The sequence below is a fragment of the Methanocellales archaeon genome (genome assembly GCA_028715985.1).
GTDB lineage: Archaea > Halobacteriota > UBA148 > UBA148 > UBA148 > UBA148.
Genome location: JAQUQR010000003.1, coordinates 109,990 through 158,285, shown reverse-complemented (window position 1 = coordinate 158,285; position 48,296 = coordinate 109,990). Strand labels below are relative to the sequence as shown.

Here is a 48,296-nt window from a genome sequence, read left to right as displayed (position 1 = left end):
TGTCCTGGCTTGGGGCGGTAACAATGTTTCATGAACCCCCATTGCCCATCTGATAACTCTTCAAACCTCAATTTTCATCCCCTCAGGCAGAAGAGAGGCCTCAAACTATAACTACTTTTGAAATGAGTTCAGTACTAAGTAGGATGAATTCTGAGATCTAAAAGCGATGCTCAGAAATTTGATGCGCTGAATACCAGAAAATATTATAAAATGCGTATCATACCCATACTACTCAGACGACAAAAGGGGATTTCAGCGATAAATACAAACTTTCTGATATAAAACCCCAAGAAAAACCACTAATCGCTACTTATTTATTTTTATACGATACAAATAGAAAACTGCACTTCCATAGTTTATCAGCTTTGACTCATCGAAATATTTATCAAGATCCGTCTTCTCAGATGCGAATGGCCTTATGATCACATCTGCACCCACTCTCTTTGCGACGGATGCGATCGCATGCTGCATTTCCACTGGTGGCCGAATAGAGTATATCAAGCTCGAACCTTCATATATGTGAATGTTTGGATCAAATATGTCGTCTCTGATGAAACGGATGCCTTCCACAGAGAGGTCAGAGGTATCGGTCGCAATTACCTCCAGGTGATCCTTTAGCAGAAGTGCCACCTCTGGATGCTTTCCTATACCCACCTCTATGACTTTTCCCTTATAGGAGGATACGATATATTCTGCTAAATCTTTATGACCTTTAAACATAGGTACTACCATGAACGTTGAAGTGATTTCAGCGATGAAATTACTTAAAACCATTCGTACTCCAGAGAATACCCATATATATTAATTATATTGATGCAGAGCTATATCAGTCTAAGATAAACTTCGTTTATGTAAAATCGGAGTTTTAAAATAAGAGAAAGGTATATATGTATGATTTCGATCGACAAACTCCATTGCAATATACTCCTAGAGAGGTTGAAAAAAGAAGGTAGATCACTGCTCAAATAGGAGGTGCAGGGTACCTATTTCGCTAAGTAGACTTGATGGTTATAAAAATAAAAACTCCCATAAAAAAGTTGAGATGCTATGTTTTTGATTAGACAATTTGTTCCAAATGACTTTCAGCAAGTGATCTCCATAGAAAAGGAGGCGTTTAGGGAACACGATCCATTTTTGTATATGAGGCTATATGAGATGAGTTCAGAGGGATTTTTAGTTGCGGAGAAAGATGGCGTTATTGCAGGATTCGTGGTCGGAATACTAATGCCCAATATTGAAGGAAGGATATTCTCGATTGCAGTCAACAAAAAAAACAGAAGGAGTGGTGTAGCCACATTATTGATAAAAGAGCTCTTGGATAAGTTCCGAAAAAAAGGAGTTACAAATGTGCAACTAGAGGTAAGAAAAAGTAACCTAATAGCACAAGAATTGTACCAAAAGTTGGGCTTCTATAGGATTGGTATAGCCCCAAGATACTATTGCGATGGAGAGAGTGCAATCATAATGAGAAAGATCATAAATCACTAGTGGTCAAAACTTTCACAGATAGAGGTCTTTTAACTATATTGCCCAGCTTGACACCAACTAGATATTCAAGATTCTTTTCTGCAGCGATGTCTAGTATTCTTTGAGTGATAACTCCGTCAAAAACCACACCCGTTACATTATCGCTCTCTTTAAGGACATTTGCAAGATCTCTAACGGCAACCTCTTTTATGACTTTCTTACCAGAATTTAGCAACTTCGCACTCAATGTGCCATTGAGTTCCTCAGCATATGCTTTAAGTTCGTCTTCTTTTTTAGGAGGCTTCCATCTCAGGATTCTCCTTTTGGAACTTTTCGTTCTTCGATGGGCCCCATTCTCTATAGCCTGTTCCACCGGCACCTTGTTCCTTAATGCTTTGACTATTTCCTTTTGAGTTAACTCCTCTACGCCTTTACCATCCGGCGCCCTTGCAACATAATCAATGTCTGCAGTCTGAAGCAGTTCCTTCAATATGAGGTCCCCACCCCTGTCACCGTCCAAGAAAACTGTGACAGTTTTCTTTTTGCTCAACTCCCCTATGGTCAAAGGAACGTTGGTTCCTTCTACAGCAACAGCATTCTTGATTCCGTAGCGAAGCAAATTCATGACATCCGCTCTTCCTTCCACTATGAGTATCGCATCCGAATCAAGTACATTGGGACCAGCTGGCAAGCTCTCGTCACCATAGGATGTAATCTTTTCTATACGCACCGCTTGCCTCACAGATTCTGTTATCTCTTGTCCTCCAAGAGTGCCTTGATCGAATTTATCAGAAAGAACATGTTTTGCCTTATCTATGATCTGTTTTCTTTTCGTCACCCTAATATCCTCAACTTTTTCCACACTAAGCTCAGCAACACAAGGTCCTACCCTATCTATAGTTTCTATGGCTGCAGCTAATATGGCTGTTTCAACTTTATCCAGAGAGGACGGAATTAAAATAATCCCAGTCGATTTACCTGCCTTAGAGTCTATATTGACCTCTATCCTACCTATTCTCCCGGTCTTCTGAAGATTCCTTAGATCTAGGTCCTCACCGAGCAATCCTTCTGTTTGTCCAAATACGGCTCCAACTACGTCTGGTTTCTCCACAACGCCTTCGGCATTGATACGAATATGGATTATATATTTCGTTGTATCAGAATTTTGCATTTATTTAAACCCCCTTAAGGAAAAATAGCTAGTGTAATCAAGGGGAAGTTTAACCACTAAGTTACCTGCCCCTTTATGCCCTACAACCTTTCAGATTACTAATAAATTAATCATAAATGATGTTAAGAGTACCTACTTAGCTATTTTACCCATGATAGTGATAAACTCCCTATATCACAATGCTACGTATATTATGCTACGGTTTAATAAAGTTATGGTTTGGTTAATATCGATTGTACACTTCTCGTCTAAGGCTATGAACGTAACCACTCAGACCCTCCACGTCCTTGACCTCCTTTCGTACAAGTTTTTTGATCTTGTTTCTTATCAAATTGTTGGGCTTCGTGTTAGATGCTTGTAGATATCCTGAGATCTTTTTTGCCATTTTTTTACCTCGAGAGTCCCAATCAGTTAGGATGATTGCCTGATTTGTTTTTCGTGAGATGCTCTCAGCAAAATTCAACAATGGCGGATAAGAAGCAAGCGAAATTTGATCGGAAATGCCCAATTCGTTCAAGGCATCTCGATCCTTTTTCCCTTCGACTATTATGACCGCCCCCTCATTAGATAAATCCTTAATCTCACAGAGTATCTGCTCGATTTGTTGCAGTCTATCAAGATCATCCATATATACCAAACACCAACGAGATCAAACATAGAAGTTAAAGCTTAAAAGGATGTCCCCTGACGCACTAACTCCGAGAGATCATCCTCTGGAGAACTCCGCAGTCCCTCTCAGTTACCCTCGTGCCAGGGGAGCTGTTCCGCAGTGGGGTTGTCTTACGGTCATCGATAGCACGGATGCAATAACTCCCGCAAGGACCTATTCAACGCGGATGTTGCCCCCTTTTACCAGCAGTTCAAACAGAACTGTAACACTGGTCTCCTAGAAGGCAATACACAATTTGCAATCACATATATATAGGTTTGTTGGCACCCTTGCCTGGAATGAAACGCCCATAACCTTTTTCGCCAACTATTTCACCATCGTACATGAGCTCTCCACGCACAAAGGTCATTTTGGGAAATACCCCATCCAGTCCCTCAAAAGGAGTCCAACCAGACTTGCTGTGCAGATTCCTGGCCTTTATAGGCGTGACGTCATTTAGATCGACCAAAACGATATCAGCATCTTTTCCAACAGCGATCTCGCCTTTCTCGCCCAAGCAGAATATCCTAGCTGGATTGGTAGCCATGAGCTCGATCACACGTTGAAGCGATATGATCCCTTTCTTTACAGCAGATAACATCAATGGTAAGGATGTCTCGACGCCTGGCACACCGGCTGGCGTGCGCCATATGTCTTGCTTTTTTTCTTCCATAGTATGAGGGGCATGGTCAGAGGCGATGATGTCGATTTTATGTAATCCAGCCCAAAGATTCTCACGATCCAATTCACTTCTCAGTGGAGGGTTCATCTTGCCAAAGGTGCCCAAGCGATCCCAGTCCTTTTGCGATAGGAAGAGGTGATGGGGCGTGACCTCAGAAGTGATGTCTGCCCCGATTAAGTCCAAGCCCTCTCTCGTACTAAGATGGCAGATGTGGAGCTTTACGCCGGTATCTTGAGCCAACCGTATAGCTTTTGCCATAGCGGCAACTTCGCAACCATTGGGCCTAGATGATGAATGAGCGCTGGGGTCTGTTCTATCACCCAACTTCTCAATGTTCTCCCTTATGATTTGCTCGTCTTCTGCGTGAATACAGGCAATGCCCCCCAAGCGCTTGATAATTCGAAGTGAACTCCAAAGCGTATCATCATCAACGCTTAGCCCCCCCATAGAATCTGCCATGTATATCTCACCGAATGCGGTTATACCAGAAGCCCATAATACCTCCAATTCCGCTGCTTGAACAACTCCGGCATTGATGCCAAAATCGACTATCGATTTGCTCTCTGCTTCCCTCAGTTTGACCTTAAAGGAGTCTACAGAAGTAGTAGGTGGGATCGTGTTCGGGTGATCCACCACGCTGGTCACGCCACCCGCTACTGCCGCAGATGAACCGGTATACCAGTCCTCTTTGTGAGTCAAACCCGGATCCCGAAAATGTACATGAGCATCCACCATGCCTGGAAGCACAAGTAAGCCATGCGCGTCTATAATATGCTTTGCCACAATATCTTTCGCAATTCTTGCAATCTTTCCATCGACTATTGCTATCTCTGCCTCTAGGATGTCCCCTGCTGACACCAATCTGGCATTTTTGATGACTAAATCGAACATAGTATTTTCCTTAGGCGTTATTTCAAACCTCTGGTTCTTTAACGCCCATGTTAATCACTATCTCTGCTATGTCTGCCCCATACTCTACCATCCTTCTTAGGCTTTCTAGAACAGACCTTAAGCATGTCTGCTCTGTTATGCTGAGTGAAGTTTTAAATATCCTATTACTTATCATCGTTGCCAGATTAGCGACTTCTTGTGATTCTGCTATTGCTCTATTCGCGGTTTTTAAATCTCTTTTGGAAAGACTTTCTAACGAAAGATCAAAGACCTTATGAACAAGTTCGCTTAACCCAGATATCTCTGTGTATATCTCAGGATTAAGATATCCTATTTGTATTGCATCTCTCGCAATTTTTTCGGCATGATCTGCTATCCTTTCCATGCTCTTTATGATTAGCCTATATGCCATACAATCTCTTGGGCGCCTAATGCCTATTTTCTTGGCTAGCTCTGGATCTCTGAGCGCTGCTTTGAGTTGTCTCACAATCAATAAATAGAACCTATCCACATCATCATCTCGCTGGATTACGTCTCTGGCAAGCTCTATGTCCCCTTGCAAAGCCCTAATCGAATCTTTTTGAATGGATTTAATGATACCGGATATTCTTTGAATCGCTTTCTCAAGATTCAGCTCTTCATAGTTTAGAAGGCTCTGCAAAATCAACTCGTCGCCTGATTCCTCGACCACTTCGAGCCCCATTAGCCTTTGTCTAACTGTATCCTTAATCCACTTCCTATCCTGTGTATTGAACCCCTTCTGAGAGACCAGGTTGATTATGTCATAGCCAACCAGATAGTGTGCTATTAACAATCTTAGGATGTCCTCAGGCTTTTCGCCCGGACATAGCTTTATAACTGCTCTGGACATCCCCTGCTTCTTCTTTGGCTTTGCTGTAAGCAGGATTGATTTATCCTCTTGCCAGCGTAGGGTCACTTCATCTCCCTGGTTGATTCCTACCTCTCTTGCCCAACTTATTGGTAGAGATATTGTTAACGTTGAGCCGCCGGTCATCTGGATCTTTCGTTTCTCCTCTTTCATGTTTCTCCTCTTATATATAGATTATTGATTGAATATATAGTTATTGGGATAAAGTATATATAAACATTACTATGTATATATAACAAAAAAAGGTGTAAAAAAATGAAACTGGATATAAGCTTAAAATCAGTATTAGTTCTGATTTTGATAATCGGGGCAAGTTTTGCTACTAATCCAATAGCAGCACAGGCGATACCAACGGGCCTTTCAGGTGAGCTGACAATAGCAGGCTCTACAACTGTACTGCCGATAAGTCAGGAATGTGCAAGGATTCTCATGGAGAGTAACCCCTCGCTAAGAGTGTCTGTATCCGGCGGCGGCTCAGGTCATGGCGTAAAAGCGGCTGGAGCGGGTGAGATAGATATAGGGGCTGCATCGAGGGACGTAAAATCGGAAGAGATGGGGACTTATCCTGACCTGAAGCCAGTGGCAGTAGGAAAGGATAGCGTTGCCATCGTCGTTCATCCGAGCAATCCTGTAAGTGGACTGACGATGGAACAGGCTTCTAAGATATTCAGCGGAGAGATAACGAACTGGAAGGAAGTAGGGGGATTGGATGCAGAGATCAGAGTGATAACAAGAGAAGAAGGTTCAGGGACAAGAGAAGTATTCGATGAATACGTGATGAAGCACTTTGGTAAAATAATAGCGGCAAAAGCATCGGTGAAACCATCGAATGGTGAGGTGAGAGCAACAGTGGGCGGAGATGCGAAGAGCATTGGCTACATATCCCTTGGATATGTTGACTCATCTGTCAAAGCAACTAAGATAGATGGAATAGAAGCAACAGTCGAGAACGTCCTTTCTGGAAATTATCCCATTTCGAGGAATCTGTACCTCATGACTAAGGGGGGGCCAAGTGCTTTGGAGAGAGCATTCATAGATTTCGTATTGAGCGAAGAAGGGCAAAAAGTGGTAGAAGACATGGGCTACATAAAAGTGACAGGGCAAGCAACATCGCCAAAGCCAGTGCCAATAGCAGCACCTACACCTATATCCACACCAGCACCAACGCCAAAACCGACACCAATGCCAACAGTCAGACCCAAACTAACCCCAGCACCAGCACCCACACAAGCACCAGGAATACCAGGATTTGGAGCGGTATTTGCCATTGCAAGTTTGTTGACGATGGCTTATGTAGTGCTCAGAAGGAGTTAAAGAGGGACATGAAGATAGTACATATATCCGATATCCATGTAGCTGGACCGTATTTCCTACCGGATTTGATGGACAACGTAATAAAAGAGATAAACAAAATAGAGCCAGAAATATTGGTTGTTACCGGTGATTTGACACAAGACGGTTATCCTTTCGAATTTCATCGCGCTAAAGGCTACATAAAGAGGATGAAAAGCAAGGAAATAGTTGTGATTCCAGGAAATCATGACGAGCGGAACGTTGGCTATCTCTGTTTTGAGGAGATATTTGGTCCAAGGTCAGTAGTAAATAAATATAAAAATATAACAATTGTCGGCGTCGATTCTGCACAACCAGATATTGACGAAGGGCATGTGGGCAGAGAAAAATATGAGTGGATAGAACATTGTCTTGAAACTGACGGATTTAAAGTAGTAGCCCTACACCACCATTTAATTTCCGTTCCTAAAACAGGTCGGGAAAGAAACATACTTATCGATGCCGGCGATGTTCTCGAACTACTTGTAAGACATGGGATTGATCTGGTACTTTGCGGACATAAACACGTTCCTTGGATATGGAATTTGAATGGCATGATAGTTACTAATGCGGGGACTGCATGCACGCAAAGCACTAAATGGAATATTCCCCCCCCCTCTTTTAACCTGATAGAAATAGATGAAGATGAAAAGGAAGGAATGAGGATGTACAGAGTGTATTCAAGAGGGGAAAAGAAGCTGGTGTTAGAGATGGATGGGGAAAAGGCAACGAAATATGAGAGCTTTGGAACTTTTTAGCTGCTTTAGATGTGAAAGGATGGTCTTCAAGAAGGAAAACATAATAGAAAAGCTATTATTAATCTCCGCCCTCTCTTCTGCCCTTATCGTATTTTTCATCATCGCATTCATGTTAAGGGAGGGCATTCCAGCCTTAATGTTGGGTTGGGATTTTATCTTTGGGATGAACTGGCGTCCTTCTCATGACCAGTTTGGGATTTTTCCCATAATTGTGAGCACATTCATAGTTGGGGGAGGTGCATTAGCTATTGCTGCTTCTATTGGCATACCTACAGCAATTTTCTTGGCTGAACTCTCTCCTACATGGCTTCGTAATATTCTCAAGCCATCGGTGGAGATGCTTGTTGGGATCCCTTCGATAATTCTCGGCTTTTTTGGATTAATGGTATTCGTTGTCTTTATAAGGGACTCATTGGGCGGATATGGCGAATGCATCCTCGCTGGTTGGATAATCCTTGCAATAATGACATTGCCGCATGTTGTCAGCATATCAGAAGATTCTATCAGGGCAGTTCCAAAAGGATACAAAGAAGCATCGCTTGCACTCGGTGCTACGCATTTACAGACCATTAAAAAGGTGATACTACCAAATGCTCGTTTTGGGATATTAGCCTCCTTGATTTTGGGCATGGGAAATGCAGTAGGAGAGACGATGGCGGTTTTGATGGTTATCGGCAATCCGGAGATACCATGGATCCCCACTTCAATATTGGAGCCGGTGCGAGTGCTCACATCCACGATAGTTATTGAATATTCCTATGTTATGTGGGGCTCAATGCATCAGCACGCTTTGTTCGCCATAGGAGTCGTTTTATTCTTAATTGTCGCAATTCTTAATCTAGTAACCTATGTTGCAATAAAAGGGAGTTTAGGCACTACTACTGTAATGAAAGGAGTGATCCGTGAATGATAAAAGAAAGGGTAATAAAAATAAGCTTGTACACGGTCTCCCTAATTTCTCTAGCGGTATTGTTCACTGTCATAGCTTACATATTTTTAAATGGCATACAGGTCATAAATTTTAGCTTCTTACTAAAATCGCCAAATTACATAGCCCTCGAGAAAGGAGGAATATTTCCTCAAATTATCGGTTCATTATGCCTTCTCTCTGTTTGTTTGCTTTTTGCAGTACCTCTTGGCGTGGCATCAGGAATATATCTTGCGGAATATGCCCCAGAGAACATAATAACAAAAAACGTCAGGTTCTTTGTAGAGTGCTTAGCTGGAATACCCTCAATAGTGATTGGCTTGTTTGGACTTATATTCCTCGTTTATTATCTCGATTTTGGTCCCTCCATGTTAGCAGGTGGTCTCTCTCTTGGCTTCATGATCCTGCCATGGACGGTTAAAGCCTCCGAGGAGGCAATAAAAGCGGTACCTCAAGCTTATAGGAAAGCATCTCTTGCTTTAGGAGCTTCTAAGTGGCAAAGTATTCGTAGTGTGGTGCTAAAAAGCGCCTATCCAGGTATAATAACCGGTATATTACTTGGTGCTGGGAAGGCTATAGGGGAGTCTGCTGTCATTCTTCTCACAACTGGTGGTCTTGTAGCCTATACGCCTCACTCGTTACTGGATGATGTTGGTGCGTTGCCGGTTTATATTTACATGATATTGACGGTTATTCCAGCTTCTAGGGATGTAGCTGAATCATACGCATTTGGCGCCTCCCTTGTTCTAATCACGATGTTTTTGATGATAAGCGTATTTGCCCTATTCCTTCGGAATAGATATTATAGGATTATGAGTGGGGGGAGGTGAAAAAACAAAAATGATTAAAATAGAAGTGAAGGGGTTGAATGTATACTATGGTTTTGTAGCAGTGCATGCGTTAAAAGAAGTGAATATAAAAATAAAAACAAATAAAATAACTGCATTGATTGGACCTTCTGGCTGCGGGAAAACAACTTTTTTAAGAGCACTAAACAGAATGAACGAACTTAGTAGAGCACATACGAAAGGCGAGGTTATCATAGATGGAATCGATATATATAATGGAAAAGTGGATGTCATCCAGTTGAGGAGGAAAATAGGGATGGTGTTTCAGCAGCCAAATCCATTTCCTATGAGCATATATGAGAATGTCGCCTACGGTCCGAGGATTCATGGAGTGCAGAATAGAAAGTTAGATAGAATAGTGGAAGAGAGTTTGAAGAAAGCGGCATTGTGGGATGAAGTGAAAGACAGGTTAGAAGAAAGCGCATTGAGATTCTCTGGTGGTCAACAACAGCGATTATGTATTGCTCGTGCACTGGCAGTAAACCCGGAAGTCATCCTCTTCGATGAGCCGTGTTCAGCCTTAGACCCCTTATCAACGGCGAGGATAGAAGAGCTGTTACAAGAATTGAAAAAGGATTATACGATCGTGATAGTAACACATAACATGCAGCAGGCAGCTCGAGTTTCTGATTTTACCGCTTTCTTCCTAGTTGGTGAGCTAATAGAATACGGTGAAACCAAGCAAATATTTGAGCGACCTAAAGATAAAAGGACTGAAGATTATATCACTGGGCGGTTTGGCTAATTAATGGAAGAGATTTATTTATTTCGATACATAGAAAAAATAGAAATAAGAAGAGCAGAATTCCATGAAAGGAGCAAAAAATGATAGGAGAGCGCGAATTTTGAAGACTTACAAAGCATTTTCTGGTAAAAAACATATTTTTCTTGAACTCAATGAGAGAGAAGTCAGGGTCACATTTGAGTCTACCGTCTATTCTGGATTTGTTCCCAAGTAGGGAAAAGATGGAGAAGTATGTGGGGGTAGTCTAGTATGGAAGTAAGAAAAGAATACATAGAGGATTTGAAAAAGCTCAAAAAAGATGTTCAGAGGATGGGTGAGCTGGCTAAGGAATCTGCGGGAAATGCGATCAAAGCTCTCGTCCAGCGAGATATGGAATTATCATCAAAGATAATCAAGGAGAATAATAGAATAGACAAATTGGAATTTGATATAGAAAAAAATTGTATCAGACTGCTTGCGCTTCAACAGCCCATGGCTGTTGACCTCAGAACGATAGAAACTTGCATGAAGATAATAACGGATTTCGACAGGATCAGCGATCTCGCGGGTGACATTGCGGAGATTGTTCAGAGGATGGCGAATGAATCTTTCGCAAAACCGCTGATTGATATACCCAGGATGTCGGAGATTTCACAAGGCATGATTTCTGATTGCCTTTTAGCGTTTTCATCAGGAGATATAAAAATGCTTGGTGATATCTCAGCGCGAGATGATTTGTTAGATGGACTATTTGATCAAATCAGGCGGGAATTGCTGACGATCATGATAGAAGATCCAAAATGCATTTCAAACGCAAGTAATCTGACTTTCGTTGCGTTGCATTTAGAGCGAATAGGCGATCATGCATGCAACATTGCTGGCAGGGTCATATACATGGTCACTGGCGAAAGGATAAAGCTTGGTTAGAATTATATGATCTTTCGCAGTAGTAGGTGGGATCGTGTTCAGATGATCTAACACGCTGGTTACGCCACCTGCTGCAGATGGACCGGCATATACCAGTCAGCCACTTGTATACTTGCCCTCTTTACGGGCCCATAGACGTTAAATAGCTTCCCATCATTAGGTAGGTGAACGAGTGATATTCGACCCTTTAATCATCGCGATATTCGCCGCTGGGCTATACATGGCATGGAACGTAGGATCGAACGATCTAGCAAATGCGATGGGGACTACGGTCGGCATCGGTACATTAAGCCTCAAACAAGCCATTGTACTAGGCGGAGTGGTGAGTTTTTCAGGCGCTGTGCTATTTGGCTCCAGGGTAACGGAAACAGTGGCAAAGGGCATCGTTCCGATCTCGCTGATCGATGCGCACTCTGTCATGCTGGGGGCATTGGCTGCTACTTTGGCTGCTGGAATGTGGATTACCTTTGCCACATATCTCAATCTTCCAGTATCAACATCTCATTCCATAGTCGGTGCAATGCTTGGCTTTGGGCTGGTTTCTGTCAGCCAAGGAACCATAAACATGGGAGATATTGTCTGGGCGGTTCTACTCAAAATTGTGGCTAGCTGGGTCCTTTCCCCGGTTGCAGGAGGAGTGGTAGCATTTCTGTTATTCACGATGATTCGACGGTTACTTGAACGAATGGATGACCCACTTAGGGCTGATCGACCCCTCAGATTTCTTGAGGTTGTCGCCTCATGTTGGGTGATATTTGCACTTGGCTCCAATGATGTAGCGAATGCAATAGGTCCGTTATCTGCAGCCTTGGGGACTATGGGGATGGAGCTGCCAATTTGGGTCCTGGCCTTTGGAGGTTTTGGCATCGTATTGGGCATGTTTACCTGGGGATACAGAATAATCGAGACCATAGGCAAAAAGATCACAGAGTTGACGCCTGCCAATGCCTTTGCAGCGCAATTTGGAGCTGCTGCCACCGTATTGGTCTGCTCCTCATTTGGAATGCCCGTATCAACCACACACACAATAGTTGGAAGCGTGGTGGGAGTTGGACTCGCTGGCGGGTTAGAGGCAGTAGATCTAAGTGTGATAAGGAAAATAGTTTTTTCGTGGGTGTTAACCGTCCCAATCGTAATGGTCATTGCAGCTGTGACCTATCTAGGGTTGATGATAATATGAGACATACAGTTGATTTAAATATCATAAAGATGTTAATGATTAATCGTTTGAATTAAATTCATATGTAGGAATTGGGGACAATATGAGATACATGCGTTCGATTTTAGGTATTTTTGCAGAATCACCATTTAAGCCGTTGTACTCTCATGCGGAGAAGGCATGCGAAGCAGCATATAAATTAGAAGAGATTGTTCAAGCATATTGCGATGGCGATGTTGAAAAAGTACAGGAACTCAATGAGGAGATATCTGGCCTAGAGCATGAAGCAGACATAATCAAACAAGAGATAAGAAAAAGAGTACCATATTCAGTGCTTTTACCAGTTAATCGACAAGATATACTGGAATTCTTAAAACCACAAGATGGAATATCAGATTGTGCTGAGGATGTTGCCAAACTGATGACGCTCAAATCATACGTTCTACCAGAGGAGATCAAGAGGGGGTTAACAGAAATGACACATATGACTATGAAGGCGATTGATGCATATCTAAAAGTGACTGAGAGTATTTCTCAATTAGTATCAACATCTTTTAGAAAAAAAGATATAAAAGAGACGTTAGAACTAATACCCCCTGTGGAGAAACTAGAGCATGAGATTGACACAATCGAGATCTTGCTGACCAAAAAAATCTTTCTCGCTGAGGATGAAATAGGCACCTTGGGTGTTTTCCATCTGGCCAAAATCTTGGATGTACTTGGGGATGTATCAGACAATGCAGCTAGGGCAGTCGATCGCCTTAGAACGATGGTGATATCTATATAATTTTTTTCTCCCCTATGTCCCCTGCTGGAGAGTTTTCCGCAAATATTTGCCCCTCGAAAACATGTATTTGCGTATCTTCTTCCAACCACGAGTCCGGATATAATCCTGCTTTCATACATGCCTGAGAGAGGAATTCTTCTTCGTCAAATTGGTGCTCAATGGCAACTTGTGGTAAAAGAAGCCCCTGATTCCCTCCTTTAGTGACTATCAAGCCATGTTTTCCAATCTCTATTTTTTGTGGTAACGTCGTTGGCTTAGCATGAATAAGTCTTGGCGGAGTTAGCACAGTGACCTCAATTGTTATTTCGTCCAGTTCCTCTGCCCTAACAGGCATAAATCTTGGATCGTTCTTAGCAGAATTTATCGCAGAATCGATGATGGCTTCACCCAATGGCATAGTGGGATAGGGGTACCCTATACACCCCCTTAGGCCATTTTTATGTAAGGTAACGAACACACCTCTTTTCTCACTAAATTTTGTCGGTAATTTCTCTGGATGAAATAGCTCACCATCCCTAACATATTTATCAATAGCGCTCCTAGCAAGCTTTACTGCCCTTACACCCTCTCCGAGAGTTAACACATTTTGTTATTTGGGAGCAAAAGATATATATGTTTTTTTGTGTGAATATAGGATAGAGAGAGGAGGGGCGGTTGCCGCAACCGAAGGTTGTGAGGAAAGTCCTCCCACCATCTGGACATACGAGTGCGCGTAAGCGCACAAGGCGAGAGTCTTGGCTCTGGCACAGAAACGATACCACGCTACACTAATGCGATGACTTCGCAAGAACGAGGTCGTGTAGGTTGTGGGTGGAACGGCGAAACCTCGTAGGTGCAAGCCAAAGATGGGTAGATGAGGAGTCCAGCCGATACCCAAGTATGGCGCTCAGACGAATGCCGCTGAAACAAAAGGAGGCTTACCATCCTCACTCAATTTCAAAAAAAGATGACAAGTAGTTTAGAATAATATCATAAATATATTACTACAAATTTGAGAATGCTTATTGACTTTATTTTTATAACTTAACAAAGCCCAAAATTTGACCGATGTAGTTTTTGACCCCTAAGCATGACCCCTTTGAGCAGGATCATGCGAAAAAACAAATATAATTGAGCATAGCAGCGATCTATGGTTCCCACGTGCTCGCGCTCCGCAGTACAGCATAGAACGCGGACGGTCTTATCTTCTGGGTTCGAGATGGGACCAGGAGTTTCCCCGTCGCTATGACCGCTATGCCCAACGTATGAATGCTTCTACACTTAGTTTCAAGAATTTCAGAAGCCAAGGACCGGAATTGAACCGGCAAAAAGCCGCTCTCCACCGAGAAGAAACTACGTTGCTCCTTCGATGATCCTCTTTTTCAGCTGCAGGCGGCTGCGTTAACCATTCCGCCACCTTGGCATCAAAGGATAGCAGCCTTTTGATATCTTGCCCTACCTAAGATAGAACTGACCACACATAAGTTTGCGACCCAAATATCGCCTGAATTCAGCTAAGCAAACTGGCTCGGGCGTTAGTGGTCGCGGACTGAACATCTCGTTGCCTTGATGCGTACATCCCGACTCTATCAAACTCTTCTTCTAAGAGTGCCCTTTAGAAGTCTCTTTTCAGGGGTGGTTTCGAGCTTAGATGCTTTCAGCTCTTATCCACTGGTGCGTGGCTGCTCGGTGTGCCCTGTCGGACAACCGATAGACTAGAGGCACCGTTGCCTAGTTCCTCTCGTACTATAAGCAACTTCCCCTCAGACCTCAAAACACCCCTAACAGATAGTAACCGACCTGTCTCACGACGGTCTAAACCCAGCTCACGATCTCCTTTAATAGGCGAACAACCTCACCCTTGGCCGCTGCTGCACGGCCGGGATGGAGAGAACCGACATCGAAGTAGCAAGCCACCGGGTCGATATGTGCTCTTGCCGGTGACGACACTGTTATCCCCGGGGTAGCTTTTCTGACATCATTAGCCCCCACCAAGGGGGCATAATGGTTCGCTAGACCAGACTTTCATCTCGCGATTCTTTGCTATGGGGAATCGCATCAGGCTGACTTTTGCTCTTGCACTCTACAGCGGATTTCTGACCCACTTGAGTCAACCTTAGGGCGCCTTAGATATCTTTTCTAAGGCGTGGCGCCCCACCCAAACTGCCCACCAATCGGTGTCCTCCTCTCGGAGTAAGGGTCGTAGTTCCAGAAGGGTAGTGTCTCATTAATGGCTCCCCACTTCCTAGCGAAAGTGGATCGACGCCTCCTACCTACGCTGCACGTCCAAAACCACAGCCCAACGACAGGCTGCAGTAAAGCTCCACGGGGTCTTCACTTCCCATTAGGGGTCCCCAGACTCTTCACTGGGATGTAAAGTTCACCGGTTTCTGGCTAGGGACAGTGGAACTCTCATTGGTCCATTCATGCAAGCCGCCAATTAAGCGGCAAGGTACTACGCTACCTTAAGAGGGTTATAGTTACCCCCGCCGTTGACAGGTCCTTCAGCTCCTTGAACGGAGGTTTCAGATACCCGCACTGGGCAGGATTCAGGGATCGTACTAGCCCTTACGGGTTTGCGATCCCCTATGTTGTTATTAGACAGTTAGAGTTCCCTCGTCACTGCGACCTGCTTTCTGCAAAGCAGGCACTCCTTCTCCCGAAGTTACGGAGCTAATTTGCCGAATTACCTTAGCCAGATTAACGCCGACACGCCTTGGTCTTCTCAACCAGGGGCACCTGTGTCGGTTCTTGGTACGGACTTTCAGCTCCCTTTTCACGGGCCCCTGGGATTAGCCGAATTGCTTCATCATGCATTCATCCACTTCTCGCCATTACGGCTCTCCATGGATTTCGACACTTGAACAGTGCGACGGCACTGCTCGACCTACCCTGAGGCGTCGGTTTTATTGCTGAAAGGTACAGGAATATTAACCTGTTTCCCATTTGACATTCTCCAATTAGGAAATATCTTAGGACCGACTAACCCTCGGCTGACGAACATTGCCGAGGAAACCTAGCCCCTACGGCGGTCGGGATTCTCACCCGACTATGCTGCTACTATTGCCAGGATTTTCGTTCCCATGTGGTCCACACCTCCTCACGAAGGTGCTTCTGCCCTCACAGGACGCCTTCCTACGAGATTATCTTGCGATACTCCGAGGTATCGGTGGTCGGCTTGAGCCCCGTCCATTTTTGGGGCCCCAAACCTCGACTGGTAAGCTGTTACGCACTTTTTAAAGGATAGCTGCCTCTAAGCTCACCTCCCAGTTGTCTAGGGCGTAGGACGCCCTTTAGTGTTAACACTTAGCCGACACTTGGGGACCTTAACCACGGTCCGGGTTGTCTCCCTTACGGACTAGAAGCTTACCCCCCAGCCCCGACTCCGATCTTCTACGACGACAGAGGTTTTGGAGTTTGACAGAAGGACGGATAGTTTCCCACCCGTCTCCCTCAATCAGTGCTCTACCCCGCTGACTATCTCTGATCAGGTCATGCTGCGGTATGTTTCGGAAGGAACCAGCTATCACCGAGCTTGATTGGACTTTCACCCCTAAACGCAGGTCACGCGAGTGATTTGCAAATCAACACCGCTAGCGGACCTCCACGTAGTTTTCACCACGTTTCATCCTGCCCACGCCTAAATCGCTCGGTTTCGGGTCGTATCCAAGTGACTTCACGCACTTGTACACGCCGCACCTCAGGCATACGCCCTATACCCACGAGGGGTAAAGGGCGAAATTCCTTGCGCGCTTGTCGCTTTCGCTTTGACTGCGCTGTTACCAGCTTAGTCTCGCCACTCAGATACATTCCCTGGCCCGTTATTCAAAACGTATGATACGACATCGGCGACGATGCTCATACTACTGCCTCGCGACAGATTCTTTCGCATCGAAGTTCCTTTCACGCCGTATCGCTCCATCACCATCCGATTTCAGGCTCTTTGCACCCCCCTTCTTGGGGTACTTTTCAGCTTTCCCTCACAGTACTATTGCGCTATCGGTCTCAAGACGTGTTTAGTTTTGGAAGTTGGTGCCTCCCAAATTCCCGCTGCATATCCAAGCAACGGTACTCAAGATCGAGCCGCAATCCACCAGTTTACATCTACGTGACTGTCACACTCTTTGGTGCCCCATTCCAGAGGACTTCAACTTTACTGGTTTGGACCGTATTCGACTCGACTTATAACACCACATCTCCCTTTTATTTCGAAAAGGGATTCAGTTTGAACTTTGCCGTGTTCGATCGCCTTTACTAGCGGCATCTCTTCGATTTCTTTTCCTGCCCCTACTAAGATGTTTCAATCCGGGGCGTTCCCGATCCTTACGGATCGTCTCCCGAAGGAGACAGGAATTCCCATTAGGGCATCCTCGGTTCTAAGGCTCCATGCACCTACCCGAGGCTTATCGCAGCTTGGCACGCCCTTTATCAGCGCTTGAGCCGAGCCATTCGCCGGATGGCATATTTGCCAGAATCCGCTTCACTGAACTCAGTGAGCGTCTAGGTCACAAACTTATGTATGGTCTCATCTAGCTGATTAACGTTAACGTAAACGCTATCCACCCTTCCCGGACGAGATCTCTCTCATCAGGTGCACCCATCAAAAGAGGTTTTAAAACCCCCGGAAATCAAAGATTTCCTGTGACCAGAAACCTAAAGTTTCCTGTCATTTTTAAGCCCCCCTTATAAGAGGAATACCAAGGTAGAAACATGGTTTCCCCTTGGAAATGGACTCGCTGGGATTTGAACCCAGGGCCTCTGCCTATTTCACCTTGGGTTTCAAAGGGATAAAGCCCTTAGGATGCAAAGGCAGCGCTCTTCCAACTGAGCTACGAGCCCAACACAAAGACACAGCTCGTTACACCCAATAGAGCATATGCATTCCAACTATAAGGAGCATTCCAAGTATAAGGAAAACTCCAGGGAGTTCCCAACGAATCTTATAGGACTTTACATACCCTAACAGTTTTTCGGCTCTGATCGGTTGTATTTCGTTAGGAGGTGATCCAGCCACAGATTCCCCTACGGCTACCTTGTTACGACTTAACCCCCCTTGCGAAACCTAAGTTCGAATGCCCCAAGAAGAGGCAGCCTCACTCAGACCTCACTCGGGTGGTTTGACGGGCGGTGTGTGCAAGGAGCAGGGACATATTCACCGCGCCATTTTGAGACGCGATTACTACGGATTCCATCTTCATGGGGGCGAGTTTCAGCCCCCAATCCGAACTACGATCGGGTTTAGGAGATTGCCTTCACCTCTCGGTGTCGATGCCCATTGTCCCGACCATTGTAGCACGCGTGTAGCCCGGGAGATTCGGGGCATGCTGACCTACCGTTGCCCGTTCCTTCCTCCTCTTTAGCAGAGGCGGTCCCCATAGTGTACCCATCTCCCCAAAGGGATTGCTGGCAACTGTGGGCGCGGGTCTCGCTCGTTGCCTGACTTAACAGGATGCTTCACAGTACGAACTGACGACGGCCATGCACCTCCTCTCAGCTAGTCTAGCAAGGTCTTCAGCCTGGCCTTCATTCTGCTGTCGCCCCCGGTGAGCTTCCCGGCGTTGAGTCCAATTGAACCGCAGGCTCCACCCGTTGTGGTGCTCCCCCGCCAATTCCTTTAAGTTTCAGCCTTGCGGCCGTACTTCCCAGGTGGCAAGCTTCATGGCTACCCTACGGCACCACAGTAGCTCGCAGCTACTGTGACACCTAGCTTGCATCGTTTACGGCTAGGACTACCCGGGTATCTAATCCGGTTCGTGCCCCTAGCTTTCGTTCATCACCGTCAGACCCGTTCTAGCTAGACGCCTTCGCCACTGGTGGTCTCACAGGGATCACAGGATTTCACCCCTACCCCTGAGGTACCTCTAGCCCCTCCCGGTCTCAAGCCTAGCAGTATCCCTCGGCAGCCTGACGGTTAAGCCGCCAGATTTCCCAAAGAACTCACTAAGCCGGCTACGAACCCTTTAGACCCAATAATAGTGATCACCACTCGAGCCGCCGGTGTTACCGCGGCGGCTGGCACCGGTCTTACCCGGCTCTTGCTAATAACTGTTTTTTAGACAGTTGGACAGTTGATGCTAGGCACCAACACTCGGGGTCCCCTTATCGCACTTTCGTGCATTGTAAAGTTTTCGCGCCTGCTGCGCCCCGTAGGGCCTGGATTCGTGTCTCAGAATCCATCTCCGGGCTCTTGCTCTCACAACCCGTACCCGTCGCCGGCTAGTAGGTACGTTACACCCACTACAACCTGATAGGCCGCAGACCCATCCTTAGGCGCCTGAGCTTTGGACCATAGGGCATTCCAGCGCCTATGATCTATCTGATATTATCCCCAGTTTCCCGGGGTTATCCCAGACCTAAGGGCAGGTTATCCACGTGTTACTGAGCAGTTTGCCGTGCTCACGAAGAACACACAACTCGCATGGCTTAATCGGACCCCGATAGCAGTGACCTCTGGCAGGATCAACCAGAATTGGAATTTTTGAGGTTTTTTTAAAAAAAAATACACCGATCGGAGTGACCGAACTGTTAAGGCGAACGTCAGACGTGAAATTACTCACGTCTCCACCTAGACTGTACTATAATCAGTACGGTTGTATAGTATGACTTCTACAATATATAATAGTTATGCTTGAGATATCGAATATCCACAAGCATGGGAGAAGTCCTTTATTGAGCCTCCTTATGTAAGTCTGTCAGTACTTAAGAGTTTTGGTTTCTAAATGGTACTTCCGAAAGTTGATGGCACCGTCAAATAAATTTTGGGGGTTTGAATTTACATTTAGAGAGTCAAATTATGGCAATCAAGTCGATGATTACAGTAGTTAGACAAATTTAGATCTATTCTAATGGACAGAACAGGCAATAGAGTAACACTTGAATTCTCTATTCTGTGGATTCTCCATATGCAACATTAACACAAAATCGGCTTCTTAGACCAGTGTTTGAAAGCTAGAGATTCCGCAGCCTGTTTATCAGGAACTGCCTTTTTGTACCTTGATCATTAGTGCCAGTTCGCCCGTTGGAAACAGCTAAAGTCTGCGGAGGGACATGAGAGGTAAAAGACATGTAACAAAGCTGATAGATTCACGCCATAATGCGGTCAATGAGATTACAGAGTATATCAGCGTTTATTGATCTAGAAATTTTCCTGCATTATTTCTTACTTTGTTCTATCTGACATTTTCTCATATAGCGTGCGAAGGGCTTCAATAGAGATAGGCCATCGCTTCGTTCTATATTCCGCATTTTCATTTAATAGGTCTTCCGTTATCTTTCGTACTACCTTACTTACCTCAGGATTAGCTATTTTCTTCAAATAATCAGGGAACGACCCTGCTCTAGGCAGCTCTCCGGAAAACAATTCGTAAAGAATAACTCCAAAAGAGTAATAATCTGTTGCTTTCGTAACCTCCTTCGGGTTTTTCCTTTGCTCAGGAGACATGTAATCCTTACTGCCTATAATCGCTCCAGTCTCGGTTAGCGACATGTCTTCTTCTATTACGCTTCTAGCCAACCCAAGATCTGAGATAAGCGCGCGACCATCTTTGAACATGATATTATCAGGCTTTAAATCCCTGTGTATTAACTTCATTGAATGTATGTAGTCTATGCATTCTGCGATCCTAACCATTACGGCTAACTTTCCTTCGGTAGATAGGGTATCCTGGTCTATTCGGTCTCTTAGAGAGCCGCCAGTGCAAAAATCCATGACATAATATGGATATCCAAAGACAGTCCCCCTATCTCTGATTGCAACTAAAAAGTCGGGGCTTAGGCTCTGTAGCCTCTGAATCTCTCTCTCGAAACGCTCTCTCATTGACGGTGAACTCCTAAACCTGTAGTCTGGGGCAAGAACCTTTATGGCTACCAGCTCTTTTATACCTTCTATCAAAGCTTTATAGACAACACCGGCCCCGCCACTTCCTAACCCTTCCTTTATCTCGTACTTAAGACCAGTCGAACTTCTCAGCCATTGGTTAGAGGAAAGGGGGCAATCATCCAATTCTCGGTTTTTGAAAGGAATAATAGGAAATGTTTGTTCGGGTTTATAAAAATCCCAATTAGGGTGTTTAATAACAAATCCACTGGTTGTTTTTATGCCGGAGATTTCAATAATACCATTTGGAGGAAAACTTAGGTCTACCTCGATAGATCTTAGATTCCCCCAGCAAATATCAGCGCTGGGATGGTTCATCTTCTCATAGATTCTAAAAGCAGTTTTATAACACTCCTTTGCCTTGAAGAGGTCATTTATACCACGATAACATACTCCTAAATTCTGGTATATTTGAGCGACGGATAATCTGTCATCTCTTTTCTCAGCCAAATCAAGAGCTTCTTGGAATAGAGCAATGGACTTCTTATATCTTCCAAGTGATAACCAACCATTAGCAATATTAAAAAGAATCATATTATATTGAGATTCAAAATCAGGCTTTTCTAAACAATCTTTCAGGCTTACACATTCAAGAGCATCGTAACCAATTTGAACTGCCTGAATTGGATCTCCAAATTCATCGTGGTTCCAATGCATGAGTTCAGGTGTTGATACTAAAATTGCTTCATGCCATCGGATCTTGATGCCGACATGTCTTAATATTTCTAAAAATAATATTAAGGCATCTCCATCCAACACTGGATCTGATATCATTTTCTGAAATTCACTTATGGTAATGTTTTTTTCTATTCTAAGTATATATTCAGATTCGATTCTTTTAAAAAAAGCTGATGGTGACTTGGAGAAGCTTTCAATTTCAAACCTAGCAAAGTCTGCCATCTTTTCCACTGTCAGAACTTCCATGAAGAGCCTCCTTTTTTTACAATGATGGTTGTGATTACGATCAAAATAAAAGTGTCGCATGTCGGTTGTAGAATTTAAGGTTGATGAAAAGGCGAAAATTAAAATCCAGCAACTAAAAGTACGAATCCAATAGTTAGAAGTGTCAAACCCACTCCAGTGAATTTCTCAAAAGGTCTGAAAAAAGCTTTTTCTTTAATTTTAAATTTTACTTCTCTAGGTTCCTGGTCAGTACTAATAAAATGAATATCATATGTCCCAAGTGTAAGTGTACTAGAAACTATACCGCTTTTACCTGTCACTTTACAGTAGGTCAAAACACTATGATGCCCCACATCCATGGGCACGAAATCGAAAATCTCTGCAACGACGTCTCTTCCATTTATCTCTTCAAAAAATACTTCCACCCTGACAAGGGGAAAATGAAGGCAGAAAATTATTCCAGCATATAGGTAGCCCTCTACATTCTTATCTTGAGTTTTGGCTACTCCATCTATATCTCCAATGTTCCACTCTTTTTGATAAGTATAGCAGACTATTGTAAATATGGCACTGGCTATGATGACAATTAAGCCAACTATTGAGATCTGGCTTGATGTTAAGAAAATGTCACTTATGATCATCATGCCGCCCCACTTTATACGTGTTCAACACTTACCACCTCTTGTTTACCCAGTACCACATCGTCTGCGCGAAGATGTTCTTGTTCGCCTTCTCCGAGATATAATTGGCAATCTTTTGATATCCCCATCTCTTCTGGCGGAGCTTTCGATCATCATTTCACTCGTAACCAGATAATGCTTGTTTGTATTTTTGGTTTCGGTGTTTTTTCTAATTATTTTCTTTTCGTTTTTTTAGTTGAGTTGCCTCTGCACAGTTTTCACAGCAAAAAATCGTTTCCTCTTCATTTATTTCCATTTTGACATAATCGCCCATCTATCTGTCACAAGACATACAATCCATGAACTACTTTCATTTAATTTAACTGAAACTTTTTTTATAAGGATGTATATCCACCAAACCTTCTTTTGTGAACTCCCACATCCAGAATAGGACGTCGACCACTAAATTGAACGATCATATCAAGTCCTGTACTAGATAGGCCGGGGCCGAGATTTGAACCCGGGTCCTGGGATCTCTGCAAAAGCGCTTTGCGCTGCGCTTTGCGCTAAGCGAAAAGGTTTGCCACAGTCCCAAAGGATAGCCAACTACCCCACCCCGGCACTTGAAATTCTAATGCTCTATCGACTATTAACTTTTTCATTTCCTGTATATATCACTATATTGGCTAACTCTTCCGCTTCACATTCATTTATACCTTTTGATGTCTCCATACCATGAGAATTTTTAATTATGAGGAATCCCTAGAGAAGAAACCATCTGTTATGAGTCACCAAGCTAAAGAGGATTCTATTTTACTCGTCCAATACACGCCGGGGTTGGGATTTGAACCCAAGTGCTCCCAAAGGAGCAACAGGTGTCCATGTGAAACGATGCCATGCTAGAGTCGTCAAACACTCGAGCCTGCCGCATTTGTCCGCTCTGCCACCCCGGCTTCAAGCATAAGAGCGCTCAAAAACTTAAATAGTTATCTTCTTTACTTATTAGGGGGCGATGATGATAAAAATAAAAGTAACCATCGTTGCTGGAGAGGAGATATATACAGAAGTCCCAGAGGGTGGGGACTATGAAAGCCTGCTTATCGATCTGGGGATTAACCCAGAGACTGCTATCGTGTATAGAGATCAACAGGTAATGCCACTAGATGAGTGCGTCGAACCGGGCGATATAAAAATCCTGAAGGTCGTGCCCTGGGGCTAGATGATGAAGATTGCAGCAATCGGGGATGTAAACGTAGATTTGATCGCTTCTGTAAAATGCCTCCCCAAGAAAGGAAAACAAGTTATCACGAATGATTTTGAAATTCACTGTGGAGGATGTGCAGCGAACTTCGCCTTTGCATGCACCAAACTAGGGGCTGAGGTCAAACTCTTCGGGAAGTTGGGTGACGATTTGTTTGGAAGGCATATACGTGCAACATTAGAGGAAAACAGAGTTGATGTCTCCAACGTATCGCTGTCAGATTCAAACGAAAAAACTGGTTCTACGGTGGCAATAGTTCAAGGTTCAGAGCGCAGCTTCATAACACACAGGGGCACAAACGCCACCTTTTCGGTGAGCGATGTGGATTGCAAGAAGCTTAAAGTCGATTTAGTGCATTTACCCTCATTTTTCTTACTTGAAGCACTTCAACACGATTACGGAAAGATCATCAGCTCGGTAGATGGTTTGAAATCGATTGATCCCGGTTGGGATCCATTTGGATGGGGTCCGGAAAAACTAAGGCAACTCAAAGATATACTGCCAAACATGGATATCTTTTTTTCAAACCTCGATGAAGCCAGAAGAATAACAGGTAAGAGGGAGCCACATCAAATTATAGAAAAGCTCCTCAAACTGGGCATAAAGGTCATAGCCTTGAAAATGGGAGAGATGGGGAGCATGGTCTCAGATGGAAAAAAGGCAAAGAGGTTAGCAGCATTTGACGTTAATACCGTTGATACTACAGGAGCGGGAGATGCTTTTGATGCCGGATTTGTGATTGCATATCTAAGTGGGAAGGAGCTCATCGAGTGCGCAATATTTGCGAATGCCACAGCTGCCCTAAGCATCGAAGGCATTGGTTGGTCCACTTACAGCACGCTGGAAAACGTCAACGATTTTTTGAGATCGCATAAGGTGAAAGGGTTATAAGTTATATGGGAAATTATAACTGAGGTATTTGAATGAAGGCATGCATCATGTGCGGAGGTATGGGAACCAGGATGAGACCCCTCACATTCGAAAGACCAAAGCCGTGCATCCCGATTTTGAATAAACCATCGATAGGATATTTGATAGAGCATTTATCCACTAATGGCTTCGATGATATAGTTTTGACCTTAGGGTATCTCGGAAATAAAATTGAAGAATACATCAAAGATGGATCGACTTTCGGCGTTAGAGTAAATTACGTATACGAAAAGGAGAGACTTGGAACAGCAGGCAGCGTTAAGAATGCTGAAACTTATTTGAAGGATGCACCATTCTTGGTTGTAGGCGGGGATCATATTCTCGATTTCAGTCTTAGAGAGATGTATCGATTCCATGAAGAGCATGATGGAATGGTTACAATAGGCCTTCTCCCAGTAGAGGACCCGCAAAAGTACGGCATTGCGGATATGAGCGTGGACAACAAGATTAAAAGATTTATCGAAAAACCAGCACCAGAGCAAACTTTTAGCAACATAGCGAATACTGGAATCTATGTGTGCAATCCAGAATTACTGGAATGGATTCCTAGGAGACGATACGATTTTGCAAATGATCTTTTTCCAAGTTTACTACAGGAAAACGAACCCATATATGGTTGGTTGGTAAAAGGATACTGGACAGACATTGGAGATCCAATCGAGTACAGGGTTGCAACAAGATGGAAACTGGATAATTTGTCGACGGAAATTGATGGGCACCTATACAGCAAAAATGCAAGGCTAAAAGGTCCGATGGTATTTGAAAATAGAATCACACTTGGATATAACTCCTCTATAGCAGACCATGTGGTAATAGGAGAGAACACAAAGATCGGGGATAATGTCTCAGTTGGTTCGTATACCTCCATCGGAAGGAACTGCTTAATTGGAGATAGTTCAAAGATCGCATCCTCATACATATATGATGGAGTTCAAATTGGAAAAAGGTCATTCGCCTCTGGCGCGATAATAGACAAAAATACCGTCATAGGCGAGGATTGTATATTGGAAAGCGGTGTCATCATAGGTCCCAGAGTCATAATTCCAGACAGAGTTACCATTCATTCAGATGTTCGGATATGGCCAGAGGTCGTCATAAGACCAGGGGGAGATGTCAAAGAGGATGTGATAAATGAAGGAACATCTTTTGAAGGATCATAGATTTAGTCTAGATTCTAGTCTAGATATATGATATCTTCTATCTCGTTTTTATCTAATGCGGCTTTTGTGATTACGCTCTTTCTTACCAAAACCTCTGCATTCGCCCTTAATGCCAGTGCAATGCAATCGCTTGGCCTAGCATCCAACTCTCTTTGTAGACCATCCTTCTGGATTATCAGCCGAGCATAATAGACGCCGTCATCTAGGTTATCAATTAATACCCATTTGATTTGAACATCCAAACACTCCAAAAGCGAAATGACTAGATCGTGAGTCATAGGCCTGGGCGTGATTTCATGGTTCAAAATGGATCCTATAGAGATTGCCTCAGCTATTCCAACATATATTGGAAGCGCCCTGTCTCCATCACATAACAGAACCAATGGCGTGGGTCCCGCTGGAGTGTTCACCATATAAACGCCTTTGACGTTAACAGTAACTAGGTCATCCATACGTTGCTTAAGAGTCCATCCCAAGTATATATATTAATATGCCCCATTAATCTGTTCCACAAAATTTTAAGGCATGCTGTTCTCATTATTTATTTTATCGGTGAGAACGATGCGAAGGATACTAATGATCATATCTCCAAAAAATTTTAGGGATGAAGAGTTATTGGAGCCGAAAGATATCCTCAAAAAGGTTGGATTTGAAGTAGTAGTCACGAGCGTTACTAGCGAAACATGCATTGGCATGTTCGGCGCCATGGTCAAACCAGATCTTATCATCGACGAGCTTAATGCAGAGGAGTTTGATGCAGTGGTTGTAGTGGGTGGTGCAGGCACTCCTGTGCTGAGCCAATATGATAAGGTCCTCCAGATCCTCAGAGAGGCAAATGAGCAAAAAAAGATATTGGCGGCAATTTGCCTCGGACCGATCGTATTAGCAAAAGCAGGGGTGTTGGAGGGGAAAAGGGTCACCGTATTTCCCTCTGGAATCTCTCAAATCGAGAGCGGTGGAGCCCAATACGTTTCCGAGTCAGTGGTCACTGATGGTAACCTGATCACAGCTGATGGCCCACAGAGCGCCAAGATGTTCGGAGACGCAATAGTTAGCGCATTAGCTTAGGTTTTCTCCTTTCATAAACAAATTGCAGGTCTTTTGGTAAGCTTAAACTAAAGACCACACCGAATACGAGATTCATGCGATATGTGGTGATATATGATATACTGGATACGAATAATGGCCATCCAAACCATTACATTATGAACATCCCAAGAATTGATGAAGGAGTTATAACTGTCAAGATGGCTTGTTTCGCAAAAGATGGTAAAAACATATAACCCTAACTAACTATATCCGATGAGAATTCAAGATTGGATGCTTATGTTTAGAGTTGAGATGTCAAAGGCTTGATGCCCTCATATCGACGTGTCTTTCTTATAAATACAACGCATCACTTAGAATTTACATTAAGCATGAGAGAGTTAACCGTTCACAATGAATGTCGTAAGCAAGGGAGTTGGGCACATAGTAATGTCAATCGCTATTGAAAACCATCTTTTCAGACTGCCCATTTTCAAACCGTATATCTGACCGTTTCTTTCCATTCGATCTGTCTGCGAAGCAATTTCTTGGATAAAGCCACCAGAGCACATAGCCATATCATCCATGCATCTACGACAAGCCCCATTAATTTGAGGGTGAAATCCCCTATGCCATTAGAAGAACGCCACAATCGCATGCTATAAGACGGCACGAGTGGACTGGCTATGAACGTGAAAAATGAGATAGTCATCGCAGAAAACCATGTGATTTTCCTGCTCCATGGAATTTTTGCTCTGTAGAATCCACTAAAATATTTCAGCCCTTCACAGGCTCCAGATATCCACCTGACCCTCTGGTTAAAGAGGTTCATTAAAGTCATGGGAGCTTGCTCGCCTACACGCGTATTAGCAAGAACTGCTATATTGCCCTCCAGATAGATTTGCTGCATAAGATCAGCATCCTCGCAGATCGCAGTTTCATCCAATCTTATCCTATCGAAGATTCTTGCATCGAGAACGCCGATCAATCCATTAAACTGCATAAATCCATCCATTCGATCAAGAAGTCGATATAGGTCTGCTATTAGAATATATTCGGCTGATACGACCCTTGATATTATGCTGGCATCTGGATTAGTAACATATCTAGGAGCGCTAGCAATGACAGCACATTCTTTTTCTAGTGCCCTGACGCACTCAACCAGAAAATTTTTGTCTGGACGACTATCGACATCGAAAAATGCAATGTAATCCGCCGTGATGATGTCCAAGACATCGTTGATCGCACCCGCCTTTCTCCCCCTAGGCTTTCTGGCGATCACATCGACAGACTGATCTTGTAAGTATCTAACGCGGTGGTCATCACCAAGGGAGTCGATGACATAGGTTATGCATACCTCTATAGAGTCTCGATCCAACCTTGACAAAGACTCTAAGGACTTTTTTATAACATAAAGTGGCTCATGCAACGAAACTGGAACGATGATATTCAGTTGCATATCAGAGCCCAAACTGGGAAATTATCAGGGTTGCAATGTCTTCTCCTAGGATCGCCTTAGCCAGTATGTTCAGCACGATGCCGATGATCGCTCCACTGATCAAACTATTTATCACTCGAATTTTAATGATTAAAAATGCCGCTATTGCGATCAATAGCACCAATCCTGCCCCAGAACTGAGCATCGATATAAGCTCCACAGAACCAGCCAGTAAGTCTAGGAGAAACGTAACTGCCCCAACACCCAGAAATATTCCTATGGCAACCCCCACAAGGGTCAACGTAGTATCTCTCATATATGAGGAGTAGTGAATAACAACATATAAAATTATGGTGAAAAATGGATTCAAACAAAATCAGACCTAATTTTCGAGGCACTATTTACGATACCACTGCTACCCATGATGAGTATGTACCTGAGACATTTACCGGCAAAGAAGGATGGTTACCGCGTGGGTTATCGAATTAGAGACATAGGTGGCTTATGGCGCCTTTACGGATAATTTCAATATAGATGAAATAATCACAGGTATATGCTAGTAATTATCCGACGGTTATTTATATCCATTTGCGAAATAGTAGGATAAATATAAAAAGCAATGTCGGCTACTAGAATAAAACTGAGACTATATGGGTAATATTTATGGGACGAAATGCAACTATTACAATGGAAAATCTTTCAGGCTATGATTGGGATGACTTAAAGACAAACATAGAACATGGTAAGTTCAACCAAAACCCTCCCTCTGAAATACCAAAAGATAAAATGGGAGTTTTTGAGGTTGGAAATCGTACGGGAGCCAAAATAGGCCCAAAAGGTTCTATCTCTTATTCAATGGGTAATAATCTTAGAATTGTTATTACATGGGATCATCCCTTCTCAGCATCAACTAGTACCTATACCTGTTATTCCGAGCCGGAAGGTAAAATTAAATCAACTTTGTCTCCGAACCACCCAACAGGTCATAATCAAAGTATAACATTTACTGTTGAATCAATTTAGGAGCTATAGATCATGGGAAGAAATGCTACGATAAACATCGCTAACGAAACAGGATACGCTCTGAGTTATGTATCCCATAATATAGAGCACGGTAAATTTAACGAAGACCCACCATCTAATATTGGTGTGGGAGAAACAAAAACTTTTAAAGTTGGAAATAAGACGGGAGCCAAAATAGGCCCCAAAGGATCTGTTACCTATAGATTGAATTTAACATCTGAGATTTCTGTTGATTTGGTTTTTTATTGGGATCATCCATTTGGTCACACATCGAGTTCGTATGAGATGGGGTCAATTCCCGATTGGTTTTCGAGTTATTATCTAGATCCTTCGAATCCAACAGGTCATGATCAAACTGTTACGTTTCATACACGATTAAACGATTATGGATTTGACCCTAAAAACTGGATGTCCAACTTACAAGGAAGTACAAATTTAAGGAAAATCGTCATCCCGGGATCTCATGATAGCGGAACGTATGAAATTACTCCATCTTCCTATCTATGCTTAGATGCAGATAATCAGATATTAGTTTTTGCCAGTAATGTGGGGATTGCAAGCCAATGGGCAAAGGCTCAAAGCAACTCAATTTTGTCTCAGCTTAACTCCGGTAGAAGGTATTTTGATATTAGAATAAGTGATGGTTACTACTCTGGATTAGTGATTAAAGATCTGAGTATTAACAATGTAGTTGGAAGTCCGATTGTTTGCCATTCGGTCGGCGTCACTCCTCCGTCCTCAATTTTAGACGATATTAAACAATTTATTAGCAGCAACCCCAAAGAAATAATCATTCTGAATTTTCAGCATTTTTATCATAAGCAAGAAGATGCCACTGATTTTTACAATGACTTGATCACGCAGATAAAGTCCAAACTTGGTTCAAAAATTATTGAAAGATCTACTTTTGGAGAAAAAATTGAAAATCTTACACTTCAACGGCTCTGGGATAATGGTAGCCAGGTACTTATCCTCTTTGATAAAGACCATAAAGTTGAAAAAACATTATCTCCAGAAGACGGAACAATTTTTAAAGATGCCTATGAAACAATTTACAATAATGAAACAGCCATTTGGTCAGCAAACGATTTTATGTCAAATATATGGCCCAAGGCATCAAGTACTGACGCGTTAAAAACTAAGCTGAAAGATATTGTTTCTAATGAAATGCCTGGCACAGATAAATTGTTTGTTTTACAAGGAGTAGTAACTCCTAATAACAATATGTACTTGAATGCCATAAGCGGAGGACTTCCTAAGAGTCTGGAAGAATTGGGAAATCAAGTCACGCCAAACGTTGAATCATGGGTAGTTAATGACTGGGTAGATAAAGACCTAAATATAATTATGTGTGATTGGGTTTCTAATTCAATTATTACTCAATTATGTTATTTGATTAACAAAAAAAGAAAACTTAGTCCTGTAGCTAATGATTAACAAAATGCATTAAAACGACCTTTATGCAAACAGTTCTTGCTTTATCTATTTATAATTTTGAATGACCGAATCGGGCCGAAAGAGGTTTTTTAAAGAAATCATTGGTGCCATTGACTCATTAAAACACAAGTATGATAAAGACAGTGGGGCCTACACGAAAGGGAGTAAATTTAAGTTGACGGATATTAAGCGCGCGCATGGCTCAGGTGAAGCTGCTGATTTGATCGCCCATCAACAAGGGGTTTTTCAGTGTGATGGTAGTCAAAATTATGTCATAACAGGCAGTGTCAAGAATAACCCAAGTTATTTTTATTTAATTAAGAATGGGAAAGGATGTAAATGTAATGCCGGTAAAGATTATTGGCCTATTGAAACGACAATGACGCACCCTGGTGGAATTCAGGTTGCTGAAAATATTCTCGCTATCGGCAATGAGCAATATATATACGGTCAAGCAACAACTCATGGCGATCGATCAAATATACGATTCTTTGATATTGGCAATGAATCTTCGGTATTTGAGTTGAACCATCTGCTCATTGAACGACAGGGAGATGGAAATATCGCATCTGCTGTTGCTCTTACAAAAAACGGCGAGCAGTGGGTGTTGGCTGTTCGAGCCAAGGAAGGGCTAGATTTTTACTGTTTAGATGGTGATATTCAAAATAAAAAAAATAAATTTTCAGATGTCGGCCATCTTGATAAAAAGAAATATGGTCTAAAAGACTTCCAAACCATTCAATTATTCCCGGCTGCGAAACCCAGCTCTGCGGAACCCAACTTTTACTTATTTGGAATGCCTGAGGGAAGCTCAACAACTGATAAATGTTGGATTTACAAAGTAAACTTTGTTTTTAACAAAGATGGAAAAATAACACACGTTAGTAATGCCATTGAGTACACAACCATTCATTTTGTTCGAGATGGCACAGGCCCACGTTTTAAGTGGGGTGCAGGAGTCAGGTATACAGGTGATAAATTTGAGGTGACTTCAATTGCAGGCCATGTTGTTGACGATAAGATTGAATGCAATAGATGGGTTTAATCTTGCCGATAACAGCCTTTTAATTTTCATGAAGATTATAAGTTGACCGCTATTCCGTTGAGTTTCAAATTTGCTGCAAAGCGCGGCTTTATGAATTTCTATTTTTTTATTGATTTTCAGGATTGCTAATGAACAATTAATTTTGATTAAAAGCAATTGCTTAACAGTTTATCAATTTTTTTTAAAAAAAAACTGTGGGATGCAAGTAATTTCATGTATTTACTATGTCATGGATTTATGTATTTATTATATATTTTTAATTTTACAGAAAATCAGTAATTCTTTCCTTATCAGCCCTAAATAACTTGATCGCAAGTCTATCGACCATCCGAATGCCTTCATTCTCAATTGTGGTTAAATATATATCCAAGATGCAACGAAGGTTAGCAAAAAATAGGAGGTTTTCAAGTAATGTATTGTGAGTGTTGCATGAAGTGGATTGATATATTTGAATACTACGGCAACGAAGGGCTATGTGACGACTGTAAAATCAATGTCAGTGAATCGACTAACTTAACTTAATAGACATATGACCTCGAATTTTGAAAGACCTAATCTAAACTAAAAGAAAACCTTGGGAAAATATATTCAAAAATTTTTTTGTTTGTCGCTATATCCGAATTACGATAAGAAACCAGCTGTCCAAAGATACCATAAACTTCTCAATTTCAGAAACTATCGAGATCAAGACGTTAGGGTCAAAATGCACGTTAGATGCAAAGTCCACCAATTTGTGTCATATCTCCTGGTAATAATACTCGCCCTTTGCTTTTTGCTCCCTGTCCAGCTTTGATCCAATTTTATTTACCCTCGGTCTCTTGCTCTCTTCATCTCGCCTAAAGGTGATATCCACCTTCTTTAGGAAGCAGTTCATACCCTCACGCATTTCAAAGGGACCAAGGGCATGTCCATGTACTCCGGGCTCACCTTCAAAAACCATCAATCCATCGCTGAGCAGATCGATCATATAAATATCGTGATCCACGACCAGAACACCTACATCATTGTTTTCCGCAAATCGACGTATCATGCTGGTCGCCAAAGCCCTTTGTTCTATATCCAAGTGCGCACTTGGCTCATCCAGAATATAAAGGTCTGCACTCCTGCTCAGACAAGCCGCTATTGCCACCCTCTGCAGCTCTCCACCGCTTAGATCTGCTAAGTTCTGGTCTAATAAACGCTCAAGTTGAAGCGGTCTGCTGATTTCGGTTTTGTAGTAACTGGAGTCAAATCGATCCGTTATAGAGCGAAGGAATTGATCGACCCTTATCTTTTGATCTCCCTTGAGGTATTGTGGCTTATAGGATATCTTCAGGTCCAGATCTATGTTGCCAACATCTGGCTTGATCAATCCCGCAAGTATTTTAGAGAATGTGGTCTTACCAGTGGCATTTGGGCCCACAATGCCCATGACCTCACCCCTTCGAATGTCCCCTCCCTCTACGTCTAATGTGAAATTGGGGTATTGCTTCCTGAACCCATCAAATTTTGCAAGGATAAAAGCCTCCTTTTGTACCCTTGGTGCATGGACTTCGAATTTAACCTCCTCAGCACGAATCCTGACATTTTCCTCCGGTAAAAATCCTCGCAGGTACTCATTGATGCCCACCCTGACTCCTTTCGGATGTGTGATGACACCGTATGCTCCTGGGGTTCCATATACGATGTGCACTGCATCAGCCAGCAGATCCAAAATAGCCAAATCATGTTCAACAATTACTACTGTGCACTCCTTGGAAAACTCTCGAATTAGATTGGCGGCTTTGATACGCTGGTGTATGTCCAAGTAAGGCGTAATCTCATCAAAGAAGTAGAAATCAGCGTCCTTGCTTATGCACCTCGCTATGGCAATCCTCTGCAGTTCTCCTCCGCTGACATCACCAATTCTCCTGTCTAGTATATGATCGATGTCCAGCCGAGCCGTCAGAGCATCTATCCCTCGACCGTCTGGTAGCAACTCACGGACATAATCGTCCTTGTTTGCAATAAGATCGATGCGCTGTGGTTTTTGTGAAACTAGAACCTCGTTTCTGGAAATCCTTCGCATATATTCTTGTAACACCGATCCTTTGTAGTGAGAGATGATATCATCCCATGGAACGTCCTCACCCCCTAAATTTGGTTTTAGATCCCCAGCTAGTATCCGTATAGCAGTTGTTTTTCCGATACCATTTTGACCTAATATGCCAATGACACTACCCTCTTGGGGTATGGGCAGTCCGTATAGAGCGAAACCATTTGCCCCGTATCTATGCGTTTCCCTCTCCCTAAGTTCCTCTTGCAATCGGATGATTGAGATTGAGCCAAATGGACACTTCTTGACACATATGCCACATCCCACGCATAGTTCTTCAGAGATCACGGGTTTTCCATCGTCACCCATGGTCACCGTCTCATCTCCCGTCCGCACCCTAGGGCAAAATCTCAGACATTCATGGGTGCATTTTCGAGGTTGACATCGATCTTTATCTATAATCGCAATTCTCATGAGTATCCCAAGAATCAGTTTAGCAGGAGGGTCCAGCTTACGAACCAAAATGACAAGGTCATAAATCCTATATAGAACCAATCGTTTGCCTTAAGCTCCCCCGTAACGTTAATCAATGGGTAGATGTATTTTTGGATTAATATCGCAAAAGCCAAGATGGTAATTCCAAATCCTGCTCTGACTTGTCCTTCTCCGGCCAAATAAAATGATATGATACCGGCAAAAATTCCGAAGATGCCTGATATGGCGGTTTTCTTAATGCCCTCGATACGCTCTTTCTTCCTCTCTGCTTCGGTCTTATCTGGTATTTTTGGAAAATCTGCTTTGGTCACGCTGGGCCTCCATCCTATGTTGCTAAGACTTATGTTAACTTTTACGTTACGCTTACGTATATATAATGTGCCCATAATTGGGGCGAAAATAGTATGTTCATAAATAAATGAGGTGCCATGAAAGACAAAATGACTAGCGTGGACGTAGCAGTCGCTGTGGCAGAGCTACAAATGTTGGTCGGCGCAAAATTGGACAAGGTCTATCAACACGAAGATGAGATTCGGCTAAAGATGTACGTCGCTAGGGAGCGCCAGGACTTATTGATAAAAGCTGGCATGTTGATATTCCTGACCAAATATCCTCGCCCTAGCATGAAGATCGCGCCAAGTTATTCGATGTTGCTTCGAAAGCACTTGAGCGGGGGGCGAATTACATCTATAGAGCAATATGATTTCGACCGAGTCATCGAAATACATGTCCAACGGGGTGACTCGAAGAGAATACTCATAGCAGAATTGCTTCCCAAAGGAAACATAATACTGCTGAGCGAAGATCGGAAAATCATACTGCCCCTGACGACGCGGAGTTTGCGCAGTAGGGAAATTCGGCGTGGTGAGCAATATGCTTTTCCGCCGTCCCAGAAGAGCCCGATAGAGATAACGGAAAGCGAGCTGAAAGCTTTGTTTGAAGGGTCCGATAAGGATCTGGTCAGGACCCTTTCATCTGAGCTGAATATGGGTGGTCTCTATGCAGAGGAGGTCTGTCTCCGTGCGGGAGTGGACAAAAATACGCCAGCCAGAGATCTGTCAGGAGATCAGTTGCAGATAATTCACAATGCACTGCGCGAATTATTCGAGCCGATTTCATCTGGTAAATTAAGACCCCACATAGTCTTCGCCAACGGAGAAGAAGTCGATGCGCTCCCATTTGAGTTGTATCAATATGCAGATCATGAGAAGGTATACTTTGACTCTTTTAATGAAGCACTGGATGAGTTTTTCTCTCGAAAGGCGATAAAAAGTGCAGGGTCGATCAAGGATGAAAAATTGGTCCTGTTAGAGCGAACGTCACATCAGCAAGAGCTTGCGATCGAAGAATTCAAGAATGAAGAGAAGGAGTGCATAAAGAAGGCCGAGACAATCTATGCCCGATATCAGGACATAGAGCGCATTTTTAAAGCCATTCAGGATGCTAGGAGAAAAGGCTCCTCTTGGAAAGAGATTAAGTCCACAATTGAGGGGGGAATCGATGAGGCAGTTGGCATGCTGACGATCGAGCTGGATGGGGCGCTTGTCGCACTTGACATTCAAATGAGCATCCCCCAAAACGCCCAAGGATATTATCAACGAGCTAAAAAAATCAGAAAAAAGCTTGAAGGTGCTGAAAGAGCGTTAGAGAAAACAAAAAAGGACATTGAGCAGGCAAGATCACGTGAAATTGAGCCGAAGAATGCACCTCAGCGAAGAATTCGCCAGAGAGAACACTGGTATGACCGATTCAGACATTTCACGTCTTCAGAAGGTTTTCTTGTCATCGGCGGACGAGATGCAAGCACGAACGAGGAGATCGTCAAAAAGCACATGGAAGCCGGTGATGTATTCTTCCATACGCAAGCGCATGGTGCACCCGTCGTCATCATAAAGGCGGATGGAAGGGGGGTTCATAGTTCGACACTTGAAGAGGCAGCTCAATTTGCCGTCTCTTATTCCAGCGTCTGGGTGGCTGGACACTATTTCGGGGATTGTTATTGGGTGCGTCCAGAACAGGTTTCAAAGACTCCTCCACCTGGGGAGTATCTGCCAAAAGGGAGTTTTATGATCAGGGGGAAAAGAAACTATATGAAAGCACCAGTCGGGATAGCGATCGGAGTCGAGATAAATGAGGAGACAAGGCTGATGGGAGGCCCCCCCAGTGCAATAAAGAAGAGTTCAAAGTACCTCGTAGAAATAGAGCCAGGCGATCTGGACCAAAATCAAGTTGCGAAGGAGATATCAAAGATATTTTTCCAAAAGGCAGATGAAAAAGATAAATTTTTAATTAAATCTATAGCAGCCCCCAATTGCATCTTGAAATTCCTCCCTCCAGGAAAGTCAAAGGTCAAGATTTCTTAGGCAGAGTAAGTTAAAAATATCACGTTAAAAATATCCAAGAAATAAAAAATGGCAAAACCCTGATTGATAATTTCCATTAAAGAGTATGGTCGGCACTTAGTGACATATTCATTTATTTATTATATGATTGTGCAAAAAGTCTGGGTATATCTCCATATCTCACTCAAGATTAATGTACTTTAGGAAAAATAGTGTCCATGCAAACTTAAAAATGGAGGGGTATGAAAAAGTTCTTTGAAGGAATCAGCATCAACATCATACTATTGGGCATAGTCAGCTTTCTAGTAGATGCAAGCAGTGAAATGATAATGCCCCTCCTGCCGATGTTCATAATTGCCCTTGGTGGTACCGGGCTGGTGATCGGTCTTATTGGTGGCTTGGGGGATAGCATATCGAGCGTACTAACGGTATTTGCTGGTTACTGGTCAGATAGATTTGGAAAAAGAAAGCCATTCGTCTTTTCCGGCTATGCGACGTCTGCCATATCCAAAATGCTTCTTGCGCTCTCCATCACCTGGCAACACGTCTTTTTATTTAGGTCTTTAGAGAGAGCTGGCAAGGGGCTGAGGACAGCACCAAGAGATGCAATAATTGCAGATTCAGCCATAAACATGAGGGGCAAGGCATTCGGCATTCACAGGGCAATGGACACAGGTGGTGCAATTATCGGCTCGATGCTTGCTTTTATTCTATTTTGGTCTTTCAATTTGAAATTTAGGACGATATTCCTAATAGCTGCTGCCATAGCATTCTTATCCCTCTTACCGCTCCCATTTGTGACGGAAAGAAAAAGTAAAGTTAGCATAGGATCTATGAAGTTCAGTTTAAAAGCATTGCCTGGATCGTTCCGCTTGTTTATAATTGTAGCCACAGTATTTGCACTCGGCAACTTCTCGTACATGTTTTTCATATTAAGGGCACAGCAATTTTTCCAGACAAGAATGGCTATAGCTCTGCCCATTCTGTTGTACGTATGGTTTAACATCGTCTACACGACATTTTCTATTCCAAGCGGTGCACTCTCCGATAAGGTCGGGAGAAAAAATGTTCTTACGCTAGGCTATTCATTATTTGGATTTACTTGCTTGGGGTTTGCTCTATTTTCCTCGTTGCCTTCCCTCATTGCCCTCTTTGGACTTTATGGCCTAGTATATGCGTTAGTTGACGGAAACCAGCGAGCCTTTACAGCAGATTTTGTCGAAGAAGAGTTAAGGGGAACCGCATTAGGGACTTTTCATGCATCCATCGGCATAGCTGCCCTACCTTCCTCTTTAATCGCCGGATTACTATGGGATTTTGTGGGATCAACAGCAACGTTTTACTATGGATGTGTTTTATCCCTTGTGAGCACTGGTCTGTTCGTTTTATTCTTCAAGGAAGTAAGATCCTAACCCTGCTTAGGGATATCTGAAAATTAAGATAAATGTGGTACTAGAAATCGATACCATTATCTGTTATCATGACCGAGCTACGGATAGATGAGGATTGTCAAACATCGCTTGAAGGGACAAGAGGGTGAAATCTCCATCATTCCAGAATCCTTGGATGATCTCTGGCATCTGAAATACGTCATAGAGCCTGGAGACATGATATTCGCATTAACTAAAAGGCGAGTTGAAGTCGTTAGGGATAAAATCCGACCAGAAAAAGTGGAGAAAAAATCCGTGCGGTTGGGGATATCTGTCATTGATATAGAATTTCATAAATTCTCTAACCGTCTGAGAGTAAGGGGCATCATTGAGTACGGTATAGACCTTGGCTCGTATCATACGATCAACGTAGAGCCAAATACGAAGATTTCGATCATCAAGCACTGGAGATATGACCAGCTAAAGAGAATCAATGAAGCCGTCCGAGCCTCCACTCATCCAAAAGTTGTGATAGTTGCCATAGAAGAGGGAGAGGCATCCATAGGCATAGTTCGACAATATGGGGTGGATTTAGCCTCGGAGACCAAAGGCTCATCCCAAAAAATGGAAGGCTCAAGAGAGATTTTTTTCGAAGAGGTCGCTAATCAACTGGAGTTAATTGCAAAAGACGCCCAAGTGATCATCGCTGGACCAGGTTTCACCAAGGAGGATTTTTTCGCCTCACTCAAACAGAAAAAGCCCGAGATTGCAGAAAAAGCCGTGCTGGAGAGCGTATCTTCTGTTGGCACTTCTGGCTTTCAAGAAGTTCTAAGGAGAGGCGCAGTTGACAGAATGGTGAAAGAGGCACACATCACAAAAGAGGCAAAACTCATAGAGTCTCTGCTGGGAGAGATCGTGGTGGGTGGAAAAGCAGCCTATGGCATGGATGAGGTTCAGAGGGCTTTTAACTATGGTGCGATAGAGACTCTCTTGGTAGCGGATGAGACTCTAAGAGAGGCACGAGAAAAGGAGGATATTGACCAATTTCTAAGGAATGTGGAGTCTGCTAGAGGTCAAATTGTAGTTTTTAGCACGGATTTCGAGCCGGGACAGAGGTTACGATCCCTCGGCGGTATCGCGGCATTGCTAAGGTTCAAGATCGAATGAGCCCATGTTTTGAGGGGAGTTCCAAGAGTTTATTTAACCTTCTTCCACTTTCTTTAAGATGCACGAAAGAATTATTTGTTTAACCTGGGCATGTTTATTTTATATGAAACTTCTTTTTCGATTTCGCAATTAGGAAGGGTATCTCTAAACCAATCACAAACTTTTTCTACAATGTTATTATGCTTCATAAAAAGAAGTGGTTGTTCGATGATGTTATATATTTTTAGTAAAATGTCGGCTGGCTTCAGGCGTCGCCAATGCCCCTTGTCCTCGAACTATGTTGAAAAATAGGATATCTTTTCTAAGGTATAGTGTGAAAAGAGCATAGGACGTTATAATAACCTCAAACCAAAACATAATACAAACCAGCAGAAACCAAAGCTCCTGCCGCCGTTGCAAATAGGTTAACTGAGCTGTTTGTCAAGTACCCTCTGTTCTCCAAGGTAGCGCCGAGCAAGCTATCCACATTGGTGCCAATGAAACCGCCCAGAATCGTGATAGACGCCACCTGAAGCCCCGCCATACCCAGAAATATCGCAAGTATTCCTATCGCAGCTGAGCCAGCTATTGCAGATATTTCACCTAAAACGGATATGGCACCATTTGTTCCAGTACGCACCCTTTTGAAAGTAATTATCGACACAGGCTGATATTCAGAGGTTTCACCGATCTCACTAGCGAGCGTATCTCCTGTCGCTGTAGCAATCGCTCCCAGATAGCCTACCAGGAAGATAGGATCACCAAAAACGCCTCCTGCAACAGCCAAGATCAAAGCGACAAGCCCATTTCCAAACACGTTCCGATATCCGCGTGCTCCCCCCTCTGCCTCGGCAATTCCAAGCGATTGTTTATACTCGTACTTATATCTAGTGAACGCGCCACCAAGCACAAAAAAGCCAAACAGGACAGCAAACCATCCCATATCCTCGAAGATTATGATTAAAACGCCCCAAAGAACTCCACTCAATGCACCAGTTATGTCTGCAACGTTCACCCTATAGGAGATGTAACCGATTTCCAACATGAGCGCTAACACTAGCATAAGATAACCAGGGGAGACCCAATATCCAAAACCTGCAAATAACCACATTGCCATGGCAGACCCAAGTGATACGGTTAGATTTTCATTCGAGTGCGGAATAGAGTCCAACATAGCCCCCGTGATCGCACCTATCACCGCCAAGAAGAACATGAACTGATACGGCGATGAGAGGGTGACATCCGTAAGTGCGATAACCCAGCTACCGATGCAAAAAGCAAAAATAACTCCCAATAAAAGGAATGCCACACTACCTTGGACCGTTTTTCTTTGGGTTATGAGATCTCTTGTTACTCCGCTGAATGTGAAGATGGCAACGGATGCCCCCAGAAGGTATATCGGAAAATTTAACAACCAAGAAAGGATTACAAGAATCAAAACAGCGAAACAGATGTGTGTTGAAATTCTATTTTTTGGCGCGATGAACGCAAATATGATTGTAACAGCTAAAACGATGAGCATTAGTTGCCATATTACCAGAAATGGAAGCAACAGGGCAACACAGCCAAACAAGATGCGCAACACCTTATGTTTTTGCGATAATTCCAGAGAAGGTTCCAAATCTGCCCCCCACTATCTTCAGTGATACATACCGAAATACTTTATCCCTTAGTACTTATAGTATTGTTAAAGTTAACCAAGATGAAAGAGATCATTTCAGCCCTATATGAAAGAAGGATTATCAGTCAGATAGAAAAGGAAGATCTGCCAAAACATATCATCCTCGTCATTGCAGAAGATGATTTGCAAACTAACAAGGCATTCAATAAGCTAAAGGAATTTGTCTTTTGGTGTTCCGAGATTAAAATATCCCGGATTACAGTTTATATCAGCGTGACCGATAAGGAAGATGTCAGCAAGAGCATTTATTCAAAGCTCTTGGTTGAAATGAGGTCATGTGCTCAGGCAGATGTAACGATCTACACAGAATCTGAGAAGATAGAAGTAAGCAAAGATGGGCGTGATCTAACGCTAGATATTTCAATCGGTTTTGGAGGGAAATATGAGCTCTCCACTGCTATTAAGCAGATTATGCAAAATGTCGAGAAAGGAGAGGTGAAACCTGAGGATGTAGATGAAAAGATGGTTGAATCACACCTGATTTTTAAATCAGAGCCGGACCTGATAATCAGGACAGGAGGAGAGCGACTCACGAACTTCTTGATATGGCAAGCGGTGTACTCGGAGCTCTATTTTACAGATGTGAACTGGCTCGATTTCAGAAAAATAGATTTGCTACGAGCTGTGCGAGACTATCAGAAAAGACAAAGAAGGTTTGGCGAATAGTTACTCTACTCTGATCTTGGGCCTTTCAGCCGCCTTGCCATATCTCTTCTGATCTTAAGTGCGGATGACTCGAGAGCTTCCTCCATCTCGATCTTGACACATTCCCTAAGCAAAGAAATTGCTCTCATTAAGGTGTTACTCCTTTTTTCTTTATCCCTCATCTGGTAAGTGCGAATCGCTCGCAAGAAATCTATCTTACGAAACTCAGGCCAATAAGGGGCACAGAAATATGCCGCACATTCGTTACCGCTTGCCTGCCAAGGAAGGAAGTTTGACAGTCTTTTTTCTCCCCCGGTTCTAATGATCAAATCAACATTCGTCGGCGAACCATTGGAATACAGATAATCCGATATCGTATCCTGGTTTATGTCTTTGGCTTTTAGCACACCACTCTCTACATTTTTTGTAATCGCCTTCACCACATCCAAAAGTTCCCATCTGCCACCATAGGCCAACGCGACGTTTAAACGAAAATTTTCATATTGCTGAGTAATTCGTTCTGCCCTCTGAGCAGCCAACCTCAAATCCTGAGGTAACAGATCGACGTTACCTATCACACGGATTTGCATTTTATCGCGATGAACGCGCTCGTCAACACATATTTCATCGAATTTTTTCTTGAAGAGTTCAAAGAGATGTCTAAGCTCCGAGTAAGGTCTGCTGAAATTCTCTGTGGAGAGAGCATAAATGGTTAGCTGTCTGATACCGAGCTCTAGACACCAATCCATCACCTTCTCAGTCGTGTTTGCACCATAGAAGTGCCCATAGTAACTTGGCTTGTCCAGCTTGGCAGCATATCTTCGGTTTCCATCCTGAATGATTGCAATATGCGATGGAACTGGATTTCCGAGTATTTCTTGGGTAAGGAGATATTCATATCCTGTATATAGCGTGTTTGCAATTTTTTGGAGCATGAGACCTGCCACTAGTTAGTAATTATCCAAAACAGATTTGACGATATCCCTATGCCCATCTTTCAGGGAATACACGTTATGCTCACCTGTTACATCAATAGAGAGAATGCCCAGCTTGGTGTTCATCAAGCCCACCATCGCAGATATGCCTCTATAGCTTACATCAAATCCATTTTCCACCAAATAAGTATGTACGTCCTCTGTCGTATAGGAATGATCTTTCAAGAACAAACATAGAACAGCCTTTCTTATGCCCTTCTCATCCCGCTCTAGATAGCCTTTGAGTCTTTCCTTGATTTTATTATCTAGATTCATCTTGCAACCTTTGACCTACGCATTCATATCTTTATGCAACAATTATAAAGCTATTCTTTTAATTGTATATCAACCAATAGTTTACATTTTGGATGCATCCCTGAGGCGCTCCTTAATAAAATTACCATCGAGAGAGAGAAGGAACCAGCCAGCCCTAGGACCAGATGATTTTCCCAGTATTGCAACATAGATCGCTTTGAATAAATCGCTGGAATCTATGCCGGCTTCTTCTGCTACCTCATAGATTTCATTATGCAATTCCTCCGCAGTTTTTTTGCTTCCAATTTCGTCTGCAAGAATCCCCAAAGCAAATCTCTGTTTCTGAGACAGTTTTTTTACTCCAACGGGTAGCGTTTCCTGCACTTTGAATTTAACAGAGGGTGGTGCAAATTTACTTAGCCAATTTTTGGCATTAATAGAGCGCTGCCTTATAGCATCGAGATCGCTGACCCCATAGCCACTGCGACGGAGTACCTCCAGAATCTGATCGAAGTCCTGCGCGGTTTGCACGATCGTGACCATATGCCTAAAGGAAATTTGCCACCCATGTATTCGATCGTATTCATCTATCAGATTTAGTAGCGGCAACCCAGGATCAAACTCGATGTGCTTTTCTGGATTAGTCCTAAGGAAGAGGTGCATCAACACCTCTGGTGGAAGAATGTCCAGCATCTCTTGGATAGATACCAGGGTTCCCGTAGAAGAGGACATCTTGCCCCTGCCTTTAAGAAATATGTGCTCAAATGGTATGGGATATGGCGGCTTATGGCCATAGACGTCCTTTGAGATGCGCACACCAGTATCATACGAGCCCCCTGCAACAGCATGATCTTTTCCAAAAGGCTCTACGGTGATGTCGAGTATTTTCCATCTTGCGGGCCAGTCCACCCGCCAAGTGAGCTTTCCTCCGCCTTTTGAAAAGTCAGCAACCCCCCTATGACCACAAATACACTCGTAGTCAACACTATTTCCCGCATGTCCCTTGACAAGGACATCTTTAATCCTGCCGCATTGTTCGCATAAAGGATTGAATGGACTCCAACTTGATGGGATGGATGTACCAGCCACTCCAGATAGTATTTTTGCAATTTTGTCTCTGTTCTCAAGTGCAGTTTTTATGGTATCTGTATACATACCGCTTTTGTACATATCATCTGCTCTATATACCTCTAGTTTAATCCCCAACCTTTCAAGAGAGTTCAAAAATGGTCGAAGGAAATGCTCCGCATAACTGGGGCAACAACCATCTGGATCTGGTATTTCTGAGAGTGGCTTGCCGATGTGCTCCACATAGCCTTCTGGGAGAAAGGGATATACTTTGCGGAGAGGGTCATAAGTATCTGCAATATAGATCAGTCTTGCATCTGCACCATGATTCCTTAGCGCACGACATACTGCATTAGCAATGGCCACCTCCCGCATGTTTCCTATATGAATGGATCCTGAAGGGGTTATGCCAGTCGCCACAACGTGCCTATTCCCCCTTTGCAATACGTCCTCAGCTATCACATCTGACCAGTGAACGTTTTCGCTCATCGAGCATAACTCGCCACTAGAACAGATAAATCTTTACGTCCTACAGCAGAGGTTTTATTATTGGAGGGTGGTATGATAGGATAGAATAGAAGAGAAGGATAGAGGGAAACATGACAAAGTCTACTATTAAAGTGGAGAATGTAGTTGCAAATGCCAGATTTGCCGACAAATTTGACCTGCCATTGATCGAATCAAAGCTTGATAGCGCAGTTTATGATAAGAATAAATTTCCAGGTCTTGTCTATCACCTAAATCAACCAAAGGCTGCTTTCCTGATCTTTGGCACAGGTAAGATCGTGTGTACGGGTGTTAAAAGTGTCGATGATGTGAAAGTGGTAATCAATAATGTGGCTGAAGAGCTGCGATCTATGGGGATAGCTGTTGAAAAAAATCCAGAGTTCGTAATCCAGAACATCGTCGCATCTGCCGATTTGGGATCAGAGCTTAACTTGAATGCGATAGCTATCGGGCTGGGCCTGGAGAACATCGAGTATGAGCCGGAGCAATTTCCCGGCTTGGTATACAGAGTAGAGGAGCCAAAAATAGTCGTATTGATATTCGGGTCTGGCAAGTTGGTGGTAACAGGAGGCAAAACCTTATCCGATTGCGAAAAAGGCGTGGAGATAGTAAGACGCCAGATAGAGGGGCTAGGACTGCTCTAATCTACCGTTGATTCATCACATAGTTTAAATTTGTACATCCAGAAAATGAATTGGTAATTATTGAAAATGAAATAAGGGAAATAGGATAGGATAAGATAGGATAGATATCCTTAATAGGCGGGGATGTACAGAAGAGAATGGAATGGAGAATGTTCGTCAGATTAAGAAATTACTTTATAGCTGGTTTAGTTGTTTTGGTACCTTTATTGGCAACGTTGTACATAGTGTGGTTTTTGTTTGATTTCCTAGACAGCCTATTAAGACCTTTCGTGACAAGGATTTTTGGGTACTCTATTACTGGTTTGAGCTTCTTAATCATGTTGCTATTAGTTTTACTGGTAGGGTCAATTGTCAGTCATGCAATAGGCAAAAAATGGGTTGAGCTTTTTGAAAGTACCTTAAGTAAAATTCCTCTGATACGAGTGATCCATTCATCCATAAAACAAGCAAGCTCTGCTTTGCTAATGCAAAAAGAAGAATTTAAAAGAGTGGTTTTGGTGGAGTATCCCCGAAAAGGGGCGTACGTAATAGGTTTTGTTGCAGGCGGCAGCGCAGAAGAAATTCAAGAAAAAACTGCAGAGCACACCCTGAACATATTTATACCAACTGCACCCAATCCCACCTCTGGATTTTTAGCCATGATTCCTGAAAAAGAGGTTGTATACTTAGATATGAGCATAGAGGATGGATTCAAAATGATAATTACTGGTGGATTAGTGACTCCTACCAGTAAAATCGAGAAGGATATACAGTAAAACTTTTTCTAATTCAAGAAGTACGTATTTGCCGTGTCTCTGTAGTATCACGGAATAGACGATTTTTATTATGCACAACAAGTCATAAGAAGTTCTACATTTGTCAGGTTATTCTGCTATTCCTTCGGGAACAACCTTTCATGCAATCCATTAATCGCCATTTTGACGATCTGACTCTTGCTTAGGTCTATCTTCAACTCTGGTATTTCTGAAGTTATGCCTTTCTTCAACCGATCCATAATTGCATGGAGCTTCTGCTCTTCATCATCACCCAGGTATATGGTAATTTTGCCCAAGTTAACACCTCTATTATAAGTTTTATATGTGTTAGCATACAAATAGTGTGTTAACATATAAATAGGTTGTGGTCTTTGTGGATCTGTACTGAAAGTCAAGCTTTGACTCCTAAAGTCTAAACGATTAAAAGTTAAGCTTTGATCATTGGATCCATTTGTAATATTGACAAACAGCTTAAGCAGATGTTAGGGGCGCTTAGAAGACCTAAAAATCCGATGCTATTATAGTATTTCTTATAGTATTTTTCGTCTTTCGAAAAGATTCGCCCAAAAACATAACATCTGACAGCTCTCTTTGACATTTTAAGTTCGTATTGTTCTTTTTGATTATCATTTTTAATCAAGCTCCTTAATTGCACATTTTTCGCTGCTGCTCCAAAATATTTTATAGCTCTGCTCTTTCTCCAGGATTTAGAATTAGTACCCTTTCCTCTAAATTAGATTCTTTTGTTATTTTTGCCAGTCTTTCCGGTGGCTCATTGATTGGTTCAAAGGAAAGTCCAAATGTACCCCAATGTATTGGTATCATTTTCTTTGCCTTTAGAAGCGCCATTGCCCTGAGAGCATCTTCCGGACTGAGATGGTGCCTCCTAAAGAACCTAGGTGAATATGCACCGATTGGCAGGAAGGCCAAATCAATTTCAAACCTTTTCCCTATTTCCTCAAAATCGTTTTTCAGCCCCGTGTCACCAGCGAAATACACGATCTTCTTGCCTTCGATGATATACCCTTGGTAGTCATTCCTTAGCAACAAAGGAGGCCGACCAGAAAAATGGAAAGCTGGTACAGCTATGATCTCTGTCTTCCCTATTTTGGTACCCTCCCACCAGGATAAGGACCTAATGTCAGAGAATCCCAGTCTTACAATGGTCTTTCTCAAGCTTTTGGAGACAACTATGGGAATGTCTTTTGCAAACTTTTTGAGAGTGGGCGCATCAAGATGATCGTAATGTCCATGAGAGATAAGGATTGAATCAATTGGTGGCAAGTCTTCAACACTTGCAGCCAAAGGAGCCTTTCTCCTTCTGAAGAAACGGGCAATCCTGTTACTGAATATAGGATCTGTAATAAAGCTGAAGTCCCTCGATTCGACAAGTACAGTAGAATGACCTATATAAGTGATAGATACAGATTGCTCTTTCTCACTTCTTTTCAATTCTTCTGGACCTGTAGTATCCCTATCATTCATATATAACATACCATACCTAATCGAATCTAAAGGAATTCATAATAATCCTTAGTTTTACAGTGATAGTATGATTCACCTGCGATAAATAAAAACAGTCTTAAGCCCACTTTCGTTTTCTCAGCACGAAACAAGCTACTGTTAGACTTGCAACTGCAAAAACCGCCTCAAATCCAGGGATTTCAAGTCCACCTGTCTTTGAGACGTTCAGCGATACCGTTCTATCAAAAGTATAGACATTCTCGTCGCCTATGTCCTTGTCTCCAACGCACCTTATCTCTGTATCCAAATGATAAATTTTTAAGGGTGTGTCGTCCTTGACGCTGAGCTTTAGTACTGCTTCCCCAGTTTCATCTGGCTTAAGATTTCCTATGAAATCACTTTTCACATCGAAGTCGAATGGCTGCTCAGCTACCCCCATTGCCCTCAGGCTTACAGATTCGGCTTCTTCGTTCCCAGTGTTCCTGATAGCTATGCGCAATTCTACAGTAGATCCTTGTGTGGTAACATCTGGAGACGTCTTTACACTGACAATTTCAAAGTTGGGCTTCTCTTTGATCGTGATCTCTATTTTTTCGGTCTTCTCATATTTTTCTCCGCGGGTATCTTGGTATTCTATTTTCACCGGTATATCGTAAGCCCCTGCTCTCGCATCGATATCCACGTCTAGATAGAAAACAGCCTCAGAACTGCTGCCAGCACCTAAAAGACCGGTTTCATACACTTGATGATAAGCTTTTGAGAAGCCGAAAGGATCCGTTACATTTAACGAGAGCTTTAGGTACTTCGCATCATCTGTTCCAACATTATCTATTTTCAGTTTCAGCTTTGCATACGATTCCCCACCCTTGATCTCTTCTGGACTCGTCTCCGTTTTTGTTATATCTACCTCCGGTATGCCCTTAACGTCCACTCCTGTCGAAATGGTGTCCGTTCTCTTCACATGATACTTATCCTCATATGTTGTCAAGAGCGATAACTCGTGGACCCCAGTAGACGCTCTGCTGT

The 48,296-nt window shown here is 43.0% G+C and carries 44 protein-coding genes, 4 tRNA genes, 3 rRNA genes and 1 other RNA gene; 25 read left to right on the top strand and 27 right to left on the bottom strand.

Going from position 1 to position 48,296, the window contains the following annotated elements:
- Positions 1–306: 306 nt before the first annotated feature.
- Positions 307–732: a UPF0146 family protein gene (locus PHI74_04695; GenBank protein MDD5485302.1), complete on the bottom strand. Its 426-nt coding sequence runs from the start codon at positions 730–732 to the stop codon at positions 307–309.
- Between the two features lie 321 nt (positions 733–1,053).
- On the opposite strand from PHI74_04695, the gene rimI reads away from it, so the two are divergent.
- Positions 1,054–1,488, top strand: a complete 435-nt coding sequence (rimI, locus tag PHI74_04690) for a ribosomal protein S18-alanine N-acetyltransferase (protein ID MDD5485301.1) — start codon at positions 1,054–1,056, stop codon at positions 1,486–1,488.
- Here the strand turns inward: rimI and dnaG are convergent.
- The gene (dnaG, locus tag PHI74_04685; GenBank protein ID MDD5485300.1) at positions 1,475–2,638 is read right to left on the bottom strand and encodes a DNA primase DnaG; all 1,164 of its coding nucleotides are present in this window, start codon (positions 2,636–2,638) and stop codon (positions 1,475–1,477) included. The two genes, rimI and dnaG, sit on opposite strands and share 14 nt — an antisense overlap.
- A gap of 223 nt (positions 2,639–2,861) precedes the next feature.
- Positions 2,862–3,266 (bottom strand): DNA primase, encoded by a 405-nt coding sequence (locus tag PHI74_04680; protein ID MDD5485299.1) that lies wholly within the window; start codon positions 3,264–3,266, stop codon positions 2,862–2,864.
- A gap of 49 nt (positions 3,267–3,315) precedes the next feature.
- Here PHI74_04680 and PHI74_04675 point away from each other — a divergent pair, with 49 nt between their 5' ends.
- Positions 3,316–3,528 carry a hypothetical protein gene (locus PHI74_04675; GenBank protein ID MDD5485298.1) on the top strand — a complete coding sequence of 71 codons (213 nt, stop codon included), beginning with the start codon at positions 3,316–3,318 and terminating at the stop codon, positions 3,526–3,528.
- Positions 3,529–3,549: 21 nt separating this feature from the next.
- Here PHI74_04675 and PHI74_04670 read toward each other — a convergent pair whose 3' ends face one another.
- Positions 3,550–4,860: a dihydroorotase gene (locus PHI74_04670; protein MDD5485297.1), complete on the bottom strand. Its 1,311-nt coding sequence runs from the start codon at positions 4,858–4,860 to the stop codon at positions 3,550–3,552.
- 22 nt (positions 4,861–4,882) lie between these two features.
- Positions 4,883–5,902, bottom strand: a complete 1,020-nt coding sequence (locus PHI74_04665; GenBank protein ID MDD5485296.1) for a phosphate uptake regulator PhoU — start codon at positions 5,900–5,902, stop codon at positions 4,883–4,885.
- A gap of 102 nt (positions 5,903–6,004) precedes the next feature.
- Here PHI74_04665 and PHI74_04660 point away from each other — a divergent pair, with 102 nt between their 5' ends.
- From PHI74_04660 to PHI74_04620, 9 genes are all read left to right on the top strand, one after another.
- The gene (locus PHI74_04660) at positions 6,005–7,063 is read left to right on the top strand and encodes a phosphate ABC transporter substrate-binding protein PstS family protein (protein ID MDD5485295.1); all 1,059 of its coding nucleotides are present in this window, start codon (positions 6,005–6,007) and stop codon (positions 7,061–7,063) included.
- An 8-nt stretch (positions 7,064–7,071) separates the two neighbouring features.
- Positions 7,072–7,839 (top strand): metallophosphoesterase, encoded by a 768-nt coding sequence (locus PHI74_04655; protein MDD5485294.1) that lies wholly within the window; start codon positions 7,072–7,074, stop codon positions 7,837–7,839.
- A 19-nt stretch (positions 7,840–7,858) separates the two neighbouring features.
- Positions 7,859–8,749 (top strand): phosphate ABC transporter permease subunit PstC, encoded by an 891-nt coding sequence (pstC, locus tag PHI74_04650; protein MDD5485293.1) that lies wholly within the window; start codon positions 7,859–7,861, stop codon positions 8,747–8,749.
- A complete protein-coding gene (pstA, locus tag PHI74_04645; GenBank protein MDD5485292.1) occupies positions 8,746–9,597 on the top strand; it encodes a phosphate ABC transporter permease PstA in 852 nt (283 codons plus the stop codon). The genes pstC and pstA overlap by 4 nt, the downstream gene beginning before the upstream one ends.
- A gap of 10 nt (positions 9,598–9,607) precedes the next feature.
- Positions 9,608–10,360 carry a phosphate ABC transporter ATP-binding protein PstB gene (gene pstB / locus PHI74_04640; GenBank protein MDD5485291.1) on the top strand — a complete coding sequence of 251 codons (753 nt, stop codon included), beginning with the start codon at positions 9,608–9,610 and terminating at the stop codon, positions 10,358–10,360.
- Between the two features lie 64 nt (positions 10,361–10,424).
- On the top strand, positions 10,425–10,574 hold the full coding sequence (locus tag PHI74_04635) for a hypothetical protein (GenBank protein MDD5485290.1): 150 nt from the start codon (positions 10,425–10,427) through the stop codon (positions 10,572–10,574).
- A 35-nt stretch (positions 10,575–10,609) separates the two neighbouring features.
- On the top strand, positions 10,610–11,266 hold the full coding sequence (phoU, locus tag PHI74_04630) for a phosphate signaling complex protein PhoU (protein MDD5485289.1): 657 nt from the start codon (positions 10,610–10,612) through the stop codon (positions 11,264–11,266).
- Between the two features lie 172 nt (positions 11,267–11,438).
- Positions 11,439–12,446, top strand: a complete 1,008-nt coding sequence (locus tag PHI74_04625) for an inorganic phosphate transporter (protein ID MDD5485288.1) — start codon at positions 11,439–11,441, stop codon at positions 12,444–12,446.
- Between the two features lie 82 nt (positions 12,447–12,528).
- Positions 12,529–13,212, top strand: a complete 684-nt coding sequence (locus tag PHI74_04620; protein MDD5485287.1) for a TIGR00153 family protein — start codon at positions 12,529–12,531, stop codon at positions 13,210–13,212.
- Here PHI74_04620 and PHI74_04615 read toward each other — a convergent pair.
- A complete protein-coding gene (locus PHI74_04615) occupies positions 13,205–13,795 on the bottom strand; it encodes a TIGR00296 family protein (protein ID MDD5485286.1) in 591 nt (196 codons plus the stop codon). The two genes, PHI74_04620 and PHI74_04615, sit on opposite strands and share 8 nt — an antisense overlap.
- Before the next feature lie 55 nt (positions 13,796–13,850).
- Here PHI74_04615 and rnpB point away from each other — a divergent pair.
- Positions 13,851–14,144: RNase P RNA component (gene rnpB, locus PHI74_04610), an RNA gene on the top strand.
- Positions 14,145–14,326: 182 nt separating this feature from the next.
- Here rnpB and rrf read toward each other — a convergent pair.
- From rrf to PHI74_04565, 9 genes are all read right to left on the bottom strand, one after another.
- Positions 14,327–14,448, bottom strand: a 5S ribosomal RNA gene (gene rrf, locus PHI74_04605).
- Positions 14,449–14,492: 44 nt separating this feature from the next.
- Positions 14,493–14,614: transfer RNA gene (locus PHI74_04600), tRNA-Cys, on the bottom strand.
- A gap of 95 nt (positions 14,615–14,709) precedes the next feature.
- Positions 14,710–17,668 (bottom strand): 23S ribosomal RNA (locus PHI74_04595).
- 251 nt (positions 17,669–17,919) lie between these two features.
- A tRNA-Ala gene (locus tag PHI74_04590) sits at positions 17,920–18,030 on the bottom strand.
- Between the two features lie 157 nt (positions 18,031–18,187).
- A 16S ribosomal RNA gene (locus PHI74_04585) occupies positions 18,188–19,661 on the bottom strand.
- The 16S, 23S and 5S rRNA genes sit together here with 2 tRNA genes alongside, the layout of an rRNA operon.
- Before the next feature lie 689 nt (positions 19,662–20,350).
- Positions 20,351–21,967: a protein kinase gene (locus PHI74_04580; GenBank protein MDD5485285.1), complete on the bottom strand. Its 1,617-nt coding sequence runs from the start codon at positions 21,965–21,967 to the stop codon at positions 20,351–20,353.
- Positions 21,968–22,089: 122 nt separating this feature from the next.
- Positions 22,090–22,611 (bottom strand): hypothetical protein, encoded by a 522-nt coding sequence (locus PHI74_04575; protein ID MDD5485284.1) that lies wholly within the window; start codon positions 22,609–22,611, stop codon positions 22,090–22,092.
- A 478-nt stretch (positions 22,612–23,089) separates the two neighbouring features.
- A tRNA-His gene (locus PHI74_04570) sits at positions 23,090–23,211 on the bottom strand.
- 208 nt (positions 23,212–23,419) lie between these two features.
- Positions 23,420–23,543 (bottom strand) — tRNA-Ser (locus PHI74_04565).
- Positions 23,544–23,602: 59 nt separating this feature from the next.
- On the opposite strand from PHI74_04565, the gene PHI74_04560 reads away from it, so the two are divergent.
- The 3 genes from PHI74_04560 to PHI74_04550 are packed head-to-tail and all read left to right on the top strand — an operon-like array spanning position 23,603 to position 25,941.
- Complete coding sequence (locus PHI74_04560) at positions 23,603–23,809, top strand: hypothetical protein (protein MDD5485283.1); 207 nt, start codon at positions 23,603–23,605, stop codon at positions 23,807–23,809.
- 3 nt (positions 23,810–23,812) lie between these two features.
- Entirely contained in the window at positions 23,813–24,742 is a 930-nt protein-coding gene (locus PHI74_04555) for a carbohydrate kinase family protein (protein MDD5485282.1), read from the top strand.
- Positions 24,743–24,774: 32 nt separating this feature from the next.
- On the top strand, positions 24,775–25,941 hold the full coding sequence (locus PHI74_04550) for an NDP-sugar synthase (GenBank protein ID MDD5485281.1): 1,167 nt from the start codon (positions 24,775–24,777) through the stop codon (positions 25,939–25,941).
- A 14-nt stretch (positions 25,942–25,955) separates the two neighbouring features.
- Here the strand turns inward: PHI74_04550 and PHI74_04545 are convergent, their stop codons facing one another.
- Complete coding sequence (locus PHI74_04545; protein MDD5485280.1) at positions 25,956–26,393, bottom strand: bifunctional nuclease family protein; 438 nt, start codon at positions 26,391–26,393, stop codon at positions 25,956–25,958.
- A 109-nt stretch (positions 26,394–26,502) separates the two neighbouring features.
- Between PHI74_04545 and PHI74_04540 the strand changes: the two genes are divergently transcribed.
- A complete protein-coding gene (locus PHI74_04540) occupies positions 26,503–27,009 on the top strand; it encodes a DJ-1/PfpI family protein (protein MDD5485279.1) in 507 nt (168 codons plus the stop codon).
- Positions 27,010–27,460: 451 nt separating this feature from the next.
- Here PHI74_04540 and PHI74_04535 read toward each other — a convergent pair whose 3' ends face one another.
- Together PHI74_04535 and PHI74_04530 are read right to left on the bottom strand one after the other, a co-directional pair.
- Positions 27,461–28,426: a glycosyltransferase family 2 protein gene (locus PHI74_04535; protein MDD5485278.1), complete on the bottom strand. Its 966-nt coding sequence runs from the start codon at positions 28,424–28,426 to the stop codon at positions 27,461–27,463.
- Between the two features lies 1 nt (position 28,427).
- Positions 28,428–28,721, bottom strand: coding sequence for a hypothetical protein (locus tag PHI74_04530; protein MDD5485277.1), 294 nt, complete (start codon positions 28,719–28,721; stop codon positions 28,428–28,430).
- A 347-nt stretch (positions 28,722–29,068) separates the two neighbouring features.
- On the opposite strand from PHI74_04530, the gene PHI74_04525 reads away from it, so the two are divergent.
- The 3 genes from PHI74_04525 to PHI74_04515 all read left to right on the top strand — a co-directional run bounded on the left by PHI74_04525 (position 29,069) and on the right by PHI74_04515 (position 31,910).
- Complete coding sequence (locus PHI74_04525) at positions 29,069–29,428, top strand: hypothetical protein (protein ID MDD5485276.1); 360 nt, start codon at positions 29,069–29,071, stop codon at positions 29,426–29,428.
- Between the two features lie 12 nt (positions 29,429–29,440).
- Positions 29,441–30,865 (top strand): phosphatidylinositol-specific phospholipase C domain-containing protein, encoded by a 1,425-nt coding sequence (locus tag PHI74_04520; protein MDD5485275.1) that lies wholly within the window; start codon positions 29,441–29,443, stop codon positions 30,863–30,865.
- Positions 30,866–30,926: 61 nt separating this feature from the next.
- On the top strand, positions 30,927–31,910 hold the full coding sequence (locus tag PHI74_04515) for a hypothetical protein (GenBank protein MDD5485274.1): 984 nt from the start codon (positions 30,927–30,929) through the stop codon (positions 31,908–31,910).
- A gap of 736 nt (positions 31,911–32,646) precedes the next feature.
- Here PHI74_04515 and PHI74_04510 read toward each other — a convergent pair.
- Together PHI74_04510 and PHI74_04505 are read right to left on the bottom strand one after the other, a co-directional pair.
- The gene (locus PHI74_04510) at positions 32,647–34,398 is read right to left on the bottom strand and encodes a ribosome biogenesis/translation initiation ATPase RLI (protein MDD5485273.1); all 1,752 of its coding nucleotides are present in this window, start codon (positions 34,396–34,398) and stop codon (positions 32,647–32,649) included.
- Between the two features lie 14 nt (positions 34,399–34,412).
- A complete protein-coding gene (locus PHI74_04505; GenBank protein MDD5485272.1) occupies positions 34,413–34,730 on the bottom strand; it encodes a hypothetical protein in 318 nt (105 codons plus the stop codon).
- A gap of 117 nt (positions 34,731–34,847) precedes the next feature.
- Here PHI74_04505 and rqcH point away from each other — a divergent pair, with 117 nt between their 5' ends.
- The 3 genes from rqcH to PHI74_04490 all read left to right on the top strand — a co-directional run bounded on the left by rqcH (position 34,848) and on the right by PHI74_04490 (position 39,298).
- Positions 34,848–36,782 (top strand): ribosome rescue protein RqcH, encoded by a 1,935-nt coding sequence (rqcH, locus tag PHI74_04500; protein ID MDD5485271.1) that lies wholly within the window; start codon positions 34,848–34,850, stop codon positions 36,780–36,782.
- Positions 36,783–37,003: 221 nt separating this feature from the next.
- Positions 37,004–38,173: an MFS transporter gene (locus tag PHI74_04495; protein ID MDD5485270.1), complete on the top strand. Its 1,170-nt coding sequence runs from the start codon at positions 37,004–37,006 to the stop codon at positions 38,171–38,173.
- Between the two features lie 87 nt (positions 38,174–38,260).
- Positions 38,261–39,298 (top strand): mRNA surveillance protein pelota, encoded by a 1,038-nt coding sequence (locus PHI74_04490; GenBank protein MDD5485269.1) that lies wholly within the window; start codon positions 38,261–38,263, stop codon positions 39,296–39,298.
- 343 nt (positions 39,299–39,641) lie between these two features.
- Here the strand turns inward: PHI74_04490 and PHI74_04485 are convergent, their stop codons facing one another.
- On the bottom strand, positions 39,642–40,898 hold the full coding sequence (locus PHI74_04485; GenBank protein ID MDD5485268.1) for a TIGR00297 family protein: 1,257 nt from the start codon (positions 40,896–40,898) through the stop codon (positions 39,642–39,644).
- Between the two features lie 81 nt (positions 40,899–40,979).
- Here PHI74_04485 and uppS (PHI74_04480) point away from each other — a divergent pair, with 81 nt between their 5' ends.
- Positions 40,980–41,624: a polyprenyl diphosphate synthase gene (gene uppS / locus PHI74_04480; protein MDD5485267.1), complete on the top strand. Its 645-nt coding sequence runs from the start codon at positions 40,980–40,982 to the stop codon at positions 41,622–41,624.
- A gap of 5 nt (positions 41,625–41,629) precedes the next feature.
- Here the strand turns inward: uppS (PHI74_04480) and uppS (PHI74_04475) are convergent, their stop codons facing one another.
- From uppS (PHI74_04475) to lysS, 3 genes are all read right to left on the bottom strand, one after another.
- Positions 41,630–42,550: a polyprenyl diphosphate synthase gene (uppS, locus tag PHI74_04475; GenBank protein MDD5485266.1), complete on the bottom strand. Its 921-nt coding sequence runs from the start codon at positions 42,548–42,550 to the stop codon at positions 41,630–41,632.
- Positions 42,551–42,553: 3 nt separating this feature from the next.
- Positions 42,554–42,853: a DUF2551 domain-containing protein gene (locus PHI74_04470; protein ID MDD5485265.1), complete on the bottom strand. Its 300-nt coding sequence runs from the start codon at positions 42,851–42,853 to the stop codon at positions 42,554–42,556.
- Between the two features lie 81 nt (positions 42,854–42,934).
- Entirely contained in the window at positions 42,935–44,389 is a 1,455-nt protein-coding gene (lysS, locus tag PHI74_04465) for a lysine--tRNA ligase (protein ID MDD5485264.1), read from the bottom strand.
- A 110-nt stretch (positions 44,390–44,499) separates the two neighbouring features.
- On the opposite strand from lysS, the gene PHI74_04460 reads away from it, so the two are divergent.
- Together PHI74_04460 and PHI74_04455 are read left to right on the top strand one after the other, a co-directional pair.
- On the top strand, positions 44,500–45,051 hold the full coding sequence (locus PHI74_04460; protein ID MDD5485263.1) for a TATA-box-binding protein: 552 nt from the start codon (positions 44,500–44,502) through the stop codon (positions 45,049–45,051).
- 137 nt (positions 45,052–45,188) lie between these two features.
- Positions 45,189–45,806, top strand: a complete 618-nt coding sequence (locus tag PHI74_04455) for a DUF502 domain-containing protein (protein ID MDD5485262.1) — start codon at positions 45,189–45,191, stop codon at positions 45,804–45,806.
- Between the two features lie 116 nt (positions 45,807–45,922).
- Here PHI74_04455 and PHI74_04450 read toward each other — a convergent pair whose 3' ends face one another.
- From PHI74_04450 to PHI74_04440, 3 genes are all read right to left on the bottom strand, one after another.
- Entirely contained in the window at positions 45,923–46,102 is a 180-nt protein-coding gene (locus PHI74_04450) for a hypothetical protein (GenBank protein ID MDD5485261.1), read from the bottom strand.
- A gap of 385 nt (positions 46,103–46,487) precedes the next feature.
- A complete protein-coding gene (locus tag PHI74_04445) occupies positions 46,488–47,291 on the bottom strand; it encodes an MBL fold metallo-hydrolase (protein MDD5485260.1) in 804 nt (267 codons plus the stop codon).
- 97 nt (positions 47,292–47,388) lie between these two features.
- The coding region (locus PHI74_04440) for a PGF-CTERM sorting domain-containing protein (protein ID MDD5485259.1) at positions 47,389–48,296 on the bottom strand (908 nt) is incomplete at its 5' end.

What these genes read in the sequence shown, in the direction of transcription:
- PHI74_04695 (MDD5485302.1), bottom strand. Translation starts at nt 732, where the DNA reads ATGGTAGTACCTATGTTTAAAGGTCATAAAGATTTAGCAGAATATATC.
- dnaG (MDD5485300.1), bottom strand. Translation starts at nt 2,638, where the DNA reads ATGCAAAATTCTGATACAACGAAATATATAATCCATATTCGTATCAAT.
- PHI74_04680 (MDD5485299.1), bottom strand. Translation starts at nt 3,266, where the DNA reads ATGGATGATCTTGATAGACTGCAACAAATCGAGCAGATACTCTGTGAG.
- PHI74_04675 (MDD5485298.1), top strand. Translation starts at nt 3,316, where the DNA reads ATGTCCCCTGACGCACTAACTCCGAGAGATCATCCTCTGGAGAACTCC.
- PHI74_04670 (MDD5485297.1), bottom strand. Translation starts at nt 4,860, where the DNA reads ATGTTCGATTTAGTCATCAAAAATGCCAGATTGGTGTCAGCAGGGGAC.
- PHI74_04665 (MDD5485296.1), bottom strand. Translation starts at nt 5,902, where the DNA reads ATGAAAGAGGAGAAACGAAAGATCCAGATGACCGGCGGCTCAACGTTA.
- PHI74_04660 (MDD5485295.1), top strand. Translation starts at nt 6,005, where the DNA reads ATGAAACTGGATATAAGCTTAAAATCAGTATTAGTTCTGATTTTGATA.
- PHI74_04655 (MDD5485294.1), top strand. Translation starts at nt 7,072, where the DNA reads ATGAAGATAGTACATATATCCGATATCCATGTAGCTGGACCGTATTTC.
- pstC (MDD5485293.1), top strand. Translation starts at nt 7,859, where the DNA reads ATGGTCTTCAAGAAGGAAAACATAATAGAAAAGCTATTATTAATCTCC.
- pstA (MDD5485292.1), top strand. Translation starts at nt 8,746, where the DNA reads ATGATAAAAGAAAGGGTAATAAAAATAAGCTTGTACACGGTCTCCCTA.
- pstB (MDD5485291.1), top strand. Translation starts at nt 9,608, where the DNA reads ATGATTAAAATAGAAGTGAAGGGGTTGAATGTATACTATGGTTTTGTA.
- PHI74_04635 (MDD5485290.1), top strand. Translation starts at nt 10,425, where the DNA reads ATGAAAGGAGCAAAAAATGATAGGAGAGCGCGAATTTTGAAGACTTAC.
- phoU (MDD5485289.1), top strand. Translation starts at nt 10,610, where the DNA reads ATGGAAGTAAGAAAAGAATACATAGAGGATTTGAAAAAGCTCAAAAAA.
- PHI74_04620 (MDD5485287.1), top strand. Translation starts at nt 12,529, where the DNA reads ATGAGATACATGCGTTCGATTTTAGGTATTTTTGCAGAATCACCATTT.
- PHI74_04580 (MDD5485285.1), bottom strand. Translation starts at nt 21,967, where the DNA reads ATGGCAGACTTTGCTAGGTTTGAAATTGAAAGCTTCTCCAAGTCACCA.
- PHI74_04575 (MDD5485284.1), bottom strand. Translation starts at nt 22,611, where the DNA reads ATGATCATAAGTGACATTTTCTTAACATCAAGCCAGATCTCAATAGTT.
- PHI74_04560 (MDD5485283.1), top strand. Translation starts at nt 23,603, where the DNA reads ATGATGATAAAAATAAAAGTAACCATCGTTGCTGGAGAGGAGATATAT.
- PHI74_04555 (MDD5485282.1), top strand. Translation starts at nt 23,813, where the DNA reads ATGAAGATTGCAGCAATCGGGGATGTAAACGTAGATTTGATCGCTTCT.
- PHI74_04550 (MDD5485281.1), top strand. Translation starts at nt 24,775, where the DNA reads ATGAAGGCATGCATCATGTGCGGAGGTATGGGAACCAGGATGAGACCC.
- PHI74_04545 (MDD5485280.1), bottom strand. Translation starts at nt 26,393, where the DNA reads ATGGATGACCTAGTTACTGTTAACGTCAAAGGCGTTTATATGGTGAAC.
- PHI74_04540 (MDD5485279.1), top strand. Translation starts at nt 26,503, where the DNA reads ATGCGAAGGATACTAATGATCATATCTCCAAAAAATTTTAGGGATGAA.
- PHI74_04535 (MDD5485278.1), bottom strand. Translation starts at nt 28,426, where the DNA reads ATGCAACTGAATATCATCGTTCCAGTTTCGTTGCATGAGCCACTTTAT.
- PHI74_04530 (MDD5485277.1), bottom strand. Translation starts at nt 28,721, where the DNA reads ATGAGAGATACTACGTTGACCCTTGTGGGGGTTGCCATAGGAATATTT.
- PHI74_04525 (MDD5485276.1), top strand. Translation starts at nt 29,069, where the DNA reads ATGGGACGAAATGCAACTATTACAATGGAAAATCTTTCAGGCTATGAT.
- PHI74_04520 (MDD5485275.1), top strand. Translation starts at nt 29,441, where the DNA reads ATGGGAAGAAATGCTACGATAAACATCGCTAACGAAACAGGATACGCT.
- PHI74_04515 (MDD5485274.1), top strand. Translation starts at nt 30,927, where the DNA reads ATGACCGAATCGGGCCGAAAGAGGTTTTTTAAAGAAATCATTGGTGCC.
- PHI74_04510 (MDD5485273.1), bottom strand. Translation starts at nt 34,398, where the DNA reads ATGAGAATTGCGATTATAGATAAAGATCGATGTCAACCTCGAAAATGC.
- rqcH (MDD5485271.1), top strand. Translation starts at nt 34,848, where the DNA reads ATGAAAGACAAAATGACTAGCGTGGACGTAGCAGTCGCTGTGGCAGAG.
- PHI74_04495 (MDD5485270.1), top strand. Translation starts at nt 37,004, where the DNA reads ATGAAAAAGTTCTTTGAAGGAATCAGCATCAACATCATACTATTGGGC.
- PHI74_04490 (MDD5485269.1), top strand. Translation starts at nt 38,261, where the DNA reads ATGAGGATTGTCAAACATCGCTTGAAGGGACAAGAGGGTGAAATCTCC.
- uppS (MDD5485267.1), top strand. Translation starts at nt 40,980, where the DNA reads ATGAAAGAGATCATTTCAGCCCTATATGAAAGAAGGATTATCAGTCAG.
- PHI74_04470 (MDD5485265.1), bottom strand. Translation starts at nt 42,853, where the DNA reads ATGAATCTAGATAATAAAATCAAGGAAAGACTCAAAGGCTATCTAGAG.
- lysS (MDD5485264.1), bottom strand. Translation starts at nt 44,389, where the DNA reads ATGAGCGAAAACGTTCACTGGTCAGATGTGATAGCTGAGGACGTATTG.
- PHI74_04460 (MDD5485263.1), top strand. Translation starts at nt 44,500, where the DNA reads ATGACAAAGTCTACTATTAAAGTGGAGAATGTAGTTGCAAATGCCAGA.
- PHI74_04455 (MDD5485262.1), top strand. Translation starts at nt 45,189, where the DNA reads ATGGAATGGAGAATGTTCGTCAGATTAAGAAATTACTTTATAGCTGGT.
- PHI74_04445 (MDD5485260.1), bottom strand. Translation starts at nt 47,291, where the DNA reads ATGAATGATAGGGATACTACAGGTCCAGAAGAATTGAAAAGAAGTGAG.